The 44,830-nt window shown below is 68.1% G+C and carries 42 protein-coding genes and 1 tRNA gene; 22 read left to right on the plus strand and 21 right to left on the minus strand.

What is annotated here, in order from left to right:
* The 3 genes from GM672_RS16090 to GM672_RS16100 form a co-directional block, all read left to right on the plus strand.
* The coding region (locus tag GM672_RS16090; protein WP_211517375.1) for a penicillin acylase family protein at window positions 1-761 on the plus strand (761 nt) is incomplete at its 5' end.
* A gap of 72 nt (window positions 762-833) precedes the next feature.
* Window positions 834-1,763: a sensor domain-containing diguanylate cyclase gene (locus GM672_RS16095; RefSeq protein ID WP_155471556.1), complete on the plus strand. Its 930-nt coding sequence runs from the start codon at window positions 834-836 to the stop codon at window positions 1,761-1,763.
* Between the two features lie 60 nt (window positions 1,764-1,823).
* A complete protein-coding gene (locus GM672_RS16100; protein ID WP_155471557.1) occupies window positions 1,824-2,624 on the plus strand; it encodes a transporter in 801 nt (266 codons plus the stop codon).
* 1 nt (window position 2,625) lies between these two features.
* On the opposite strand, the gene GM672_RS16105 is transcribed toward GM672_RS16100, so the two are convergent.
* From GM672_RS16105 to arfB, 3 genes are all read right to left on the minus strand, one after another.
* Complete coding sequence (locus tag GM672_RS16105; protein WP_155471558.1) at window positions 2,626-3,834, minus strand: acyltransferase family protein; 1,209 nt, start codon at window positions 3,832-3,834, stop codon at window positions 2,626-2,628.
* A 129-nt stretch (window positions 3,835-3,963) separates the two neighbouring features.
* Window positions 3,964-5,136, minus strand: coding sequence for a GGDEF domain-containing protein (locus GM672_RS16110; protein ID WP_155471559.1), 1,173 nt, complete (start codon window positions 5,134-5,136; stop codon window positions 3,964-3,966).
* Window positions 5,137-5,241: 105 nt separating this feature from the next.
* Window positions 5,242-5,640, minus strand: a complete 399-nt coding sequence (arfB, locus tag GM672_RS16115) for an alternative ribosome rescue aminoacyl-tRNA hydrolase ArfB (protein WP_155471560.1) — start codon at window positions 5,638-5,640, stop codon at window positions 5,242-5,244.
* A gap of 178 nt (window positions 5,641-5,818) precedes the next feature.
* Between arfB and GM672_RS16120 the strand changes: the two genes are divergently transcribed.
* Window positions 5,819-6,934, plus strand: coding sequence for a serine hydrolase domain-containing protein (locus GM672_RS16120; protein ID WP_170300099.1), 1,116 nt, complete (start codon window positions 5,819-5,821; stop codon window positions 6,932-6,934).
* Here the strand turns inward: GM672_RS16120 and GM672_RS16125 are convergent.
* The 3 genes from GM672_RS16125 to GM672_RS16135 are packed head-to-tail and all read right to left on the minus strand — an operon-like array spanning window position 6,931 to window position 10,375.
* A complete protein-coding gene (locus GM672_RS16125; protein WP_155471562.1) occupies window positions 6,931-7,662 on the minus strand; it encodes a LytR/AlgR family response regulator transcription factor in 732 nt (243 codons plus the stop codon). The two genes, GM672_RS16120 and GM672_RS16125, sit on opposite strands and share 4 nt — an antisense overlap.
* Complete coding sequence (locus tag GM672_RS16130) at window positions 7,650-8,732, minus strand: sensor histidine kinase (RefSeq protein ID WP_229427669.1); 1,083 nt, start codon at window positions 8,730-8,732, stop codon at window positions 7,650-7,652. Before GM672_RS16130 ends, GM672_RS16125 begins: the two co-directional genes overlap by 13 nt.
* A gap of 2 nt (window positions 8,733-8,734) precedes the next feature.
* Window positions 8,735-10,375, minus strand: a complete 1,641-nt coding sequence (locus tag GM672_RS16135; protein ID WP_155471563.1) for a Na+/H+ antiporter — start codon at window positions 10,373-10,375, stop codon at window positions 8,735-8,737.
* A gap of 131 nt (window positions 10,376-10,506) precedes the next feature.
* On the opposite strand from GM672_RS16135, the gene GM672_RS16140 reads away from it, so the two are divergent.
* The 4 genes from GM672_RS16140 to GM672_RS16155 all read left to right on the plus strand — a co-directional run bounded on the left by GM672_RS16140 (window position 10,507) and on the right by GM672_RS16155 (window position 13,572).
* A tRNA-Gly gene (locus tag GM672_RS16140) sits at window positions 10,507-10,582 on the plus strand.
* Window positions 10,583-10,700: 118 nt separating this feature from the next.
* Window positions 10,701-11,669 (plus strand): IS1595 family transposase, encoded by a 969-nt coding sequence (locus tag GM672_RS16145; protein ID WP_308807444.1) that lies wholly within the window; start codon window positions 10,701-10,703, stop codon window positions 11,667-11,669.
* Window positions 11,670-11,926: 257 nt separating this feature from the next.
* A complete protein-coding gene (locus tag GM672_RS16150; RefSeq protein WP_155471564.1) occupies window positions 11,927-12,883 on the plus strand; it encodes a chemotaxis protein in 957 nt (318 codons plus the stop codon).
* A gap of 107 nt (window positions 12,884-12,990) precedes the next feature.
* On the plus strand, window positions 12,991-13,572 hold the full coding sequence (locus GM672_RS16155) for a DJ-1/PfpI family protein (protein WP_155471565.1): 582 nt from the start codon (window positions 12,991-12,993) through the stop codon (window positions 13,570-13,572).
* Between the two features lie 3 nt (window positions 13,573-13,575).
* Here the strand turns inward: GM672_RS16155 and fghA are convergent, their stop codons facing one another.
* Window positions 13,576-14,418: an S-formylglutathione hydrolase gene (fghA, locus tag GM672_RS16160; RefSeq protein ID WP_308807445.1), complete on the minus strand. Its 843-nt coding sequence runs from the start codon at window positions 14,416-14,418 to the stop codon at window positions 13,576-13,578.
* A 406-nt stretch (window positions 14,419-14,824) separates the two neighbouring features.
* Between fghA and GM672_RS16165 the strand changes: the two genes are divergently transcribed.
* Window positions 14,825-16,003 (plus strand): cation:proton antiporter, encoded by a 1,179-nt coding sequence (locus tag GM672_RS16165; RefSeq protein WP_155471566.1) that lies wholly within the window; start codon window positions 14,825-14,827, stop codon window positions 16,001-16,003.
* 3 nt (window positions 16,004-16,006) lie between these two features.
* On the plus strand, window positions 16,007-17,128 hold the full coding sequence (locus GM672_RS16170) for a YbdK family carboxylate-amine ligase (RefSeq protein WP_155471567.1): 1,122 nt from the start codon (window positions 16,007-16,009) through the stop codon (window positions 17,126-17,128).
* A 56-nt stretch (window positions 17,129-17,184) separates the two neighbouring features.
* On the opposite strand, the gene GM672_RS16175 is transcribed toward GM672_RS16170, so the two are convergent.
* Window positions 17,185-18,174 carry a gamma-glutamyl-gamma-aminobutyrate hydrolase family protein gene (locus GM672_RS16175; RefSeq protein WP_155471568.1) on the minus strand — a complete coding sequence of 330 codons (990 nt, stop codon included), beginning with the start codon at window positions 18,172-18,174 and terminating at the stop codon, window positions 17,185-17,187.
* A gap of 17 nt (window positions 18,175-18,191) precedes the next feature.
* Window positions 18,192-18,737 (minus strand): MarR family winged helix-turn-helix transcriptional regulator, encoded by a 546-nt coding sequence (locus GM672_RS30165; protein ID WP_155471569.1) that lies wholly within the window; start codon window positions 18,735-18,737, stop codon window positions 18,192-18,194.
* 242 nt (window positions 18,738-18,979) lie between these two features.
* Here GM672_RS30165 and GM672_RS16185 point away from each other — a divergent pair, with 242 nt between their 5' ends.
* Both GM672_RS16185 and GM672_RS16190 read left to right on the plus strand, forming a co-directional pair.
* Window positions 18,980-19,300, plus strand: coding sequence for a hypothetical protein (locus GM672_RS16185; RefSeq protein WP_155471570.1), 321 nt, complete (start codon window positions 18,980-18,982; stop codon window positions 19,298-19,300).
* Between the two features lie 88 nt (window positions 19,301-19,388).
* Complete coding sequence (locus GM672_RS16190; RefSeq protein WP_155471571.1) at window positions 19,389-19,967, plus strand: hypothetical protein; 579 nt, start codon at window positions 19,389-19,391, stop codon at window positions 19,965-19,967.
* A gap of 229 nt (window positions 19,968-20,196) precedes the next feature.
* Here the strand turns inward: GM672_RS16190 and GM672_RS16195 are convergent, their stop codons facing one another.
* The 7 genes from GM672_RS16195 to GM672_RS16225 are packed head-to-tail and all read right to left on the minus strand — an operon-like array spanning window position 20,197 to window position 27,314.
* Window positions 20,197-20,898: an ABC transporter ATP-binding protein gene (locus GM672_RS16195; RefSeq protein ID WP_155471572.1), complete on the minus strand. Its 702-nt coding sequence runs from the start codon at window positions 20,896-20,898 to the stop codon at window positions 20,197-20,199.
* Window positions 20,891-21,610, minus strand: coding sequence for an ABC transporter ATP-binding protein (locus GM672_RS16200; RefSeq protein ID WP_155471573.1), 720 nt, complete (start codon window positions 21,608-21,610; stop codon window positions 20,891-20,893). Before GM672_RS16200 ends, GM672_RS16195 begins: the two co-directional genes overlap by 8 nt.
* Window positions 21,603-22,544 (minus strand): branched-chain amino acid ABC transporter permease, encoded by a 942-nt coding sequence (locus GM672_RS16205; RefSeq protein ID WP_155471574.1) that lies wholly within the window; start codon window positions 22,542-22,544, stop codon window positions 21,603-21,605. Before GM672_RS16205 ends, GM672_RS16200 begins: the two co-directional genes overlap by 8 nt.
* The gene (locus GM672_RS16210; RefSeq protein WP_155471575.1) at window positions 22,541-23,413 is read right to left on the minus strand and encodes a branched-chain amino acid ABC transporter permease; all 873 of its coding nucleotides are present in this window, start codon (window positions 23,411-23,413) and stop codon (window positions 22,541-22,543) included. The genes GM672_RS16205 and GM672_RS16210 overlap by 4 nt, the downstream gene beginning before the upstream one ends.
* A 15-nt stretch (window positions 23,414-23,428) precedes the next feature.
* Window positions 23,429-24,595, minus strand: a complete 1,167-nt coding sequence (locus GM672_RS16215; protein ID WP_155471576.1) for an ABC transporter substrate-binding protein — start codon at window positions 24,593-24,595, stop codon at window positions 23,429-23,431.
* Between the two features lie 11 nt (window positions 24,596-24,606).
* Entirely contained in the window at window positions 24,607-26,160 is a 1,554-nt protein-coding gene (locus tag GM672_RS16220; RefSeq protein ID WP_155471577.1) for a class I adenylate-forming enzyme family protein, read from the minus strand.
* On the minus strand, window positions 26,160-27,314 hold the full coding sequence (locus GM672_RS16225; protein WP_155471578.1) for an acyl-CoA dehydrogenase family protein: 1,155 nt from the start codon (window positions 27,312-27,314) through the stop codon (window positions 26,160-26,162). The genes GM672_RS16220 and GM672_RS16225 overlap by 1 nt, the downstream gene beginning before the upstream one ends.
* 177 nt (window positions 27,315-27,491) lie before the next feature.
* On the opposite strand from GM672_RS16225, the gene GM672_RS16230 reads away from it, so the two are divergent.
* The 4 genes from GM672_RS16230 (at window position 27,492) to GM672_RS16245 (ending at window position 34,813) form a co-directional block, all read left to right on the plus strand.
* Window positions 27,492-31,661, plus strand: coding sequence for a CheR family methyltransferase (locus tag GM672_RS16230; protein WP_155471579.1), 4,170 nt, complete (start codon window positions 27,492-27,494; stop codon window positions 31,659-31,661).
* Window positions 31,662-31,730: 69 nt separating this feature from the next.
* Window positions 31,731-32,777 carry a chemotaxis protein CheB gene (locus GM672_RS16235; RefSeq protein WP_155471580.1) on the plus strand — a complete coding sequence of 349 codons (1,047 nt, stop codon included), beginning with the start codon at window positions 31,731-31,733 and terminating at the stop codon, window positions 32,775-32,777.
* A gap of 173 nt (window positions 32,778-32,950) precedes the next feature.
* Window positions 32,951-33,922, plus strand: coding sequence for a manganese catalase family protein (locus GM672_RS16240; RefSeq protein ID WP_155471581.1), 972 nt, complete (start codon window positions 32,951-32,953; stop codon window positions 33,920-33,922).
* A gap of 3 nt (window positions 33,923-33,925) precedes the next feature.
* On the plus strand, window positions 33,926-34,813 hold the full coding sequence (locus GM672_RS16245; protein ID WP_155471582.1) for a ZIP family metal transporter: 888 nt from the start codon (window positions 33,926-33,928) through the stop codon (window positions 34,811-34,813).
* Here the strand turns inward: GM672_RS16245 and GM672_RS16250 are convergent.
* Window positions 34,810-35,400, minus strand: coding sequence for a phosphoribosyltransferase (locus tag GM672_RS16250; RefSeq protein ID WP_229417775.1), 591 nt, complete (start codon window positions 35,398-35,400; stop codon window positions 34,810-34,812). The two genes, GM672_RS16245 and GM672_RS16250, sit on opposite strands and share 4 nt — an antisense overlap.
* Before the next feature lie 188 nt (window positions 35,401-35,588).
* Here GM672_RS16250 and GM672_RS16255 point away from each other — a divergent pair, with 188 nt between their 5' ends.
* Window positions 35,589-36,005: a response regulator gene (locus tag GM672_RS16255; protein ID WP_155471584.1), complete on the plus strand. Its 417-nt coding sequence runs from the start codon at window positions 35,589-35,591 to the stop codon at window positions 36,003-36,005.
* A 96-nt stretch (window positions 36,006-36,101) separates the two neighbouring features.
* Window positions 36,102-36,968, plus strand: coding sequence for a phytanoyl-CoA dioxygenase family protein (locus GM672_RS16260; protein WP_155471585.1), 867 nt, complete (start codon window positions 36,102-36,104; stop codon window positions 36,966-36,968).
* 14 nt (window positions 36,969-36,982) lie between these two features.
* Here GM672_RS16260 and GM672_RS16265 read toward each other — a convergent pair whose 3' ends face one another.
* Both GM672_RS16265 and GM672_RS16270 read right to left on the minus strand, forming a co-directional pair.
* Window positions 36,983-37,657 (minus strand): HAD-IA family hydrolase, encoded by a 675-nt coding sequence (locus GM672_RS16265; RefSeq protein ID WP_155471586.1) that lies wholly within the window; start codon window positions 37,655-37,657, stop codon window positions 36,983-36,985.
* A gap of 76 nt (window positions 37,658-37,733) precedes the next feature.
* Complete coding sequence (locus GM672_RS16270) at window positions 37,734-38,054, minus strand: flagellar basal body rod C-terminal domain-containing protein (RefSeq protein ID WP_170300100.1); 321 nt, start codon at window positions 38,052-38,054, stop codon at window positions 37,734-37,736.
* A 239-nt stretch (window positions 38,055-38,293) separates the two neighbouring features.
* Here GM672_RS16270 and GM672_RS16275 point away from each other — a divergent pair, with 239 nt between their 5' ends.
* The 3 genes from GM672_RS16275 (at window position 38,294) to GM672_RS16285 (ending at window position 42,800) form a co-directional block, all read left to right on the plus strand.
* Window positions 38,294-39,493: a dienelactone hydrolase family protein gene (locus GM672_RS16275; protein WP_155471587.1), complete on the plus strand. Its 1,200-nt coding sequence runs from the start codon at window positions 38,294-38,296 to the stop codon at window positions 39,491-39,493.
* Window positions 39,494-39,556: 63 nt separating this feature from the next.
* Window positions 39,557-40,246 (plus strand): SOS response-associated peptidase, encoded by a 690-nt coding sequence (locus tag GM672_RS16280; RefSeq protein ID WP_155471588.1) that lies wholly within the window; start codon window positions 39,557-39,559, stop codon window positions 40,244-40,246.
* A complete protein-coding gene (locus GM672_RS16285) occupies window positions 40,236-42,800 on the plus strand; it encodes an excinuclease ABC subunit UvrA (protein ID WP_155471589.1) in 2,565 nt (854 codons plus the stop codon). The genes GM672_RS16280 and GM672_RS16285 overlap by 11 nt, the downstream gene beginning before the upstream one ends.
* Here the strand turns inward: GM672_RS16285 and GM672_RS16290 are convergent.
* Window positions 42,785-43,213 (minus strand): hypothetical protein, encoded by a 429-nt coding sequence (locus GM672_RS16290; protein WP_155471590.1) that lies wholly within the window; start codon window positions 43,211-43,213, stop codon window positions 42,785-42,787. The genes GM672_RS16285 and GM672_RS16290 overlap by 16 nt on opposite strands.
* Window positions 43,210-44,289 (minus strand): substrate-binding domain-containing protein, encoded by a 1,080-nt coding sequence (locus tag GM672_RS16295; protein WP_155471591.1) that lies wholly within the window; start codon window positions 44,287-44,289, stop codon window positions 43,210-43,212. Before GM672_RS16295 ends, GM672_RS16290 begins: the two co-directional genes overlap by 4 nt.
* Before the next feature lie 159 nt (window positions 44,290-44,448).
* On the opposite strand from GM672_RS16295, the gene GM672_RS16300 reads away from it, so the two are divergent.
* A partial coding sequence (locus GM672_RS16300; RefSeq protein ID WP_371867075.1) for an NADH-quinone oxidoreductase subunit NuoE family protein occupies window positions 44,449-44,830 on the plus strand: 382 nt, incomplete at its 3' end.

Here is a 44,830-nt window from a genome sequence, read left to right on the forward strand (position 1 = left end):
AACGGGCCGTCTACGGCGTCATGCTGGACGACCGCGCCCTGTTCCTGGCCGGCTGGCGCGAGCGCGCGCTGGCGCTGCTCGATTCCCAGGCGCTGGCGGGCCAGCCGAAACGCGCCGAGGCCGCGCGGCTGCTGCGCGAGAACTGGAGCGGCCGGGCCAGCCCCGATTCGGCCGGTTACCGCATCGCACGCGGCTTCATGTGGTCCCTGTACGAACTGCTGTACGGCGGTGCCAATGCGCAGTTGCAGGCCTACGGCAACGGTGCCGGCGCGGCCGTGGCCGAGCGGCGCTGGCCGGAAGTGGTGGCGCGGCTGCTGGACGAGCAGCCTCCCGGCTGGCTGCCGCACCAGTACGACAGCTGGCGCGCGCTGCAACTGGCGGCGCTGGATCGTACCGTGGCCGACCTGGAAGCGGACGGCACGGCGCTGCGCGACGCAACCTGGGGTGCGCGCAACACGGTCGCCATCGCCCACCCGATCGCCCAGGCCGTGCCGGCGCTGCGCAAATGGCTCAGCGCCCCGGCCGATCCGCAGCCGGGTGACGCCCACATGCCGCGCGTGTCCGGACCCACCTTCGGCCAGTCGGAACGCTTCGCCGTCTCGCCGGGCAAGGAAGAGCAGGGCATCTTCAACATGCCGGGTGGGCAGAGCGGCCATCCCTTGTCGCCTTACTTCCTGGCCGGCCATGCCGACTGGCTGCGCGGCACGCCGACACCGCTGCTGCCGGGACCGGCCCTGCACACGCTAGCTTTCATCCCGTGATCGACCAGGCGAATCGGTGCATAATCGGTGCATAATCGCAGCGCAATGTCGCACTTGACGGGAGAGGCGTGCATGATCAACGATTTCGCGACGGCGGCGCAGGCCACCATGTCCTACCTGCGCCACCGGCTGGGCTTCAAGCTGTGGATGGTGACGCGCACCGAAGGCGAGGACTGGATCGTCCTGTTCGCCGACGACGCCGGCTACGGCATCAAGCCGGGCCAGGCCTTCCGCTGGACCGATACGGTCTGTTCGCGCATGGTGCTGGGCCATGGGCCGAATATCGCGCCCGCATTGGCCGACGTGCCGGCCTACGCCGACGCGCCGCTGGCGCGCGAGCTGGGCGTGGGCGCCTATATCGGCGTGCCGCTGCACCGCACCGACGGCTCGCTGTTCGGCACCCTGGTCGGCCTCGATCCACAGCCGCGCCCGGCAGACATCCGCGAGGAACTCGATACCGTGACCTTGCTGGCGGACCTGCTGAGCGCCGTGCTGAACGGGGAACTGAACGCGGGTGATGCGCTGCGACAGGCCGAACGGGCCGATGTCGACCTGACGCGCGACGGCCTTACGGGCCTGTATAACCGGCGGGGCTGGGAAATGCTGCTGGCACGGGAAGAAGAGCGCTGCAGCCGCTACGGCCATTCGGCCTGCGTCGTGTCGATCGACGTCGACGACCTCAAATTCATCAACGACACCCAGGGCAACGCCTCGGGCGATGCGCTGCTGATGCGCACGGCGCGTGCGCTGGAACAGGTCACGCGCGGCTCGGACGTCGTCGCGCGTTTGGGCGACGACGAATTCGGCATGCTGATGGTCGAGTGCGATTATTTCGATGCCCAGGCCATGCTGCTGCGCGTGCAGGAAACCTTGGCGGGTGCGGACGTGCGCGCTTCGCTCGGCATGGCCATGCGCAAGGCCGGCTTCGACCTGGAGGAAGCGTTCGCCATGGCCGACGCGGAGATGTACCGGGCCAAGCGCAGCCGAAAAGTGCTCAACTGACGGCCCGGTCGTTCGCCACCTGACCCCAGCCGTGCGGGTTCGCGCCGCCGAATGCATCCCATGCCCACATTGCCGCCCGCCGTCCACCTTTGCGTCTTGCTGGCCGCATCCGCCGCCCACGCCGCCGATGAAGAACCCATCGTCACCGACCGTCCCGACTTCGTCGAATCGAGCGCCGTCGTCGGCAAGGGCCGGCTGCAGCTGGAAACGAGCGTCGCCGTCGAACGCAACCGCGTCGCCGGCACCCGTGAACGCACCACCAGCACGCCGACCCTGCTGCGCTTCGGCGTGAGCGATACGTTGGAGCTGCGCGTCGAGACGGACGGGCGCCTGCGCTACCGGGTCGATCGCCGCGACGATGGCGGCGAAGCGCATGAACGCCTGCGCGGGGCCGCCGACACGGCCGTCGGCCTGAAATGGCATGCACTGGACGAAAACGGCGCACTGCCGGCCGTGGGCGTGCTGCTGCATGCCGATGTCGATTCCGGCTCCACCGCCTTCCGGGGCGACGGCGTGCGCCCGTCCTTGCGCGTGGCGGCCGAATGGGAGCTGCCCGGCGACGTAGGCGTGGGCCTGATGCCCGGCATCGTTCGCGAACGCGCGGCCGACGGTGGCCATGTCGTCACGGGCCTGTTCGCCGTCGTCGTGGGCAAGAACTGGACCGAGCGGCTGCGCACCTTCGTCGAACTTGCCGCACCCCGCATCGCGCGCGGCAAGGACGGCGGCAGTGCCGCCAGCTTCGATGTCGGCGCTTCCTGGCTGGTGAACCGCAACTGCCAGGTCGACGCCATGCTGTCGCGGGGCCTGAACAGCCGTACGCCGGACGTCGCCTTCACGGTCGGCCTTTCCGTTCGGCTGTAAATCAGCCGGCCCGTGCCACGGCCGGTGCCGGCCGCTGCTGCATGACGCCGGGCGGCGCGCGGCGCTGGTCGGCGCCGATGCCGAACAGGGGCCGCAGCAAGGCCACGCGCCGTACCGCCTCGAAGATGCCGAAGCTGAGCGTGACGGTCAGCACGATCAGCACCATGCCTTCCGTGACGGGCCGCAAATGCAGCGGTTTCGTCGCCATCGCCAGCAGGACGATCAGGCTCTGGTGCAGTATATAGACGGGGAACACGGCCTGGGTCAGGTAGCGGCGCTTGGCGCTGTCGAAATCCAGGTGGCGCTGGCCGAAGCCGCACGCGGCCAGGATGGCGCACCATTGCAGCAGTCCCCGCACCGCCGCGAAAACGAAGCGGAAGGCGGGCACTTGGTACCATGCCCCCGCTACCGAATCGAGGCAGACGAAGACGGCCCAGCAGGCCAGCGCCACACCCAGGGTGGCGAACCGCAGGCGCACCAGTTCCAGCCAGAAGCCGCGCTGCGCGGCCAGCAAAACGCCCAGCAGAAACATGGGCAGGTAGACCGAATGGTTGTACCAGTCGTCCACCAGCGCGTGCGTCTCGTCGAAGTACGGCCTGACCAGCAGCCGCGCCAGCACCAGGTAGGTCACCGGCAGCAGGATCGCGCGCCAGCCCGTCAGCAAGGCCGCGCAGCGCGCGCCCAGCCGGGCGATGCGCGCGGTCCCGAGGACCAGCACGGCCCCGCACAACACCACGGAGTAGCTCCACAGGTAGGCCAGGAACCACAGGTGGTTCCAGGTCGGCAGGATCAGGCAGTCTTCGCGGCAGAAGCCGCCGTAGCCGCTCACGTACAGGCGCATGAAGTCGATATAGCTGCCCGCATAGCCGACCTTCTCGATCACCTCGAAGTAGGGCTGCGGCGGCACGATGACGAGCATGCCGAAGACCAGCGGCAGCAGAAGGCGCCAGCTGCGCTGGCGCAGGAAATGCGGGAGGGACAGCCTGCGCACCATGCAGCCGGCCGCGACGCCGCCGATCAGGAACAGCAGCGACATGCGCCACGGCGACGACAGGAACATCAGCGGCGTGATGGCGTCGCCTGCATGGGGGCTTTTCACATGCCAGTCCCACGACACGTAGTACATGCCGATGTGGTACAGCACCAGCAGGAAGAAGGCGGCGATGCGCAGCCAATCCAGGAAGAACAGGCGTTGCGGGGTACTCGTCATTGTGGGGTCCTCGTGCCAAAGTGTTCCGCCAGTGTAGGCAGGGGCACGGGTCGCCGCCAGCGCGATGGGGCGGAGCGGGGGCAGGGCGGGGCAGGCCGGCGCGGGCCAGCGTGGGCCCGGACCAAGACCCTAGGCGCGCGCCTGCACGGCCGAGGGCCGGAACGGCATGCCGCGTACGCAGTTGCGGCCGCCTTCCTTGGCACGGTAAAGCTGCGTGTCGGCCGCGTCGATCAGGTCGGCGGCAGTGCCTTGCCAGTGCATCTGGCCCGGGCCGATGGTGGCGACGCCGAAACTGGCCGTCACGGTGACGTGCCGCCCCCGCTCCAGCTGGGTGCCCGTATCGGCGGCGGCCAGGCGGATGCGCTCGGCCAGCTTGATGGCACCGTCCAGCTCCGTTTCGGGCAGGATCAGCAGGAACTCCTCGCCGCCGTAGCGGATCACGCTGTCGACGGCGTCGCGCGTCATGGCCAGCAGCAGCACGGCAAAATCGGCCAACACCTGGTCGCCGGCGCCGTGGCCATGGCTGTCGTTGATGCGCTTGAAGTGGTCGATATCGCACAGCACGACGGAGAGCGAGGTGCCGTAGCGCCTGGCCCGCGTAATCTCCGCCTCCAGTACGCCCTTCTGCAGCACGCGCCGGTTGAAGCAGCCCGTCAGCGGGTCGCGGTCGGCCAGCTGCTGCAGCGCCAGCGCCGAGCGGAAGGCTTCGCGCTGCGCCAGGTGGTAGCGGCGCGCGCCGATATAGCCCAGCGCATTGGCGAGCATCAGCAGCAGCACCATGGCCACCATGTCGTCCGTGCCGAGGGTCTGCTGCACCAGCACCATGGCCGTGAAGGCCGCGCTCGACGCCAGCGCGATCAGGGTGGCGTACACCAGCCGGTTCGGCACGTTGATATAGATGGCCACTACCATCAGGTCCAGCGACAGCGCGTTCCACGCCGTCGCATCGGGCTGGAACCAGCACAGCACCATGAAGACGGCCATCCCCACCGCTTCCACCGTGCAGGCCACGGCGATGGCGGTCGGTACCGAGTCGCGCCGCTGGCGCAGCACGATGCAGCCGGCCACCGCCAGCAGGGCCACCATCACGCGCGCCGTCAGCAGCAGGAAGGCCGTGGTGGTGGTGCCCAGGGTGGTCAGGTCGGTGGCCGCGAAGGCCAGGTAGAAGGCCACGCAGAACAGCAGGCTGACGTTGAGCTGCGCCACGCGCCGGACGATGTGATGCTGGTTGAAACGCGTTTCGACGGCGGCATCGGCGAATTCGGCGCGCTGGCTGTCGATCACTGGAGTGGGGGCGATCAAGGAAGACTCTCTGCGGTGGAAGCACGCTCGGGCTGGACCATCGCGACAGGCTTGTCACGAGAGCGGTGCGTTATAAATCTTACCTCATTCGTTTCGATTTGACAATTACTCGCTGACCTTGCCGCGCAGCGCCTTGACACTGCCGCTTCGGCTCTTCGCATCCAGGCGCCGCCGCTGCGAGGCACGCGTCGGCCGGGTCGGGCGTCGTACCAGCGGCACGTCGGCGGCCAGGTCGACCAGCGCCTGCAAGCGGCGCAGCGCGTCTTCCTTGTTCTGTTCCAGGCTGCGCGAGGCCTGCGCCTTCAGGATCACGACGCCGTCGGCCGTGATCCGGCTGTCGCGCAGGGCCAGCAGGCGTTCCTTGACCGCCTGTGGCAACGACGACGCGTTGACGTCGAAGCGGGCATGCACGGCACAGGACACCTTGTTGACGTTCTGGCCGCCCGGGCCCTGGGCGCGGATGGCGGTGAACGCCACTTCGGCGGGGTCGATGGCAGGGGACATGGCGGATTTTCGTGGAGGGGCGGCGGCGCCGGGCAGGGGATTGTACCCTCGCCGCACGCCACCATGCCGGATTCGCGCGGCCGGCATGACTTTCGGCACTGCCACGTCGCGGTGCCGCGCCCCAGACTGCGACCAGCCGCCGCATGGTGCGATGGCGAACGTGAAAAAGGAGTCGACAATGGTTCTGAAAAGATTGACGGCGCTGGGCATGGCACTGCTGCTGTGCGCATGCGGTGGCGGCGATGGCGCTCCCGCCATCGCGGCCCTGCAGGCGGAGGCGGACGGCGCACGGGCCGCGATGGGCGTGCCGGCACTGTCCGTCGTCACGGTCGAGGGGGACGCCGTCACGACAGTCGTCAGCGGCCAGCGCAGCATGGCCACGGCCACGGCCGCGTCCATCACGCTGAACGACCGTTTCCAGATGGGCTCGCAGACCAAGGCCGCCACCGGCATGCTGGTCGCGCGCCTGGTGGCTCAGCGCAGGCTGCGCTGGGACAGCACGATGGCCGAGCTGTTCCCGGCCTGGCGCGACGGCATGCAGCCGGCACTGCGCGGCGTCACTGTGGAGCAGCTGCTGCGCCACCGGGGTGGCGTGCAGCGCGATATCGAAGGCGAGGACAGCGCCGTCCTGCGCCCGCTGGTCACCGGCGACGTGGCGGCGGACCGCGTCACGCTGGCCCGGCATTTCCTGCACAAGGTCCCCCTCCACGCGCCGGGTACGCGCTACGTCTACTCGAATATCGGCTACCTGCTGGCCGGGCTGGCGGCGGAAACGGCGGGCGGCGCACCGTTCGAGCAACTGATGCAGCGGGAGGTGTTCGCGCCGCTGGGCATGGCGGCAAGGCTGGGATTCCCGGAGGAGGAGGGCGCGCCGGGACTGCTGGGTCACACGCTGCGCGACGGCGTCTGGACGCCAACCATGTTCGAAGGCGAGGAGCGCCATGGCATGGAACTGCTGGCGGCGTCCGGCGGCATGATGGCGTCGATGGCGGACTACGGCAAGTTGCTGCGCGCGCAGTTGCAGGGTCTGCGCGGCGCGTCGGACTATCTGGACAGGGATGCCTTTCGCCGCATGCACGGGCCGGCCGGCCAGTACGGCCTGGGCTGGGCCGTCACGGACGAAGCGGGCCTGGGCCGGGTCAGTGCCCACTCGGGCAGCTGGGGCACGTATTATGTGTTCGCCCTGGTCCTGCCGGACCGCGACCGCGCGGTGGCAGTGGCCTGCAACTGCTTCGGCGAGGAAGCCGTGGTACAGGCGGACCGGCTGGCGCTGCGGCTGGCGGGACGGAACTAGCTCGCGTCCAGTTGCCGCAGTGCGTCCATCAGCGCCGCCCGGTACTGGCGGCTGAGCGGTGCCCGGCCGCCGCCGCGCAGCAGCACTTCGCCATCGCCCTTGTCCGTGACGGCGATCCGGTCGATGCAGGCCAGCTGCACGGCGGCGCGGCGGTGGCAGCGGTGGAAGGCCGGCCCCAGCGCCGCCAGCAGGCCCGCCAGCGACTGGCGCAGCAGCGGCGCTGCCTGCGCCGTGTGCAGCACGACGTAGTTGTCGGCCGTTTCGATCCAGCCGATGGCGGACACGGGCACCACGCGCGTGACACCCCGTTCCGTTACCAGCAACTGCTGCGGCGGCAGGCCCGTCGGCGTGACGCTGCCCTGGCCGGGCCTGGCGCGCAAGCGCTCGCGCAGCCGGTCCAGGCTGCGGCCGAAGCGGGCTGCATCGAAGGGCTTGAGCAGGTAGTCGATGGCGCTGGCGTCGAAGGCGCGCAGCGCGTAGGCGTCGTGGGCGGTGACGAAGACGATCAACGGCGCGGGCGCCGGCAGCGAGGCCGCCACTTCCAGGCCGTTCGCCTCGGGCATCTGGATGTCGAGGAAGATGGCGTCGGGGGCGAAGGTGCCGGCCAGCGCCAGGGCCTCGAAGCCGTCGCGGGCCTCGGCCAGCGCCGTGACGTCCGGCTGCTGTTCCAGCAGGCGGCGCAGCTTGTCGCGCGCGGGGCGCTCGTCGTCGACGATCAGGATACGCATGGCAGCACGATCTGCGCGCGCACGCCGGCCGGCGCCAGCTGCGTCAGGGACAGCGAGGCATCGTCGCCGTGCAGGGCCTGCAGGCGCTCGCGCAGGTTGCGCAGCGCCGTGCCGGTGCCCTGGCCCGTGCTGCTGCCGGTGGGCAGCTGGCCGGCATCGTCCTCGACCGCAAGCACGAGGCGGCCTGCCTCGCCCCGCGCGGACAGCACGATGTGCACGTGGCCGCGCCGGCGCTCCACCGTGTGATGGAACACGTTTTCCAGCAGCGGCTGCAGGCACATGACCGGCACGGCGCACGCTTCCACCCCGGTGTCGACCTGCCAGGCCAGGGTGACGCGGTCGGCGTGGCGCTCGGCCATCAGTTCCGCGTAGCCGCGCAGCAGGCGCAGCTCCGCCGCCAGCGGCACCTGCGGGCGCGTGCCCGTTTCCAGCGTGGCGCGCAGCACGTCGGCCAGGCGCGCCAGCATCGTGTCGGCCCGGTCGACATCCTCGCGCATCAGCGCCGACACGGTGTTGAGCGCATTGAACAGGAAATGCGGCTGCATCTGCGCCGTCAGCTGGCGCAACTGGGCCACCCGCAGCAGGCCGGCGGTGCGCTGCGCTGCGAGTTTTTCCTCCACCATCGCCTGCCATGACAACAGGCCGAAGGTCACCAGCGCGAACAGGCCGAAGAAGACGGAGATCTTGACGTCCTCGTAGAACACGGTGGGCAGCCATGCGTCGTGCTCGTAGCGCTCGCCGACCAGCGCGTAGACGCCGTGGCGGATGCCGAAGGCCAACGGCACGAAGGCAACCCAGAACACCAGCAGCCATGGCAGCTGCAGCAGGAACCAGCGGCGCGGCGTGGCGACCAGGTGGTCGTGACGGCGCGTGGCGCGGCGCTGCAACAGCAGCAGCAAGGTGGCCACCAGCAGCGACGAGCCTTCCCACAGCACCGGTTGCCACAGGCGGGTGCCGCCGTCGCGCACGTAGTCCTGCACGGCGGTGGCCGTCATCAGGCCCCAGAACAGCAGCCAGGCACACGTGACGACGAGGCGCAGGCGGCGGCGCAGCGGGGCGTCGGTTTCCACCGTCAGCCCTTGTGGCGTGCTTCGACGAGGTCGATTTCACGCACCAGCTTGCGCGAGATCTCGTCGGAGATATGTTCGTTGCGCGCGAGGCGGAAGACGGTGCGGCGCTCGGCCTGCAGCGCGGCCAGGCGCAGTGCCCGTTCGGCTTCGTCCAGCTTGCGGAAACGCCGGGCGTCGTCACCGTTGTCCACCCCCGTCGTGTCGAGGCGGTGCTGGTACAGCGCGATCACGCGCCCCGCCGCTTCCGGGTACATGTCGCATTCGTCGTCCTTCTGCATCAGCGCGACCTGCGCCTGTTCGACGGCGGCGATGGCCGCGCTGGCCGCTTCACGCCGCGCCAGGTCTTCTTCCTGCTGCTCGGCCGGTTCGGCGGGGAAGCTCATGCCACCCAGCAGGCGTGGCAGGCCGACGCTGGCGGCCACCAGGGAGATCAGGATGACAGCGCTGGCGAGAAAGATGGTCAGGTCGCGCGCCGGGAACGGCGCGCCGTTCGACAAGGTCAGCGGCAACGTCATCACGCCGGCCAGGGTAATGGCGCCGCGCACGCCGGCCAGCGACATCGCCAGCAGCAGCCGCACGGGTGGCTTGGGCGCCGTTTCGCCGCGCCGGGTCTTGCGGTACAGCGTGATGCGCAGGGTGGTCCAGACCCAGGCGAAGCGCAGCACCATCAGGCCGAACGAGATCGCGAACGCATACAGCACCAGCCACCAGGGGTTGAGGTGGCCGCTCTGGCCCAGCGACACGCGGGCGCCCTCCATGATGTCCGGCAGCTGTTCGCCCAGCAGCACGAACATGACGCCGTTCAGGGCGAACTGCACCGTGTCCCACACGGCCGAACGCTGGATGCGGGTATTGGCCATCGCCTGGCCGGACAGTTCGACGTAGCTCATCGTCACGCCCGCCGCCACGGCGGCCAGGATACCGGAGGCATGCAGGTGCTCGGCCGCCAGGTAGGCGCCGAAGGGCAGCAGCAGGTTGACGAGGATGGGCGAGCCGGCGGGCTCGCCGAAGCGGCGCGACAGCCAGCGCTGGGCCGACGTGACGAGCAGGGTCGCCAGCACGCCGGTGCCGATGCCGCCGGCCGCCAGCCAGACGAAGGTCAGCGAGGCGCTGGTGATGGAAAAGGCGCCCGTCAGCGCGGCGGCCACGGCGAAGCGGAAGCACACCAGCCCACTGGCGTCGTTGAGCAGCGATTCGCCTTCCAGGATATGCATCAGGCGGGTGGGGATGGGCACGCGCGACGCGATCGACGACACGGCCACGGGGTCGGTGGGCGAGATGATGGCGGCCAGCGCGAAAGCCACCGGCAGCGGCATGGCAGGAATCAGCCAGTGGATCAGGAAGCCCGCACCCACCACCGTGAAGATGACCAGGCCCAGTGCCAGTTCGAGGATGACGGCCTTGTCGCGGAACAGGCCGCTCTTCGGGATGCGCCAGCCGTCCAGGAACAGCAGCGGCGGCAGGAAAAGCAGGAAGAACAGGGCCGGATCCATGCGCACCCCGTGGCCCGTGTAGGCGGCGATCAGCGCGCCCAGGCCGATCTGCACCAGCGGCAGTGGAATCGACACGGGCAGCACCCGCACCAGGTAGGCGCTGGCCACCACGGCCAACAGCATCGCCAAAACGATTTCGATCGAATCCATCCTGCCTCGTCATCCTTGTAAGCTTGCGTTGCATGATTATAGGGGAGGGGGGCGGCCGGCACCGCCGGGGAAACTTCCTCATCCGGGGTCTGGCATTTTTGAAATCGTTCTGTCATAATCATGCCTCTTCTGCGGGAGTAGCTCAGTTGGTAGAGCGCAACCTTGCCAAGGTTGAGGTCGAGAGTTCGAGACTCTTCTCCCGCTCCAGAATTCAAAAGGACGCTCCGGCGTCCTTTTTCAATGGCGCTGTGCCCCGCTCGCAAGGAACTTGTAGGCTCGACCATTGTCATACCGTAAGTTGGCATCAGCCAAGACGGAGGCGGGCATGGAAATCGACGAGTACCAAGCCGTACGGATGCAATGTCTGGCCTGGCTGACCAGGCTGACCGGGGAGCAGGGCGAGGGCTTGCGCCGTCTGTTCGAAGGATGTGCCTCGCTGGCCGATTGCCTGGCCATCATCGAGGCACGGGGCGCGCGCCTGCGCCGGTGCCCGCACTGCGACGGCGACAAGCTGTACCGCCACGGCATCCTGCGCGGACTGCAGCGCTACCGATGCCGGCAGTGCCGCCGCTCCTTCAATGCACTGACCGATACGCCGCTGGCGTTTATCCGCCTGCGCGAGAAATGGTTGCCGTTCCTGCAGTGCATGTTGGGTTCGATGACGGTACGCGCGGCAGCGGAAACAACCGGCATTCACCGCAACACGAGCTTTCGCTGGCGCCACCGCTTTCTTGCCATGGCCAAGGACGATCGGCCCAAGCCCTTGAGCGGCATCGTCGAGGCCGACGAAACCTATTTGCCGGAATCGCAGAAGGGCTCGCGCCACATGACCCGCCCGGCCCGGCGGCGCGGCGGCCATGCGGAAAAACGGGGCATCGGCGGCGAACTGGACTGCATTCTGGTGGCGCGCGACCGGCAGGGGCGCGTTTGCGATTTTGTGCCGGGGCGCGGGCCCGTCACGGCGGCGCAGTTGCAGCAGCATTTGTTACCCGTGCTGGACAAGGCCGTGCTGCTGGCTACCGATGCGGCGACAGCCTATCGGGATTTTGCGAAAGATCACGGCATCGCACACCGGGCCGTCAATTTGCGCCAGGGCGAGCGGGTGCTGGGGGAAATCCATGTCCAGAACGTGAACCACTACCACGCCGTGTTCAAGACCTGGCTGATCCGCTTCCACGGCGTGGCCAGCCGCTACCTGCCCCACTATCTGGGCTGGATACACGGACTCGACTGTCGTCACCTGAGCACGCCGCAGCAGTTTTTACGGGCTGCATTGTTCCCGGCAAGCAGCTGAGTACGAGAAAAATGCCTGCTGAACAATTCACTGCGACCGGGTGACAGAGCCTTTTCAATTGGGTCGTTGATTCCTCCTTATATTCCCCCGATAAACTGCCGTTAAACCCTTGGCATTCCAGTTTGTTATCGGTGTTGTTTTCCGTCACTATCGCTCTTGCTATTAAGTTCAGTTACGCGCGTCCCGCGAAAAATCTCGCCTATACTGGCCCCAATATTTCGCATGGCGCGGAAGAGCTTTTAGACCCGGGGATAGCAATGAAAAGCGTACAACAGGAAATCGACGAACGCACCAACCTGACCAACACGAATAAATTCGAACTCCTGCTGTTCCGCCTCGGTGCCGACGCCAATGGCGAGCACTCGGAACTCTACGGTATCAATGTATTCAAGATCCGCGAAATCGTGGCGATGCCGCCTGTGACGGCGGTGGCCGGCTCGCAGCCGCACATGCTGGGCGTCGTCAACCTGCGTGGCCAGATCATTCCCGTGATGGATCTGCCGGCCATCGTCGGCGTCAAGCCGAAGACGGGCCTGAACATCATGCTGGTGACGGAATTTGCCCGCACCACCCAGGCCTTTGCCGTGGAATCGGTGGACGAGATCGTTCGCCTGGACTGGAGCCAGGTGCTGACGGCCGAAGGCAGCAATGCCACCGGCATGGTGACGTCGATCGCGCGCCTGGACGGCGACACTAGCGGCACGCGCCTGGCCCAGGTGCTGGACGTGGAAACCATCCTGCGCCGCATGGTGCCGACCGAAGGCAAGGACGTCGATCCGGAATCGATCGGCCCGAAACTGACGCTCAAGCAGGGCAGCTTCATCCTGGCGGCGGACGATTCCGTCGTGGCCCGCAACCTGATCGAGCAGGGCCTGCAGGCCATGCACGCGCCGTTCGTGATGACCAAGTCCGGCAAGGAAGCATGGGACAAGCTGCAGAGCATCGCCGAAGGCTGCAAGGCCGAAGGCATCGCCATCGAAGACCGTGTGGCGCTGATGCTGACCGACCTGGAAATGCCGGAGATGGACGGCTTCACCCTGACCCGCAAGATCAAGCAGGACCCGCGCTTCGCCAAGATTCCCGTCGTGATCCACTCTTCCCTGTCGGGCAAGACCAACGAGGATCACGTCAAGGGCGTGGGCGCCGACGCCTACGTGGCCAAGTTCGTGGCCGAGGACCTGGCCGAGACGATCCGCCGCGTGCTGCACAAGTAAAGCACGGCTTTTTTCGCCTGCCACCTGCAAAAGGGGCAGTCACCTCACCGGTGGCTGCCCCTTTTTTGCGCTATGATGTTTTTTCCTTAACTGCGAGGGAGTCCATCATGGCCGCGAAAACCATCCTCTTCCTGACCGGCGACTTCGCCGAGGACTACGAAACCATGGTGCCGTTCCAGGCACTGCAGGCCGTGGGCCACACGGTGCATGCCGTCTGCCCCGGCAAGGGCGCGGGTGACAAGATCAAGACGGCCATCCATGATTTCGAAGGCGACCAGACCTATACGGAAAAGCCGGGCCACCTGTTCGCGCTGAACGCTGCCTTCGACGACGTCGACGTGGCGAAGTATGACGCGCTGATGATCGCCGGTGGGCGCGCGCCCGAGTACCTGCGCCTCAATCCCCGCGTGATCGAGGTGGTGCGCGAGTTCGCCGCCAGCGGCAAGCCGATCGCCGCCGTCTGCCACGGCGCCCAGCTGCTGGCGGCGGCCGACGTCATCCGCGGCCGCAATATCTCCTGCTACCCCGCCTGCGCGCCTGAAGTGAAGCTGGCCGGCGCCGACTTCGCCGACATTGCCGTCGATGCCGCCGTCACGGATGGCCAGTTCGTCACGGCTCCCGCATGGCCGGCCCACCCGCAATGGCTGGCCCAGTTCCTGCGCCTGCTGGGCACCGAGATCAGGCTATAAGCTTCACGCCTTCAGCTGGGCCGCGTGCCAGCGCAGGTGGTCGGCAACGAAGGTGGCGATGAAGTAGTAGCCATGGTCGTAGCCGGCGTGGCGGCGCAGGGTCAGGCTCTGGCCGGCCGCCGCGCAGGCTTCCTCGAACGCTTCCGGATACAGCTGCTCGGCCAGGAACTTGTCGGCCAGGCCCTGGTCGATCAGGATGCCGCCGGGGAAGGGCGCACGGGCCCGGGCCATCAGGGCGGTGGCGTCGTGCCCGGCCCAGGTGCTTTCGTCCGCGCCCAGGTAGCCAGTGAAGGCCTTCTTGCCCCACGGGCAGCGAATCGGCGCGGCGATCGGCGCGAAGGCCGACACGGTGCGGAACAGGTCGGGCCGGCGCAGCGCCAGGGTCAGCGCGCCGTGGCCGCCCATCGAGTGGCCGAAGATGCCGATGCGGGCCGGGTCGACGGGCGACTGCTCCAGCACCAGCGCGCGCAGCTCGTGCAGGTAGCTCTCCATGCGGTAGTGCTTCGCCCACGGCTGTTCGGTCGCATCCAGGTAGAAGCCGGCGCCGACGCCGAAGTCCCAGGACTCGGCCTCGCCGGGAATGTTCGCGCCACGGGGGCTGGTATCCGGCGCGATCAGGATGATGCCTTCCTCGGCGGCGACGCGCTGGGCGCCGGCTTTCGTCATGAAGGTCTCCTCGTTGCACGTCAGGCCCGCGAGGTAGAACAGCGCTGGCAGGCGTGCGCCGTCCGCATGGGGCGGTATGAACACGGAAAAGCGCATCGGCAGGCCGACGGCGCTCGACTGGTGGCGGAAAAAACGCTGCATGCCGCCGAAGCAGGCGTGCTCGCTGAGTAGTTCCAGCATGGTGATCCTTTTCAGTTTTGAGGAGAGGGGCGGCCTGCATTGTAGCGCCGACCCGCGCGCCGCGCCCCCGTCAGGATAATCCGGGACTGTTTCGGATTTTTCGGGGACCGTCCCGGGATCTGCCGGGAGGGATCGGAGAATACTGGGACTCTCCCCGAGTTTTCCTGGAAGGGTAGGCGCACTCCGGGACTATCTCCCGGACAGGCGTTTGTGCGACGCGATTTCGTTTCTTGCTATAAAGTCACCACAAGTCACAACGGATGAGTGCTGGAAGCCCGTTCCAGCCACGGATCGGGCCGATGCACGGATGTTACAATTGCCCGCCGAATATATTTGGACAAATATATTTGTCTTGCTCGATTGCCGATCCTGCCCGGCGCCAACTCAACAATAGGAGGAGCCCTCAATGCCAGATTTCCTGGTTATCTCGGCCGAACTTGCCTGGCCGCTCGCTGTCCTGCTGGCCTGGCTGGCCGGCGAATTCATTCACCGCTGGACCAGGCTGCCGCGCATCAGCGTGTATGGCCTGGTCGGCTTCCTGTGTGCCCAGGCCTTCCCTGACCTGTTCACGACGGAAGGCAACAGTCCCGTTACCCTGCTGGCCAACGTCGCGTTCGGCCTGATCCTGTTCGAGCTGGGCTACCGCGTCAATCTGAACTGGCTGCGCATCAATCCGTGGGTGGCGCTGAGCGGCCTGGTGGAAGCCTTCGGCACCTTTGCGGTGGTCTACCTGATCGCCAACCTGTGGGGACTGCCGTCGATGACGGCGCTGCTGCTGGCGTCGCTGGCGATGTCGACGTCGCCGGCCGGCGTGCTGCGCGTCATCAATGAGCAGCGCAGTTCAGGGCAGGTGACCGAGCGCGTGCTGCACCTGGTGGCGATCAACTGCGTGCTGGCCGTGCTGTCGTTCAAGGTCATCGTCGGCTTCTGGGTGTTCCAGACGTCCGGCAGCCTGACGCAGGCCATCTCGCACAGCCTGATCGAGCTGGTGGCGTCGGCCCTGCTGGGCGCCATCTTCGGCATGGTGGTGCCGGCCGTGCTGCGCCACCTGGGCACCCTGGCGCGCGACGGCACCGTGGCGTTCGCGCTGGTGGTCGTCATCCTCGTGGCCATCACGCACGCGGCCGACCTGTCCCCGGTGCTGGCCACCCTGGCCTTCGGCCTGACGGCCCGCCACCGCCGCGTCACCTTTACCAGCACGGAGCGCAATTTCGGCGCCATCGGCGAACTGATGACGGTGCTGCTGTTCGTCTTCGCCGTCTCCACCCTGAGCTGGAACAACGTGCTGTTCGGCGGCGGACTGGCGCTGGTGCTGCTGCTGGCGCGCTTCGTCGTCAAGGCGGCCAGCGTCGCCGCGTTCGCCCATGCGGGCGGCATCCCGTGGCGCAAGGGTCTGCTGACGGGCGTGGCGCTGTCGCCCATGTCCGTCTTCGTCGTGCTGCTCCTGGAGCAGACCAAGTATGCCGGCATCGTCCTGGTGGACGAGCTGGCGGCCGTCGCCGCGATGACCTTGTTCATGGAAGTGATCGGCCCCATCTTCACCCAGCGCGCCCTCATCATGGCGCGCGAAACGGCCAAGGAGTAAAGCATGGCACTGGAAGCATTCAAGGGCGGTACGCCGCTGACCATGGGCGTCGAGCTGGAGCTGCAGCTGGTCAGCTTTTCCGACTACGACCTGACGGCATCGAGCCCGGATCTGCTGCACCTGCTGGCGCGCAAGCCTTTCCCCGGCAACGTCACGCCGGAGATCACCGAGAGCATGATCGAGATTAACAGCGACGTGCACACCCGCCACAACGAGCTGCTGGCCCAGCTGCACGAGGTGCGCGACACCCTCGTCACGGCGGGCGAGCAGCTCAATATCGGCATCGCCGGCGGCGGCACGCACCCGTTCCAGAAGTGGGTCGACCGGCGCATCTTCGAGAAGCCCCGTTTCAAGCAGGTGTCGCAGCTGTACGGCTACCTGGCCAAGCAGTTCACCGTGTTCGGCCAGCACGTGCACATCGGCTGCGCCAACGGCGACGATGCGCTGTTCCTGCTGCACTCGCTGTCGCGCTACCTGCCGCACTTCATCGCGCTGTCGGCCTCGTCGCCGTTCGTGCAGGGCGGCGACACGCTGTTCCACTCGGCCCGGCTGAACTCCGTGTTCGCCTTCCCGATGAGCGGGCGGGCGCCGTTCCTGCTGTCCTGGGACGAGTTCGAGCACAATTATTTTGCCAAGATGGAGCATACGGGCGTCATCAAAAGCATGAAGGACTTCTACTGGGACATCCGGCCCAAGCCGGAATATGGCACCATCGAGCTGCGCGTGTGCGACACACCGCTGACGGTGGAGCGGGCTGCGGCCCTGGCCTGCTACCTGCAGGCGCTGTGCGCGTACCTGCTGGAGCGCAAGGAGGAACCGCCGGCGGAAGACGACTACCTGGTCTACAACTACAACCGCTTCCAGGCCTGCCGCTTCGGCCTGGACGGCACCGTGGTGCACCCGAAGACCTACGAAAGCCTGTCGCTGCGCGAGGACATCCTGACGACCCTGCGCAAGATGGACCCGTATGCCGAGAAGCTGGGCGGCACCGCGGCGCTGAACCACCTGATGCAGGTGACCCACATGGGCAGCGACGCCACCTACCTGCGCGACCAGTTCGCGTCTGCGGGCAGCGTCGAAGGCGTGGTGGATGCCGCCGTGCGGCGCTTCAAGGGCAGGATGTGACGATTGCGTGAAGATTGCCTGAAAACAGGGGACTGTCCCCGGTTTTCAGGCAGGCGTCAGAAGCGCGTTTCGCGCGCCACGCGCAGGAAGTTGTCGAGGATGCCCGTGCAGTCGAGCAGCTCCTCGCCGCCGGCGCGGTGGAACTCGGGGTGCCACTGCAGGCCCATGACGAACGGCGCCTTGCGGTAGCGGATGGCTTCGACGACACCGTCCGGCACGGACATCGCCTCGACCTGCATGTCGCGGCCCAAGGTCTTGACGGCCTGGTGGTGGATCGAGTTGACGACGCCGCCCAGGCGCTGGCCGAACAGCTTGGCCAGCGAGGAGTCGGCCGGGAAGACGATCTCGTGGCGGTGGCGATCGTAATCGTCGTGCACGTGCGGCATGGCCGTCGGCACGTCCGTGGCGATGTCCTGGTACAAGGTGCCGCCGAAGGCCACGTTGATCAGCTGGCAGCCGCGGCAGATGCCCAGCACGGGCTTGCCCGCCTCGACGAATTCATGCAGCAGTTCCAGCTCGTACATGTCGCGGGCGCGGTCGCCGCTCCATTCGGGCCGCGTCGGCGTCTCCGCGTAGCTTTGCGGCGAGACGTCGGCGCCGCCCTGCAGCACCAGGCCGTCCAGGTGGCGGGCGTAGTCGCGCAGGCGGATGTTCGACGGGTGCAGCAGGCCGTCCGTGTTCACCGTGGGGATCATGAAGACCAGCACGTCGCGCGACATCACCCACTGCGCGATGGACTCCTCCAGGTATTGCAGGTTCTTGCTGCGCAGGCCCGTGGCGCCGGCCTCGGGATGGAAGATGCGTGCCGAGATGCCGATGCGCAGGGGGCGCTGCAGCACGTGCCGCGTGGCGGCGGCCGCGATGCGCTGGTAGCGCGCCTTGATGACGCGGCCCCACAGGCTGAAAATCGAGTCGCCGGGATTGAGGTAGCGGGGCGTGTCGTCCTTGCGGCGGCTGCCTTCGCGCTCCTTGCCATCGGGGGCGCCGGCGGCCCGTCGAACGATGGCATCGTCCTTGCGGCGTTGGTCGTGCTCGCCGTCGTTCATGTTCTCTCCAGATTCGCTTACATGGTGAAGGGCAGGGGCTCCAGGCCGAAGCCTTCGTCGATCACCTCGATGCTGGACAACAGCCCTTGCAGGCCGGCGTTCAGCCGTGCCAGGTGCGCCGGCGCCAGGCTGGCCAGTGCCTCGGGCAGCAGGCCACGTGCCGGTTTCGGCGCCGCTTCGAGCAGCGCCAGCCCCTGTGCGGAAAGGAACAGTTTTACCACACGCTGGTCCGCGGGGTCGCGCGTCTTGACGACGAGGCCCTTGCGCACCAGCCCTTCGAGCAGGTTGCTGGTGGTGGCCTGCTGGATCGCCAGCAGGGCCGTCACCTGGCCCACCCGGAGCCCGGGCGCCTCGGCCAGTTCCTGCATGATCCACAATTGGGCCCCGTTGACGCCGCACTGCTTTTCCACCCACAGCGAATGGCGCTGCGCGGCCCGGATGACGATGCGCACCTTCTGCAGCACATCCAGGCTGGTGGCCGGCTCGCCTGCCGCAAGTCTCGCTTTGCCCGTGTCCCCCGTGCTCCTGGTCCCGTTGCTCTTGTTCCCGCTCTTGCTGGTCATCCCTGTTGTCCCGTCGTCTACTTGTCGTCGTGCCCGTGCGCCGTACTTCCCGTGCAGCACAAATATATTTTTGCGAATATAATTTACGGCTGTGTCGGCCATTCATTGTCAACGCGCCAAGCGGCGCAATGGTTTACGCGGCAACGGCACTTTGTCGGAGAAAATCAAAGCGAGGCACGGCATGCCTCGGTTACACGCCGTCCGGCGCGCCGGGCGGTAGCGGAAGCGAAACGAAACGAATCATGCAGGACTTGAGTCCAGAACTACGCAGCTTTATCACGACCTTACCGTCCGTCCCCTTCGTCGAGGCATTGTTGCTGCTGCACGGCGCGCCGGACCAGATATGGACCGCCGAAGCCATCGCCCGCCAGCTCTACCTGCAAAGCGTGACGCAGGCCGAACTGATCGTCCAGCAGCTGGTGACGGGCGGCTTTTGCATCAGCACGCGCGACGGCCAACTGGCCTACAGTCCGGCCGATCCGGCGCTGCATGCGGCGGTGGGCCGCCTGGCCACGATCTACCACCAGCAATTGATCGAGATTACGCACCTGGTGCATCGCTGAGGGCGGCGCGGCTCCATTGTCCGGTACTATATGCGTTACCCGCCAATGGCTTACCTGCGCATGGCTTTGCCGCCCACCGAAAGACACCATGATGAGTGCGAACCGCGCCAATCGCCGCACTTCCCGCGCCCCCGATGACGAGCGCGGCGCCGCTCCGCCAAGCCGCTTGCGGCTGCTGTTGCCCTTCCTGCTGGTGCTGTTCGTGCTGCTGCTCGACGGCCTGCTGTTCTACCGCGCCCAGCGCATTCCCACGGCCGTCCCTGTCGGCATCGCCCTGGCGCTGCTGGCCCTGCTGGCCCTGAAGAATTTCTGGCAGCGCCTGTTCCTGCCCGCCGCCTGCTGCGTGCTGGCGGCCCTGATGCTGGCCGCCGTCTTCGTCACGCCGCTGCGCGCCACGCAGATCCACGCGATCCACACGGTGCGCTTCCTGTCCAATGCGCCGGCCTACCGCGCCGAGGCGGCCCGTGCGCCAATCGACGGCGAAACGGGGCACCGCCTGCGCGAATGGCAGTGGGAGACGCAGCCCGTGGCCAGCACGTCGCTCGTGTATGACGAAAGCGATGCCCTGGCGCGCCGCGTCAAGCCGCACCAGGGGCCGCTGGCGCCGGCCGACCAGGTCTACCCGGTGGCGCCCCATTTCTACGTCGTCGTCAGCTACGCCCTCTAGCAAATCGCCTGCTGCGCCGCCACGGGCCATCGGGGTTTTTTCCGGATCGTCGAATGGGACCTGGCCGGGCAGGGTCCGTCGTGTCGCTCACGGCGCACAGGGTGGCGTTGACGGACGGGGCCCAGTTCCTGGGCTTGTGCAACCAGGCCATCCGACACGGGATTTCACGGCCCTGGTGGGCAGCCCGCCGCTGGACGACTGGAAGAGCCAGCGCACCGGCTAAGCCTGGTCACACGGCGAAATAGCGTGCATGCAGTGCATCGAGTTCGACATCGGCCGCCGGCTGCGACAGCACCACGCGCCCGCCCTGCAGCAGGTAGACGTGATCGGCCACGGCCAGCGCCTGGGCCGTGTTCTGCTCGACCAGCACGATGGTGCGGCCTTCGGCCTTCAGGCGCGCCAGCACGGCGAACAGCTCCGTCACGACGATCGGCGCCAGGCCCAGCGACGGCTCGTCGACGATCAGGATGCGCGGGTCCGGCATCAGGCCGCGCGCCATCGCCACCATCTGCGCCTCGCCGCCGGACAGCGAACCGGCCAGCTGGCGCCGCCGTTCGGCCAGGCGGGGGAACATCGCATAGGCCGCTTCCAGCCGGCTTTTCACGTGGGGCCGCTGGGCTTTCGGAAAGGCGCCCATGACGAGGTTTTCCTCCACCGTCATGTCGCGAAAGATCATCCGCCCTTCCGGAATCATCGCCACCCCCAGGTCCGGCATGCGCCACGTGGCCGTGCCGTCGATGCGCGCGCCGTCCAGCCGGATGCTGCCCGCCGTGACCGGCAGCAGGCCCATGATGGCGCGCAGCAGGGTGGTCTTGCCGGCGCCGTTGGGGCCGATGATGGCCGTCAGCCGGCCCGGCGCGAACTGCAGGCTCGCGTCCCACAGCACGTTGATGGCGCCGTAGCCGGCCCGTACTTCGCTCACGTCAAGCATGCTTGCCTCCGGCGCCGACATAGCTGCGCATCACTTCCGGGTCGCGGAACACGTCGGCCGGCGCGCCGTCGGCGATCAGGCGGCCGAAGTCCAGTACGGCCACGCGGGGACACAGGGCCGAGATGGTCTCGATATCGTGCTCGATGATGACGATGCCCACCCCGAAGCGATCCGGCAGCTCGCGCAGCATGGCCATGAAGCGGCGCTTGGCGGCCGTCTCCAGCCCGGCCAGCACTTCGTCCAGCAGCAGCAACTTCGGTCCCGTGGCCAGCGCCTTGGCCACTTCCAGCGCCTTCAGTTCCGTCAGCGCCAGGCTTGTTGCGGCATCGCGCCCGTCCTTGCCGGCCAGGCCCGTGAAGTCCAGCAGCTCGGCGATGCGGGCATCGTCCACCTTGCCGGTGCCGAAGCGCTGCGCCACCACCAGGTTCTCGCGCACCGTCAGCTGGTGCAGCGGCTGCGGGATCTGGAAGGTGCGCCCGATCCCCAGCCGCGCGCGGCGGAACATGGGCTGGCGCGCCACGTCGGCGCCATGAAAGCGGATCGCGCCGGCGCTGGGGCGCACCAGTCCGGAAATGGCGTTGAACAGCGTGGTCTTGCCGGCGCCGTTCGGCCCCACCAGGCCCAGTACTTCGCCGGGGCTGGCCCGCAAGCTGACGTCATCGACGGCTGCCAGGCCGCCGAAGCGCACGGTAACATTGTCCAGCTCAAGCATCGCGCTTACCCCTGGCGGCCAATAGCGGCAGCAGCCCGCGCGGGCTGAAGACGATCATCGCCACCAGCAGCGCGCCCAGGATCAGCTGGTGGCCGCTGGGGATCAGCGCCTTGAACACCAGCTGATCCAGCAGGTACACGACGACGGCGCCGGCCAGCGGCCCCAGGATGGTGCGGTAGCCGCCGAAGATGGCGGCCACGATGGGCAAGGTCACCCACAGCCCGGCGAACGCGTAATCCGGTTCCAGGAAGCCGATGTAGTGGGCATTGAAGGCGCCGACCACGCCGGCCATGAAGCTCGACAGCAGCAGCATGGCCGCCTTCAGCAAGGTGCTGTTCACGCCCAGTACCCGGGTGGCGTCCTCGCTGTCGTGCATGGCCCGCAGCGCCAGGCCGTGGTGGCTGGCGCGCACGCGCGCATACAGCCAGGCGAACAGGCAGACGATGGTGAGGATGACGAAGTAGGCGCCCGTCTTGCCGCCGAAGTCGATGCCGGCGACGACGGGCAGCGGCGGGATGGCGGCGATGCCGCCGGCGCCGCCCGTGACGCCGGTCCATTCGGTGGCGAGGATGCGGAAGATATGGGCATAGGCCAGGATCGCCAGCGCGAAGTACGGCCCGCGCAGGCGCAGCACGGGCAGCATGGCGACGGCCGCCAGCACGGCGCCGCAGCCGCCCAGCAGCAGCCCGGCGAACACGGGCAGGCCGCCGTGCAGGGTGGCGATGGCCGACACGTAGCCGCCCACGCCGACAAAGGCGGAGTGGCCGAAGCTGACCATGCCGCCCAGGTTGCCCAGCAGGGCCCAGGCCATCGCGACGCCGCCGATGACGAGGGCCGCGTCGATCAGGCTCATGACGTAGGCGTTGCGCCCCAGCAGCAGGGGCACGGCGACGTAGGCCGCCAGCAGCAGGGCGACGATGCCGAGGCGCTTCATCCGCGCCTCCCGGCCGCGCCCAGCAGGCCGTTCGGCAGCACGAACAGCACCAGCAGGAACAGGCCCATGCCGGCCAGTTCCTGCAGCGCCGAACTGGCCAGCGTCACCGTCAGGGCTTCCGTCACGCCCAGCAGCAGGGCGCCCAGCAGCACGCCGGGAATCGAGCCGACCCCGGCCAGCACGGTGATGATGAAGGCCTTCACCGTCAGCGCCGCGCCCATGGCCGGCTGGATCACGCCCACGCTGTACAGGGCCACGCCGGCGCAGGCGGCCAGGATGCCGGCCACGATGAAGGACACCAGCTCCGTGCGGCCGGGCGGAATGCCCATCAGCTGGGCCGCGTCGCGGTTGCTGGAGACGGCCCGCACGGCACGGCCATGCCAGCTTTTCGCCAGCCACCACCACAGGGCGCCCATCAGGGCCACGCTGGCGCCGAAGAACACCAGTTCGCCGCGCATGGCGTACAGGGGGCCCATCACGAGTGCCTCCTGCAGCCAGGCCGACGAGGTGGAACGCACGTCGGCCGACCACGTCAGCAGGATGGCATTGGTGAGGATGACCCCGATGCCGAAGGTGGCGATCAGCGAATTGATCTCGCGGTCGTGGCGGATGCGGCTGACGATGCCGTGCACGGCGACGGCGGCCGCGCACACCACCACGACGGCGGCCGGAATGGCGGCCACGGGCGGCCAGCCCAGGCGGCTCTCGACGGTGAAGGCGATGTAGGCCGCCAGCAGCACCAGTTCGCCGTGTGCCAGGTTAATCACGCGCATCGTGCCGAACACGAGGGCCAGGCCGAGCGCGATCAGCGCGTACGAGCCGCCTTGCAGCAGGCCCGAATACAGGGCCTGCAGGACCAGTTCCGTCATTGGGCGGCCCGGCCGTTACCAGGGCAGGGCCGGGTAGGCCATCTTGCCCGTGGCATGCTCCTTCGGCCACACGATGACGATGTTCTTGCCCTGGTGCTGCCCCATGCGGTGGCTGAAGTTCGGGTTGTCGCCGTTGGCGCCGAACTGCACGCGCCCGATCAGCGTTTCCCGGTCCGTGCGGCGCAGTTCCTCGGCGATGCCGCCCTTTTTCACCGTGCCCTTGTCGGCCGCGCGCGCGATGGCCTCGAACAGCAGCATCGACTGCACATAGCCGAACTGGCCCAGGTAGTCCGGCTCCTTCTTGTACAGCTGGCGGTAGGTGTCGGCAAAGGCCTTGCCGTCGGCATTGGTGAACGTGGCCGGGTAGGGCAGCAGGGCCGTGCCGAACACGTTCGGCATCAGGTCCGGAAATTCGCTGGCCATCTTCGGCGTGGCCAGCGACCACACGCCAACGATCGCCTTGACCTGGGGTTTCAGCACGCGGGCCGCGCGCAGGATGCCGACGTAGTCGTTCTCGTAGCCCACCATGAAGAGCACGTCGGGGCGGTCCTGCAGGCGGATCTTGTTGACGATGGGCTTGAAGTCCGTGATGGCCGGATCGAAGGCATGCAGCGTGGTTTTCACGCCCTTGGCCGCCAGCGCCTTCTGCACGGAGCCGGCCAGGTCGGCGGTGGCATCCTTGGTCGAATGGACGATCGACACGGCGCGCGCGCCCATGTCGGCGAACAGGCCCAGTGCCGCCTTTTCGTAGCCGGCCGTGTTATTGATGCGGAAAAAATTCTTGCGCCCCGCCGCCACGAGGCTGTCGTCGACGCCGCCGGACGTGATGTACACCAGTCCCAGCTTGTTGGCCGCCTCGGAGGCGGGCGCGATATTGTTCGAGCCGTAGCCGCCCGTGATGGCCGCCACGCCCTGGCTGGCCAGCTGCTCGACGGCGGCAATCGCCTTGGCCGGCGCCGATTCGTCGTCCACCGTGACGATCTTCACCTTGTGCTTGCCGTTGCCGCGGTTGAACACTTCCGCGGCCACCATCACGCCTTCGTGCATGCCGCCGCCGACCCGGGCCAGCGACCCGGTCAGGGGCAACTGCGCGCCGACGAGAAATTCCTCGGCGCCGACGGGGCCCGCCGCGACGGCCGTGCAGATGCCCACCAGGGCCAGGGCTTTGAAGATTCGATGCATGATGTCTCCTCTTATGGATGTTGTGCGGCGCCGGCCAGATCGCGCAGGCGGCCTTTCAGGATTTTACCCGTGGCCGCCGCCGGCAGGGCGGCCAGCACGACGATCAGGGCCGGGCACTTGTACGGCGCCAGCTGCCGCGCCGCCCACGCATGCAGTTCTTCCACCGTCGCGTGGCGGGCGGGATCGAGTTCCACATAGGCGATGACTTCCTCGTTGCCGTCGGCCGCCGCCCGTCCCACGACGGCCGACTGCGTCACGGCCGGGTGGGCATTCAATACGCTTTCCACTTCCAGCGGGTAGACATTGAAGCCGGAGCGGATGATCAATTCCTTCGCGCGCCCGACGATGAACAGGGCACCATCGGCCTCCTGGCGCGCCATGTCGCCCGTGACGAGCCAGCCACCGGGCCGCAGTGCCGCCGCCGTCTGCACGGGGTCCCGGTAGTAGCCCAGCATGACGTTCGGTCCCCGTACCCACAGCTCGCCGGCGTCTCCAGGGGCCACGTCCACGCCGCCGGCATCGACGATGCGCACGGCGACACCGGGAATGGGCCGGCCCACGGACGTGTCGGCGCGGGGCGCGGCCAGGTCCGTCTGGCTGATGGTGGGGCCGCTTTCTGTCATGCCGTAGCCGTTGTGCAGGGCCACGCCCAGCAGCCGCTCGGCGGGCGCCTTCAGGCTCGGCGGCAGCGGCGAGCCGCCCGCGTAGGCGAAGCGCAGGCGGTTCGGCAGCGGCGCGGCGCCGTCGCCCGCCAGCTCCAGCAGCCGCGCATACATGGCCGGCACGCCCTGCAGGATCGTGAGCCGGTCCTCGTCCAGCGCGCGCAGCAGGCCGGTGGCCGTGAAGCGCGAGGCCAGCACCAGGCAGGCGCCCGCGTACAAGGTACCCAGCATGACCGAGGCCAGACCGTAGACGTGCGAGATGGGCAGCACGCCGTAGGCGCGGTCCGCGGGCGTCAAACCCCGCAGGCGGCTGGAGACGGCGGCCACGAACAGCAGGCTGCGGTGCGACAGCATCACCCCCTTCGGCTGGCCCGTGGTGCCGGTGGTGTAGATCAGCGCCGCCGGCTGCACGGCGCCATCGGCGTGCACGGGTTCCGGCGCGCAGGCTTCGTCCAGGGGGCTTTCCAGCCAGTCGCCGAACGGCCCGGCATGGCAGACGGCTTCCATGCGCTCGCCATGGGCGGCCGCGTCGGGCGAGGCGCACAGCGTGCAGATGACGCGCCGGGCGCCGCAATGGTCGCGGATGCTGTCGATCTCGCGGGCCGACAGCCGCGCGTTGACATTGACGATCCAGGCGTCCCACAGGCCCGCAGCGAACACCAGCGCGACCTGGTTGGCGCAGTTCTCGCCCACCACCATGAGCCGGTCGCCCGGCCGCACGCCCAGCGCGCGCAGGCGCGCGGCCGCGGCTTCGATGGCTTGCCAAAGCGTCCCGTAGTCGATGTCGCTGCCGTTCTCGCGCAGGGCCGGGGCCCGCGGCGCGCGTGCGGCGCCGTCGCGCACGACGTGGGCCAGGCGTGCCGGCAGGCTGGCCAGCAGGGCGGGGATGTCCGGCGCCGCCATCAGCCGCGAGCCGCGCGGATCATGTTGCGGGCGATGACGAGCTGCTGGATCTGCGACGTGCCTTCATAGATGCGGAACAGGCGCACGTCGCGGTAGAAGCGCTCGGCCGCATAGTCGGCGATATAGCCGGCCCCGCCGTGGATCTGCACGGCGCGGTCGGCCACGCGCCCGCACATCTCGGAAGCGAACAGCTTGCAGCAGGACGCCTCGGTCGATACATCCTGGCCGTTGTCGCGGCGCCGGGCCGCGTCCAGCACCATGCAGCGGGCCGCGTACAGCTCGGCCTTGCTGTCGGCCAGCATGGCCTGCACCAGCTGGAATTCGGCGATGGGCTGGCCGAACTGGCGCCGCTCCAACGCGTAGCGCAGTGCGTCGTCCAGCATGCGTTCGGCCGCGCCCACGCAGACGGCGGCGATATGCAGCCGGCCCTTGTCCAGCACCTTCATGGCCGTCTTGAAGCCGACCCCTTCGACCCCGCCGATCAGGTTCGCCGCCGGCACCCGGCAGTTCTCGAAAATGACGTCGCAGGTGTGGGCCCCCCGCTGGCCCATCTTTTTATCGGTCGGCCCCAGCGACAGGCCGTGCGTGCCCCGTTCGACGATGAAGGCGGAAATGGCGCCGGCGCCTTGGCCCTCGGGGTCGGTGCGGGCCATCACCGTGAAGATCGACGCTTCCGGCGCGTTCGTGATGAAGCGCTTGGTGCCGTTGATGACGTAATACGCGCCGTCGCGCACGGCCGTGGTGCGCAGCGAAGCCGCGTCCGAGCCGGCGTCCGGTTCCGTCAGGGCGAAGGCGCCGATGATGTCGCCCGACGCCAGCCGGGGCAGGTACGCCGCCTTCTGGGCCTCGGTGCCGTCGATGACGATGCCCTGGGCGCCGATGCCGTTGTTGGTGCCGATCAGCGAGCGGAAGGCGGGGGATGTCCACGCGATCTCGAACGCCACCATCACCTCCTCTTCCATCGTCAGCGCCAGGCCGCCGTACTGCTCCGGGATCGACAGGCCGAACAGGCCCAGCTCGCGCATCTGCGCCACGATGGCGGGCGCAATCTCGTCGCTGTCGGCCACGGCTTGCTCTGCCGGCACCAGCACTTCACGCACGAAACGGCGCAGGCTGTCGGTGAGCAGGCGCAAGGTCTGTTCGTCGCGGATCATCGGCTTCCTTTCAAGGCTGTTGGGCGCGAGTGTGCCGAGCCGGCCTGTCAGTGTCAACAGGTTTTCGGGCCGCCCAAGGGACAGGAGGCGGCATGCGCCATGTCGAATGCCCGATGGCGATTAACAAGGGGGAGTCCATCGGGTAGACTCTGGGTTTCGGCACCAACAGAGATCGCGATGACACTCAGCAGTGCGGCAGGCGCGCAACCGGCGGACCAATCCGCACTCGAACCCAGCAACCTTGGCTTCCCCGTGGTCGGCATCGGCGCGTCCGCCGGCGGCCTGTCGGCCCTGCTGCGCATGTTCGAACAGATGCCGGCCAAGAACGGCATGGCCTTCGTCGTCATCCTGCACCTGTCGCCGAAGCACCAGAGCGCGGCCGACACGGTGCTGCAGCGGGTCACGGCGATGCCCGTGGTCCAGGTCACGCACCGTACTGCCATCCAGCCCGAGCATGTGTACGTGATCGCGCCGAACCTGCAGCTGTCGATGGACGACGGCCACCTGGACGTGCGCGAACTGGAGCGACCCCGGGGCCAGCACGTGGCCATCGATATCTTCTTCCGTACCCTGGCCGACGCCCACCGCGAACAGGCCTTTGCCGTGGTGCTGTCCGGCACCGGTTCGGACGGTTCGGTGGGCCTGGAGCGGGTCAAGGAGCTCGGCGGCATGACGTTTGCCCAGCTGCCCGACGACGCCGAGCACGATGGCATGCCCAATGCCGCCATCGCCACCGGCATGGTCGATTTCGTGCTGCCGGCAACGGACATCGCCCACAAGCTGACGGAAGTTCATGGGCACACCCGCCGCATCCACCTGCCGCACGACGGCGGCGACGACGACGGCGCCATCGTCCCCGAGGGCGAAGGGGACGACGACACCCAGGCCGACAACGACGAGGCCCTGCAGCGCGTCATCGTCATGCTGTGCGCGAACACGGGCCACGACTTCCGCCACTACAAGCGCGCCACCGTGATGCGGCGCATCGAGCGGCGCCTGCAGGTCAAGGGTGTGCCGTCGCTGCCCATGTATGCCGATTTGCTGGAGAAGGACGCGGCCGAATACAAGGCGCTGCTGAAGGACATGCTGATCGGCGTGACCAACTTCTTCCGCGACCGCGAAGCCTTCGAGGCGCTGGAACGGGACATCATTCCCGAGCTGTTCCGCGACAAGACGCGCGGCGAGCAGGTGCGCGCCTGGGTGGCCGCCTGCGCCACGGGCCAGGAAGCCTATTCGCTGGCGATGCTGCTGGCCGATGAGGCCTCGCGCATGACGCGCCCGCCGGACGTGCAGGTGTTCGCCTCCGATATCGACGAGCAGGCCATCACCATCGCCCGTGCCGGCCTGTATCCGGCATCGATCGTCATGGACGTGCCGCCGTCGCGGCTGCGCCAGTTCTTCACGAAGGAAGATGAACGCTACCGCATCCGCAAGACCATCCGCGACCGCATCCTCTTCGCCGCCCACAACCTGCTGCGCGATCCGCCGTTCTCGAAACTGGACCTGATCTCCTGCCGCAACCTGCTGATCTACCTGAACCGCGACGTGCAGATGCGCGTGATGGAGATGTTCCATTCGGCCCTGAAGCCGGACGGCTACCTGTTCCTCGGCTCGTCCGAGTCGGCCGACGCGGCGGCGGAATTCTTCGTCCCCGTCGACAAGAAGAACCGCATCTACCGGGCCCGGCCCCTGTCGCGGGCGGCGCGCTACCTGCCGGCCCTGTCGGCCACGGCGGCGGCGCGGACACCGGAGCTGGCCAGCGGCGGCGCCGCTGCCCGGCGCGTATTTTCCTACGCGGAGGTGCACCAGCGTGCGCTGTCGAAATTCGCGCCACCGTCCATCGTCGTCGACCGCGATTCGAATATCGTCCACAGCTCCGATTCGGCCGGGCGCTTCCTGCGCCACGTGGGCGGCGAGCCGTCGCGCAATGTCCTGCAGCTGGTGCTGCCGGAACTGCGGCTGGAGCTGCGCAGCGCCCTGTACCAGGCGATCCAGAGCGGCAACAGCGTCGAAGGCCAGCGGGTACTGGTCAAGCGCGACGCGGGCAGCTATTTCGTCAACATCATCGTGCGGCCCTTCAACGACGAGGGCGCCAACGGCGACTTCGTGCTGATCCTGTTCGAGCAGACCGAGCAGTCGATGGTGGGCGAGCCGCCCGCCGTGCAGGCCGAGCACAAGGACCTGGTGCTGCTTCAGCTGGAGCAGGAACTGCAGCGCAGCAAGGAAAAGCTGCAGGAAACCATCGAGCAGTCGGAAGTGTCGAACGAGGAGCTGCGCGCGTCGAACGAGGAGCTGCAGGCCATCAACGAGGAACTGCGTTCGGCCACGGAGGAACTGGAAACGAGCAAGGAAGAGCTGCAGTCCGTCAACGAGGAACTGATCACCGTCAACTACGAGCTGAAGGTGAAGGTGGAGGAAACGGGCAAGGCCAACGACGACCTGAACAACCTGATCGCGTCGACCAATATCGCCACCGTCTTCGTCGACCGGGCCATGCGCATCAAGCGCTTCACGCCCAGGGCGGCCGACGTGTTCTCGCTGATTCCCACCGATATCGGCCGCTCGCTGCTCGACATCACGCACCGGCTCGACTACGACCAGCTGGCCGAGGACGTTTCCGCCTCGTTCGACACCTTGCGCCTGGTCGAGCGGGAAGTGCGCAGCAATGACGGACGCTACTATATTGTCCGCTTGCTGCCGTACCGCACCACCGAGGACCGCATCGAAGGGGCCGTGATGACCTTCTTCGACATCACGGGCCGGCGCGAGGCCGAGGACAAGCTGCGCCGCGGCGAAGAGTGGATGCGGCTGGTGGCCGAAAGCACGGACGACTATGCCATCATCACGGTCGACAACGAAGGCCTCGTGACGGGCTGGAACAAGGGCGCCGAGCGCAATTTCGGCTACAAGGAAGAGGAAGTGCTGGGGCGGCTGCTGGACTTCATCTTCACGCCGGAAGACCGCGCCGCCGGCATTCCCGCGCACGAACGGGTGCGGGCCCGCAAGGAGGGGCGCGCCGAGGACGAGCGCTGGCACGTGCGCAAGGACGGTTCGCGCTTCTTCAGCGTGGGCGTGACGACGCCGCTGCACAATGGCGAATTCTACGGCTATGCGAAGATCACGCGCGACCAGACCCTGCGGGCACAGCGGGACAGCGAACGCAACGCGGAGCTGAGCAGCTCGCAGGCGGGCCGCGACCAGGCCGAATCCGACAATGCCCAGAAGGACGAGTTCCTGGCCATCATGTCGCACGAACTGCGCCATCCGCTCAACCTGATCTATATCAATGCCGAACTGCTGGCCCGCCTGGCGCCCGTGCGCGACACGCCGGCGGCCGCGCGCGCCGTCGCCGCCATCCGCAAGGCCGTGGCCAGCCAGGCCAAGATCATCGACGACCTGCTCGACATGGCACGCCTGAACACGGGCAAGCTGGCGCTGGACTGCCGCGATATCGACCTGGCCGACGTCACTGGCCAGCTGGTGGAAGTGCTGCGGGCCGATCCGGTGGCGCAGCAGCTCGACATCTCGCTGCTTTCGAGCGGCGAGCCCGTGTTCGTGCCGGCCGATCCGGTGCGGCTGGAGCAGGTGGTGCTGAACCTGCTCAGCAACGCCATCAAGTTCACGCCGGCCGGCGGCAAGGTCACCGTCACGCTCGGCGTGGAGGAGGGGCAAGCCCGGCTGGATGTGACGGACACGGGCGCCGGCATCGATGCCGCCAGCCTGACGCAGCTCTTCGGCATGTTCCGCCAGGGCAGCGCCAAGGCCCTGCGCCACCACGCCGGGCTGGGTATCGGTCTGGCGCTGGCACGCCAGATCGTCGAGCAGCATGGCGGTCGCATCGAGGCCGCTTCCGAGGGGCCCGACCGGGGCAGCCGCTTTTCGCTGTGGCTGCCGCTGTCGCGCCACCCTGCGCCGGGCGTGCCGACGCCGTCGACCTTGCCGGGCGCCTGCGTGGCGGGCCGGCACCTGCTGCTGGTGGACGACGACGAGGATTCGGCCAGGGTATTCCAGACCCTGCTCGAGATGGACGGTGCCACCGTCTCGATCGCCAGGACGGCCATGGAAGGGCTGGCGCTGATGCAGGCCCGGGCCGAATCCGGCGCGCCCGTGCACCTGCTGGTGTCGGACCTGTCGATGCCCGATATGGACGGCTTCGACTTCATCCGCGCCGTGCGGGCCGTGCCGATACTGGCGGACCTGCCGGCCATTGCCGCCAGCGGCCTGGGGCGGGAACAGGACGTGCGCGCCGCGCTGGATGCGGGATTCTCGTCCTTCCTGACCAAGCCGGTCGCCATCGAAGTGCTCTGCAACGAAATCACAAGGCTGCTGCCCCGCCCGGGGCCGTGACCCGGAGCGGTGCGCCACCTGCGTGCAGTGGCGCACCGACGGTCCCGCGCGCAGGCCGGAGACTGGATCATGATCGAACTTGCCATCCCTGCCGCCGATGACGTGATCGTCATCGGCACCTCCGCCGGCGGCCTCGAAGCGCTGCGTGCCATTGTCGCGGCGCTGCCCGCAGGATTGCCCGCCGCCGTGCTCGTGACGATGCACGTGGGGCAGCACGACAGCCTCCTGCCCAGCCTGCTGGCGCCGTTGACGTCACTGCCTGTGCGTCACGCGCGCGAAGGCGATGCGCTCGAAGCAGGCCGCATCCTCGTGGCGCCGCCCGACTTCCACCTGCTGGTGGTGGAGCAGGACGGCGCACGGCGCATTTCCCTGTCGCGCGGCCCCCGCGAAAACCACGCCCGTCCCGCCATCGACCCCCTGTTCCGGACCGCCGCCGCCGTCTACGGCGCGCGCGCCACGGGCGTGATCCTGACGGGGCGGCTGGACGACGGCACGGCCGGCCTGTTTGCCATCAAGGCCTGCGGCGGCCACGCCATCGTGCAGTTGCCGGCCGATGCCGTCGCGCCGGAGATGCCCCTGAGCGCCATCGAGAATGTCGACGTGGACCAGGTGCTGCTGCTGGACGATATCGCCCCCGCGCTGGTACAGCGCGTAACGCAGTCGGCACTGCACGGGGCCGGACGGGAGCGCCGCGTCGAGATCGCGCCGCCCGAATGGCTGCAGCTGGAAATCCAGTTTGTCAGCACCGGCGGCAATATCGAGACGCTGGCCCGCATCGCCACGCCGTCCACCTATACCTGCCCGGAGTGCCATGGCAGCCTGTGGCAGGTGCAAGGCATCGGGCCGCGGCGCTACCGCTGTCATACGGGCCACTCGCTGACCGAGCGTAGCCTGGCCGAGCTGCAGGGCCAGCTGGTGGACGAAGCGCTGTGGTCCGCCATCCGCGCCCTGCACGAAAAGGAAAAGCTGCTGCGCACGATGGCCGGCAACACCGCCGGCGGCAGCCATGCGCCGGCGGCGCTGGCCCGGCTGTCCCAGGCCACGGCGGCGCAGCGCAGCGGCGAACTGCTGCGCCGTTTGGTGACGGGCGAACCCCTGCCGGGATCGACGGGATAGAAGAGTTTTCCGTGGCAATTGTTTCAATCCATGCTGTCGTCGTCCTACATGGCCTATCGAACAACTCCTATAGCTGCGCTGGGGTGGTTGCGCGATCATTCGCAGACACCACGCGCTGCGGCACAGACCGTCGCACGTGATTCTCGAATGCCAACTACCCAGGAGAAACAGGAATGTTTGCACACAATAAGCGATTGCAATACACCGTACGTGTCAGCGAGCCCAACCCGGGCCTCGCCAACCTGATGTTGGAACAATTCGGCGGCCCGCAAGGCGAGCTGGCCGCGGCCTGCCGTTACTTCACGCAGGCCCTGGCCGAGGACGATCCGGGCCGCAAGGACATGCTGTTCGATATCGCGACGGAGGAACTGTCCCACCTGGAGGTGATCGGCAATATCGTCGTCATGCTGAACAAGGGCGCCAAGGGCGCGCTGGCCGAAGGCGTCGAGGACGAAGGCGAGCTGTATCGAAAGATCACGGGCGCCGGCAACGACAGCCATATCACCCAGGTGCTGTATGGCGGCGGCGCGCCGCTGGTCAACTCGGCCGGCGTGCCGTGGACAGCCGCCTATATCGACACGATCGGCGAGCCGACGGCCGACCTGCGCTCGAATATCGCGGCCGAGGCCCGTGCCAAGATCGTCTACGAACGCCTGATCAACCTGACGGACGACCCGGGCGTGAAGGAAGCGCTGGGCTTCCTGATGACGCGCGAGATCGCCCACCAGAAGTCATTTGAAAAGGCCTTGTATTCGATCCAGCCGAACTTCCCACCGGGCAAACTTGCGGGGCGCCCGGAATTTGCCAGCGTCTACTTCAATATGTCGCAGGGCGGTCCGGAAATGAACGGCTCGTGGAACAGCGGCACGAAGTGGAATGTCGTGTCGGACCGCGACGAACAGTCCGACGTCGATGGCGGTGGCGGTGACGCGACCGTGGAACTGCCGCCCAAGGATGCCGAAGTGCTGAACCAGATGGCCCTGCGTACTCAGTCCAACCCCAGCGTCGATCCCCTGACGGGCGCCGAACTGGGCATGATGGCCGACCCTGGTCAGATCGCCGGTGCCGACGTGGCCGGCGGCCCACCGTCGACCCCGGGCGGCGACGTGCCGAAGAGCGGCGCGAAGAACGGCAAGAAGGGCTGACCGATGCACATCGCCCGCGCATTTCCTCACTCCTGGCGCCTGGCGCTGGGCGGCGCCATCTGCCTGGCCGGTGTGCTGGCGCTGCTGAACGATCTCGCGGGCGAGGTGCGCTCTTTCGACAGCCGCGTGCACGGCGCCCTGCTGGGCGGCGCCACGGCGGCGCTGGCGACGGCGCTGGGCACCTTGCCCGTGCTGCTGTCGCAGAAGTTCTCGCAACGAACCTATGACGGCTTCCTCGGCTTCGGCGCCGGCGTGATGCTGGCGGCCACCGCGTTTTCGCTCGTGATGCCGGCCATTGCCGCCAGCAAGGACGCGGGCGCGGGCCCGTTCCAGGCCAGCCTGACCGTCGGCGGGGCCATCCTGCTGGGCATGGGCCTCGTGTTGCTGCTGGACCGGGTCGTGCGGCACGAGTCGCTGCTGGACGGCGTCGATCCGGCACGTAACGATTCCATCAAGCGCGCGTGGCTGTTCGTGGCCGCCGTCGCCATCCATAATCTGCCGGAAGGGCTCGCCATTGGCGTGGCCTACGCCGGCGTCGACGTCGTCAAGGCACACAGCCTGGCAACGGGCATTTCCATCCAGGACGTGCCGGAAGGCCTGGTCGTGGCCCTGGCCCTGCGCACGGTCGGCTATGGCCGTCTGTTCTCGTGCGCGCTGGGCGTGGCTTCCGGCCTGATCGAGCCCGTCGCCGCCGTCGCCGGCGCCATGCTGATCGAATATGCACGCGGCCTGTTGCCGTGGGGCCTGGCGCTGGCCGCCGGCGCCATGCTGTTCGTCATCACGCACGACGTCGTGCCCGAGTCGCACCGCAACGGCCACCGCACCAGCGCCTCATGCGCCGTCGTGTTCGGCTTCATCGTCATGATGGTGCTCGATACGGCTCTCGCCTAACCAGGGGCGCGCTGCAACAGGGCAATCGCTTCCCCTTCCTCCACCTGGGGGAAGTGCCGGTAGTGCTGGCCGACGGCGACGAAGTCGGCCGGCACGGCCAGGCACACCACTTCGTCGCAAAGGGGCGCGATCACGTCCAGCGCCTCGCGCGAGGCCACCGGCACACAGGCGACCAGGCGGGCCGGGTCCTGGCGGCGCAAGGCGCGCAGCGCCGCCGCCATTGTCGAACCCGTCGCCAGCCCATCGTCCACCACCAGCACGCTGCGCCCGGCCACCTGCGCTGGCGGGCCATAAGCCTCGCGCCGGCGCCGCATCAGCGCCAGCTGCCGCTGCGTCTGCTCCTCGACCCATTCCATGCTGGTGCGGGTGCGGTGGAAGTAGGGCGCCAGTTCGCGGTTACCGTGCTCGTCGACGGCACCGACGGCCAGTTCGGGATCGGATGCGGACGGCAGCTTGCGCACCAAAACCACATCGAGTTCGCCACCGAGCCGGTCCGCCAGGATACGGCCCATCGGCACGGCGCCGCGGGGAATCGCCAGCACCAGGGGGTTGCGGCCGCGCCACGACAGCAGCCTGTCGGCCAGCATTCCAGCAGCCTGAGCACGGTCATGAAATGGTAAGCTGATATCGTCGTGCATGGACACCTCGCTTGGTATTGAAGACAGAATAGCGCAGAATATCGTGACGGGACATGGCAAAATAGCGCTTCAAGGCTCCCGTCTTTACAGCAACAGGCACTGCCTCGGGCCCCCGGGCCAACCGCCGGAGAAAGCAAATGACTGCCACGCTGATTTCACCGTTCAGGCCGGGCGACCGCATCCTCGTCGCCTGCGGCGACCGCGTTGCGGCCGAGACGCTGGCAAGAGTGTTCTCGACGTCCGGCTTTACCGTGCGCATGGCCTTCGACGGCGTCAGCGCACTGGACAAGGCGCGTGCCTTCTTCCCTTCCGTTGCCGTGCTGGGGCTGGACCTGCAATACCTGGACGGCTTCCAGCTGGCGCGGGCGCTGCGCACCATTCCCGGCTGCGCGCGCATGCGCATCCTGGCCATGCTGTCGCGCGACGTGGGCCTGCTGGACCGGCACCGCTGCTTCGATTACGTGCTGCGTGCACCCGTGCCCAGCTACGGTGGCCGGCCCATGTGGGTGGTCGACGGCGACGGCCTGGCCGTCAAGCCCACCATCGGCGGCTAGCGCCGGCGCGCGGGTGCCCTGGCGCGGCCAGCCGTGCCGCCCCGATCGCTGCGATTGACTACAATGATCCGCGACCGCATGCACCGGAGAACGATCATGGATTTGGACAGCCGCAACCGCGCCGCGCCGACCGACTACAACGAGGCCGCCATCATGGGTGGCCTGTACGGCGACGGCTTTATCGCCTGCAAGGGCGCTTTTTCCCGCGAATGGGTGCAGCAGCTGGGCGAGGACATCGCCGTGCTGTTCCAGGAGGCGCTGGCCCGGCCGGGCGGCGCGCTGGGACGGGGGCCGAACCGCTACTACGTTGAAATCCACCCGGAGCGCCTGCGCGGCTTCGTCGACATCATCACGCACCCGTGGGTGGTGGCCGTGTGCCGCCATATCCTGGGGCCGGACTACCGCATCGTCGAAGCCGGTTTCGACGTGCCGGGGCCGGGCGCGCTGCACCAGCCCTGGCACCGCGATTTCCCGTCGCCCGAAGCGACCCTGAAAGGCCGGCGGCTGAACTCCCTGGCCTTCAACATCACGACGGTGGACGTAACGGAGGACATGGGCCCGTTCGAGATCGCGCCCGGCACGCAGTGGGACGACCTGGCCGGCGGCGACCCGATGTTCCCGGCGCGCGAACTGTGGCCCCGCTACGAGGCGCTGGCCCAGCGCAAGCTGGCGAAAATGGGTGATATCTCGGCCCGCTCGGCGCTGACCATCCACCGGGGCACGGCCAACCAGTCGGATAAATCGCGCCCCGTCTTCGTGCTTGGCGTGGACGCGCCGGACGCCCGCAACGCGGACAAGCACGACCTGCAGCTGACGCGCGGCTACTACGACAGCCTGCCGGAAGAGGTGCGCCACCACATCACCTGCCGCGTCGTCGAAACGCTCGACCCCATCGTGCAGGAACACACGATCGAGGGATTGCTGATGGGGGTGTCGCCCGGGGAGCGGATGGGCGGCGTTTAGCCGTCATGTAGCCGTCAGCCGGCCCGCAATGCTTCCACCAGTGCGGGCAACTCGTCCATCGACCCGAACACGAGGCGCGCCCCGGCCGCGCGCAGCCGCTCGGCCTGGTCCGGCGGGCTGTGCGGGCCGCCCGTGAAGCCCAGCACATTGGTGCCGGCGGCAACGGCCGCGTGTACGCCCGTGATGCTGTCCTCGATGACGATGCAGTTCGCCGCGCGGGCGCCCATGCCGGCGGCCGCCATCAGGTAGACGGCCGGGTCGGGCTTCGGACGTCCGGCGATATCGGCCGTGTACAGACCACCCGCGAACAGCGAAATCAGCCCGGTGCGCTCCAGCAGGCCCTGCACGCGCATCATGCGGCTGTTGCTGGCCACGGCCTTCGGCAGCGCGATGGCTTCCAGCGCCGCGTGCACGCCCGGCACGGGCTGCGCCTTGCGGTCGCATTCCGCTTCCACCAGGCCGCGCATGACGGCCAGGTCGGCCACGCTCGGTTCAGGCAGGTGCAGTTCGGCGCACACGCCCAGCACCAGCGCTTCCAGTTTCAACCCCAGCCGGGGGCGAATCAGCGACAGCAGGCGGTCACGCTCGCCCGCGATGGGCAGCAGGAAGTCGGCCAGCGCCTGCAGGGCGATGGCTTCACTGTCGATCAGTACGCCGTCGCAGTCGGAAATGAGGTGAGTGATGGTCATGCCGGCCTAGCAGAGTGGTGGACCGGCGATGATGCCATATCGGCATGAATTTCTCAGGCGTATCGAATGGCGGCCCTCAGGCGCGGATGTCGATCAGGGTGCCCAGCCGTTCGTCCGCCGCCTGGATCACCTTGGCGGACAGCTCGAAGCCCAGCTTGTAGACGAGGGAGTTGGTGATTGACGTGGCCGGGTCCGTGCCGCCGTGGGCGCCCGACAACTCGCGTCCGGCGGCGGACAGGATGACACCCGTGCCGGCGGGGCGTGCTTCGCTGAAGTTGGCCGACCGCGCGGCGTAGCCCTGCGTGGTCAGGTTGGCCGTGTTATGCGCTTCCACGCCCAGCGCCTGCTGGTTCGCTTGCAGCCCGGACAAGCCGGTACCCAGTGACGAAATCGCCATCGTTAGTTTCCTTCGGTGAAGCGATAGTTTAGCTGCGGAAACCTTTGCCGACGCGGCGGGGACGAAAAACTTCGTGGCGCTGCAACACCTCGCCGCGCACAGATGCGCTAACGCAACAGTAAGCGGCGCCAAGCGATGAAGTCCTGCAACTGTTGCGTTTTTGGGATTGCGTTACGGGAATATTGATACCAGAATCGTTTTATTGCCTCATGCCAATAAACCCGGTTTTGAATCGTATCATGCGCTCCCACCTTGTCCACGCCCGCCAGCTCGTCATTGCCGCCATCGCCGCCGCGCTTGCCTGTGTGCTGGCGCCATCCGGCCACGCGGCGCCCGTCGGCGCCTTGCCGCTCGATGCCCGCCTGAACGAGCAGATCATCACCGTGCCGGCCGGCGCCGCGCTGAACGTGCAACTGGAGACCACCGTGTACCGGCCCAGCGGCCCGGGACCGTTCCCCCTGTTGATCATCAACCACGGCAAGTCGCCCGGCGATCCGAAGGCGCAGGGGCGCGACCGCTTCGTCTACATGGCGGCGCAGTTCGTCAAGCGCGGCTATGCCGTGCTGGTGCCGATGCGCACGGGCTTTGCCCGCTCGACGGGTACGTATACGGATTTCGGCTGCAATATGAAGGCCAACGGCTACCAGCAGGCGGGCGATATCGCCGACGTTGTCAGCTGGGCCCGCGCGCAGAGCTGGATCGACGGCGAGCATATCGTCATTGCCGGCCAGTCGTATGGCGGCCTGGCCAGCCTGGCGCTGTCCACCCAGGACCTGCCCGGCGTGCGCGGCGTGATGAACTTCGCAGGCGGCCTGAAGGTGCACGGTGGCAGCTGCGACTGGCAGCAGGCCCTCGTCAACGCCTTCGGCGAATACGGCCGCAAGAACCGCATCGAGACCTTGTGGATGTACGGCGCCAACGACAGCTATTTCAACCCCCAGCTGGTGGGTCGCCTGTACGACGCCTTCAACAGCAACGGCGGCCGGGTCGACCTGGTGGCCTACGGCGCCTTCAAGCACGACGCCCACACGATGCTGGGCAGCCGCGACGGCCAGCCCGTGTGGCTGCCCGAAGTGGAGCGCTTCCTGCAGAAGGTGGGCATGCCGACCGAGCAGGTGTACGCCGTGGCCGAACCGGCGCCGCAGCCGGCCACCAACTTCGCCGCGCTGGACGACGTGGCCGCCGTGCCCTTCCTGCCGGAGCGGGGACGCCAGCAATACCGCGCCTTCCTGGGCAAGCAGATGCCCCGTGCGTTCGCCGTATCGCCAAGCGGCGCCTGGGGCTGGGCCGAAGAGGGCGAGTCCGTCAACGAGCGGGCGCTGGCGGCCTGCCAGTCCGGCAGCCGCCAGCCGTGCAAGCTGTATTCGGTGGACGACTATGTCGTGTGGACCGATACGCCGGACCCGGCCAACAACTCCGCCACGGGCCGCACCGAGTAAGCCCGGCGCCGCCGCGCGGCAAGCGTGCATGGACGGACGCTGTCATGCTGCTATGATGGTTTCATGTGCGGACGCTTCGATCAAAACGACATCGCGCGGCGCTATATCGCCGCTTTCGGCTGGGCCGACGCTGCTTACAACAGCCAGGCGCAGCCTACCTATAATGCCGCCCCCGGCACCTACCGCCCCGTGATCCACATGCAGGACGGGCAGCCTGCCGTGGACGACCTGCACTGGGGCTACCGCGCGGCCTGGGCGGCGGAAAAACTCCCGGTGTGCGTCAACGCCCGGCTGGAAAAAATCACCAACAACTACTGGCGCAAGCTGCTCAAGACGGGCCGCGCCGTCGTTCCCGCCAACGGCTGGTATGAATGGACGGGCGAGAAGGGCAAGCGCCAGCCCTGGCATATCCACCGCAAGGACCGTGAACCCCTGTTCATGCTGGCGCTGGCCAACTTCGGCCCCTTCAAGGAACACAAGGCCGAATCGGGTTTCGTGCTCGTCACGGCCGACGCCGAGGGCGGCATGGTGGACATCCATGACCGCCGGCCCGTCGTGCTGAACGCGGCCGACGCGGCCACGTGGCTCGATCCCGACATCTCCACCGAACAGGCCGAAATGCTGGCGCGCCAGATGGCGCTGCCGGCCGACGCCTTCGAATGGTACAAGGTCAGCCCCGAAGTCAACTACGCGGGCCGCGACGGCGCCCACCTGATCGAGCCGCTGCCGGAACCGGAACCCCATGACGAATAAGAATACGGACAAGAATGCCGGCAATGTCCGGGTGCGTGGTGCCCGCGAACACAATCTGAAGAACGTCGACCTCGATATTCCGCGCGATGCGCTGGTGCTGTTCACCGGCGTGTCCGGCTCGGGCAAGTCCTCGCTGGCCTTCGGCACCCTGTATGCCGAGGCGCAGCGGCGCTACCTGGAATCGGTGTCGCCGTATGCGCGCAGGCTGTTCCACCAGATGCCGGTGCCGCAGGTCGACGAGATCGACGGCCTGCCGCCGGCGGTGGCCCTGCAACAGCAGCGCGGCTCGCCCACCACGCGTTCCTCGGTGGGCAGCGTCACCACCTTGTCGAACTCCCTGCGCATGCTGTACTCGCGCGCCGGCGACTATCCGCCCGGGCAGGAGCTGCTGTACGCCGAGTCGTTCTCGCCGAATACCCCCGAAGGGGCCTGCACCCAGTGCCATGGCCTGGGCCGGGTCTACGAGGTGACGGCGCAATCGCTGGTGCCGGACGATTCGCTGACGATCCGCGAGCGCGCCGTGGCCGCCTGGCCGCCCGCCTGGCATGGCCAGAACCTGCGCGACATCCTCGTCACGCTGGGCTACGACGTCGACACGCCGTGGCGCGACCTGCCGAAGAAGGACCGCGACTGGATCCTGTTCACCGAGGAGACGCCCACGGTGCCCGTGTACGCGGGCCTGACGCCGGAGGAAACGAAGCGCGCCCTGAAGCGCAAGGAGACCCCCAGCTACCAGGGCACCTTCACGGGCGCGCGCAAGTACGTGCTGCAGACGTTTGCCAATACCGAGAGCGCGACGATGAAAAAGCGCGTGGCGCGCTACATGGTCAGCAACGAATGCCCCCTGTGCCGGGGCAAGCGGCTGCGCGCCGAGTCGCTCTCCGTCACGTTCGCGGGGCTGGACATCACCGACATCTCGCGCCTGCCGCTGGCCCGGCTGGCCGAGGCCATGCGCCCGTATGCCGACGGCAGCGCCAAGGTCAGCGCGAAGGAACGGGCGGCCCACCCGGAAAAGCTGATCGTCACGCAGCGTATCGCCCAGGACGTGCTGGCGCGGCTGGACGTGCTGCTCGACCTTGGCCTGGGCTACCTGGCGCTGGACCGCAGCACGCCGACCCTGTCGCCGGGCGAGCTGCAGCGCCTGCGCCTGGCCACGCAGGTGCGCTCGAACCTGTTCGGCGTCGTCTACGTGCTCGACGAGCCTTCCGCCGGCCTGCACCCGGCCGACACGGTGGCGCTCCTGCGCGCGCTGGACCGGCTGAAGGATGCCGGCAACTCGCTGTTCGTCGTCGAGCATGCGCTGGACGTGATCCGCCATGCGGACTGGATCGTCGACGTCGGCCCGGCCGCGGGCGAGGGCGGCGGTCACGTGCTGTACAGCGGCGCGCCCGAGGGACTCAAAGCAGTGGAGGCGTCGCAGACGCGCCGCTTCCTGTTCCCGGACGAAGCGACCCCTTTGCGGGAAGTCCGGGCGGTCGATCCCAAGTCCGCCGCCTGGCTGCGCCTGCGCGACGTGCGGCGCAATAACCTGGACGGCTTGGACGCGGACTTTCCACTCGGAGTGATGACGGCCGTGACGGGCGTTTCCGGTTCCGGCAAGTCCAGCCTCGTCAGCCAGGTGCTGGTCGAGCTGGTGGCGCGCGGCCTGGGCCACGAGGTGCCGGCCGAACCGGAGGAGGGCGAGGAGCTGGAACGCAGCGCCGAGCTGCCGCTGGAAGGCCACATCACGGCGGGGCTGGAGCAGCTGCGGCGCATGGTGCGGGTCGACCAGAAGCCGATCGGCCGCACGCCCCGCTCGAACCTGGCCACGTACACCGGCCTGTTCGACCATGTGCGCAAGCTGTTCGCCGCCACCAAGATGGCGAAAGCGCGCCGCTACGATGCCGGCCGCTTTTCGTTCAACGTCGCCAAGGGCCGCTGCGACAATTGCGAAGGTGAAGGCTTCGTCATGGTCGAACTGCTGTTCCTGCCCAGCGTGTATGCGCCGTGCCCCGTCTGTGCCGGTGCCCGCTACAACGCCAAGACCCTGGAAGTGACGTACCGCGAGCGCAACGTGGCCGAGGTGCTGGGCATGACGGTGGACGCGGCGTGGGAATTCTTTGCGGACGAGCCGCCGCTGCAGCGGGCGCTGGACGTGTTGCGCCAGGTCGGCCTGGGCTACCTGCGCCTGGGCCAGCCGGCCACGGAACTGTCCGGCGGCGAGGCCCAGCGCATCAAGCTGGCCACGGAACTGCAGCGCGCCTCGCGCGGCGATACCTTATATGTACTGGACGAGCCCACCACGGGCCTGCACCCGGCCGACGTCGAGCGCCTTATCGTCCAGCTGCAAAAGCTGGTCGATGCCGGCAACACCGTCGTCGCCGTGGAGCACGACATGCGCGTGGTGGCGGCCTGCGACTGGGTCGTCGACATCGGCCCCGGCGCCGGCGACGAGGGCGGCACCATCGTCGCGGCGGGGCCGCCGGCCGCGGTGGCCCGCGCCAAGGCCAGCCGCACGGCCCCTTACCTGGCCCGGTTCCTGGGGCATCAAGGTTCCATTCACAGCACGAAGTAGGCCGCCAGCGCCAGTGCTGCGCTGGTCCAGATCATCGGCTGCACGAAGGGGCGCAGGCGCTGGGCCGCGACGGCACTGGCCCGGTGCAGGTGCACCAGCGCCAGCACGGCCAGCAGGTTCTGCACGGCCACGACGAGATTGAGCAGCACGGCGGCGGCCAGGCTCCAGGCCACGACGGCATCGTCGCCGCCCATGCCGGGTCGGGCCTGCTGGGCCAGCGCGATCACGCAGCCGTGGGCCACGCCCAGCAGCAGGCCCGTGCCGCTGATGTTGAGGAAGCCCGGATTGAAATAGTGGGCGCGCCATTGCGGCACGATGGCCAGCACGTGCAGCAGCAGCGCCAGCACGACGCCGCCCTGCAGCACGCGCACCAGGTGCACGAAGATGCCGATCTCGATCGCCGGCACCGTCATCGGCCGACGCTTTCGAAAGCGTCGGCCAGGGTCAGCATCGTGCCCGTGCCGGCGGCGTCGTAGCCGGGCAGGGCGTCGATCGCCGCATGGCAGGCGGGGCTGCGCAGCACGTCGATCAGTGCGCGCGTCAGGGTGTCGTCCGCCGCGGCCTTGGGCAGGGCCAGGAAATAGCGCTCGCGCAGCAGGGGTATGAAGTCCAGCCCGAAGCGCGCCGCCGCCGTGCGCACACCGATGCCCACGTCGGCCATGCCGCTGGCGATATACGCAGCCACGGCGCTGTGCGTGAATTCGGTGCTGCCGAAGCCATTGATGCGCTCCGGCGCGATGCCGGCCTGCTGCAGCATCATCTCCAGCAGCAGCCGCGTCCCCGATCCGCTTTGCCGGTTGACGAAGCGCACGCCCGGCGCCGCCACGTCGGCCAGGCCACGAATGCCCAGCGGATTGCCGGCTGCGACGAACAGCCCCTGTTCGCGCGCGGCCAGGTGCAGCAGGCAGTGGCGCTCCGGGTCGAGCCAGCGCAGGCAGGCCGCGACGAAGGGCTGCTCGAAGGCACCGCTGGGCACGTGGAAGCCCGCCAGGTCGCATTCGCCCCGGGCCAGCGCCGCCAGTGCGTCGCTGCTGTTGCGGTAGCGTAATTCGACGGGAATGGCCAGCGCCTGCAACTGCGCCGTCATCGCCGCCACGGCAAAGCCATGGCTGGCGTCGAGGCGCAAGGTGCGCGGCGCGTCGTCGACCATCCTGGCCAGTTCGCTTTCCAGTTCCGAGGCCAGGCTGTCGAGCGTGGGCGACAGGCGCGCGGCGATGCGGCGGTCCGCCCACACGAGCTTTTCGGCCAGTGCCGTCAGGCGGGTGCCGCGGCCCCGTCCTGTCGCCAGCAGGGCCTGGCCGAACTGGCTTTCCGCCTCGCGCAGCAGGCCCCAGGCATAGCGGTAGGAAAGCCGCACGGCCTTGGCCGCCTTGGCGATGGAGCCCATCTGCTGGATTTCCCGCAGCAGCGCCAGCAGCGCGGCCGTGTCGAGGGGGGTATCGGCACGTACGCTGATTTCCCAATGCGGCTGAATCTTTACTCTGAACATATGCTTAAAATAACATATTTCACCCGTTTCCCGCGCGTGCTACGCTGGCGCGTGATGGGCGGCGCTCATCCATGGTGACGCCCGAATAGGCTGGCGCGCAGCATAATGCGCCGCCCCCCGGAACCCGCCGACCCATCCAGCCATCCAGCCATCGAGCCAGTGAACCATCCGATCATTCCCATCGCCGTCGCCGCAGGTCCCAGCCGCGAGCGCAAACGGCAGGCCCCGCGCGGGCGCCGTGTCGACCCGGCCGCGTTGGCCGATATCCAAGCCCTGCTGGGCGATGCGCCGCGCCGGCGCGACCTGCTGATCGAACACCTGCACTGCATCCAGGACCGTTTCGGCTGTCTCGCGACAAGCCACCTGGCCGCGCTGGCGCAGGAACTGCGCATGGCGCAGACCGAGGTGTATGAAGTGGCCTCGTTCTACCATCATTTCGATATCGTCCGCGAAGGCGAGGCGGCGCCGGCGCCGGTGACGGTGCGCGTGTGCGGCGGCCTGCCGTGCCAGATGGCGGGCGGCGCGTCGCTGCTGGCCAGGC

Source organism: Pseudoduganella buxea, from assembly GCF_009720835.1.
In the GTDB taxonomy this organism is placed as follows: Bacteria; Pseudomonadota; Gammaproteobacteria; order Burkholderiales; family Burkholderiaceae_D; genus Rugamonas; species Rugamonas buxea.

Bases quoted from the DNA above. Each gene is read 5' to 3' on its own strand.
- GM672_RS16095 (WP_155471556.1), top strand. From the start codon at position 834: ATGATCAACGATTTCGCGACGGCGGCGCAGGCCACCATGTCCTACCTG.
- GM672_RS16100 (WP_155471557.1), top strand. From the start codon at position 1,824: ATGCCCACATTGCCGCCCGCCGTCCACCTTTGCGTCTTGCTGGCCGCA.
- GM672_RS16105 (WP_155471558.1), bottom strand. From the start codon at position 3,834: ATGACGAGTACCCCGCAACGCCTGTTCTTCCTGGATTGGCTGCGCATC.
- arfB (WP_155471560.1), bottom strand. From the start codon at position 5,640: ATGTCCCCTGCCATCGACCCCGCCGAAGTGGCGTTCACCGCCATCCGC.
- GM672_RS16120 (WP_170300099.1), top strand. From the start codon at position 5,819: ATGGTTCTGAAAAGATTGACGGCGCTGGGCATGGCACTGCTGCTGTGC.
- GM672_RS16125 (WP_155471562.1), bottom strand. From the start codon at position 7,662: ATGCGTATCCTGATCGTCGACGACGAGCGCCCCGCGCGCGACAAGCTG.
- GM672_RS16135 (WP_155471563.1), bottom strand. From the start codon at position 10,375: ATGGATTCGATCGAAATCGTTTTGGCGATGCTGTTGGCCGTGGTGGCC.
- GM672_RS16145 (WP_308807444.1), top strand. From the start codon at position 10,701: ATGGAAATCGACGAGTACCAAGCCGTACGGATGCAATGTCTGGCCTGG.
- GM672_RS16150 (WP_155471564.1), top strand. From the start codon at position 11,927: ATGAAAAGCGTACAACAGGAAATCGACGAACGCACCAACCTGACCAAC.
- GM672_RS16155 (WP_155471565.1), top strand. From the start codon at position 12,991: ATGGCCGCGAAAACCATCCTCTTCCTGACCGGCGACTTCGCCGAGGAC.
- fghA (WP_308807445.1), bottom strand. From the start codon at position 14,418: ATGCTGGAACTACTCAGCGAGCACGCCTGCTTCGGCGGCATGCAGCGT.
- GM672_RS16165 (WP_155471566.1), top strand. From the start codon at position 14,825: ATGCCAGATTTCCTGGTTATCTCGGCCGAACTTGCCTGGCCGCTCGCT.
- GM672_RS16170 (WP_155471567.1), top strand. From the start codon at position 16,007: ATGGCACTGGAAGCATTCAAGGGCGGTACGCCGCTGACCATGGGCGTC.
- GM672_RS16175 (WP_155471568.1), bottom strand. From the start codon at position 18,174: ATGAACGACGGCGAGCACGACCAACGCCGCAAGGACGATGCCATCGTT.
- GM672_RS30165 (WP_155471569.1), bottom strand. From the start codon at position 18,737: ATGACCAGCAAGAGCGGGAACAAGAGCAACGGGACCAGGAGCACGGGG.
- GM672_RS16185 (WP_155471570.1), top strand. From the start codon at position 18,980: ATGCAGGACTTGAGTCCAGAACTACGCAGCTTTATCACGACCTTACCG.
- GM672_RS16190 (WP_155471571.1), top strand. From the start codon at position 19,389: ATGATGAGTGCGAACCGCGCCAATCGCCGCACTTCCCGCGCCCCCGAT.
- GM672_RS16195 (WP_155471572.1), bottom strand. From the start codon at position 20,898: ATGCTTGACGTGAGCGAAGTACGGGCCGGCTACGGCGCCATCAACGTG.
- GM672_RS16200 (WP_155471573.1), bottom strand. From the start codon at position 21,610: ATGCTTGAGCTGGACAATGTTACCGTGCGCTTCGGCGGCCTGGCAGCC.
- GM672_RS16205 (WP_155471574.1), bottom strand. From the start codon at position 22,544: ATGAAGCGCCTCGGCATCGTCGCCCTGCTGCTGGCGGCCTACGTCGCC.
- GM672_RS16210 (WP_155471575.1), bottom strand. From the start codon at position 23,413: ATGACGGAACTGGTCCTGCAGGCCCTGTATTCGGGCCTGCTGCAAGGC.
- GM672_RS16215 (WP_155471576.1), bottom strand. From the start codon at position 24,595: ATGCATCGAATCTTCAAAGCCCTGGCCCTGGTGGGCATCTGCACGGCC.
- GM672_RS16220 (WP_155471577.1), bottom strand. From the start codon at position 26,160: ATGGCGGCGCCGGACATCCCCGCCCTGCTGGCCAGCCTGCCGGCACGC.
- GM672_RS16225 (WP_155471578.1), bottom strand. From the start codon at position 27,314: ATGATCCGCGACGAACAGACCTTGCGCCTGCTCACCGACAGCCTGCGC.
- GM672_RS16230 (WP_155471579.1), top strand. From the start codon at position 27,492: ATGACACTCAGCAGTGCGGCAGGCGCGCAACCGGCGGACCAATCCGCA.
- GM672_RS16235 (WP_155471580.1), top strand. From the start codon at position 31,731: ATGATCGAACTTGCCATCCCTGCCGCCGATGACGTGATCGTCATCGGC.
- GM672_RS16240 (WP_155471581.1), top strand. From the start codon at position 32,951: ATGTTTGCACACAATAAGCGATTGCAATACACCGTACGTGTCAGCGAG.
- GM672_RS16245 (WP_155471582.1), top strand. From the start codon at position 33,926: ATGCACATCGCCCGCGCATTTCCTCACTCCTGGCGCCTGGCGCTGGGC.
- GM672_RS16250 (WP_229417775.1), bottom strand. From the start codon at position 35,400: ATGCTGGCCGACAGGCTGCTGTCGTGGCGCGGCCGCAACCCCCTGGTG.
- GM672_RS16255 (WP_155471584.1), top strand. From the start codon at position 35,589: ATGACTGCCACGCTGATTTCACCGTTCAGGCCGGGCGACCGCATCCTC.
- GM672_RS16260 (WP_155471585.1), top strand. From the start codon at position 36,102: ATGGATTTGGACAGCCGCAACCGCGCCGCGCCGACCGACTACAACGAG.
- GM672_RS16265 (WP_155471586.1), bottom strand. From the start codon at position 37,657: ATGACCATCACTCACCTCATTTCCGACTGCGACGGCGTACTGATCGAC.
- GM672_RS16270 (WP_170300100.1), bottom strand. From the start codon at position 38,054: ATGGCGATTTCGTCACTGGGTACCGGCTTGTCCGGGCTGCAAGCGAAC.
- GM672_RS16275 (WP_155471587.1), top strand. From the start codon at position 38,294: ATGCGCTCCCACCTTGTCCACGCCCGCCAGCTCGTCATTGCCGCCATC.
- GM672_RS16280 (WP_155471588.1), top strand. From the start codon at position 39,557: ATGTGCGGACGCTTCGATCAAAACGACATCGCGCGGCGCTATATCGCC.
- GM672_RS16285 (WP_155471589.1), top strand. From the start codon at position 40,236: ATGACGAATAAGAATACGGACAAGAATGCCGGCAATGTCCGGGTGCGT.
- GM672_RS16290 (WP_155471590.1), bottom strand. From the start codon at position 43,213: ATGACGGTGCCGGCGATCGAGATCGGCATCTTCGTGCACCTGGTGCGC.
- GM672_RS16295 (WP_155471591.1), bottom strand. From the start codon at position 44,289: ATGTTCAGAGTAAAGATTCAGCCGCATTGGGAAATCAGCGTACGTGCC.